Origin of the sequence: Pseudomarimonas arenosa (assembly GCF_014841215.1) — a bacterium.
Lineage (GTDB): Bacteria > Pseudomonadota > Gammaproteobacteria > Xanthomonadales > Xanthomonadaceae > Pseudomarimonas > Pseudomarimonas arenosa.
In genome coordinates, this window is the sequence record NZ_JACYTR010000001.1 from 114023 (window position 1) to 171693 (window position 57671).

General features: G+C 63.6%; 45 protein-coding genes, 2 tRNA genes and 1 pseudogene (2 of these 48 running past the window's edge). 25 read left to right on the forward strand and 23 right to left on the reverse strand.

Features of this window, described 5'->3' with window-relative positions:
• Together cysI and IFO71_RS00530 are read right to left on the reverse strand one after the other, a co-directional pair.
• Nucleotides 1-1288, reverse strand: the 5' portion of a protein-coding gene (gene cysI, locus IFO71_RS00525) for an assimilatory sulfite reductase (NADPH) hemoprotein subunit (protein WP_192027561.1). It extends 395 nt beyond the left edge of the window; 1288 of the gene's 1683 nt are visible here — the first part of the coding sequence; the start codon lies at nt 1286-1288; its stop codon lies off the left edge, out of view.
• On the reverse strand, nt 1288-3126 hold the full coding sequence (locus tag IFO71_RS00530; protein WP_192027562.1) for an assimilatory sulfite reductase (NADPH) flavoprotein subunit: 1839 nt from the start codon (nt 3124-3126) through the stop codon (nt 1288-1290). The genes cysI and IFO71_RS00530 overlap by 1 nt, the downstream gene beginning before the upstream one ends.
• A gap of 143 nt (nt 3127-3269) precedes the next feature.
• On the opposite strand from IFO71_RS00530, the gene metF reads away from it, so the two are divergent.
• The 3 genes from metF (at nt 3270) to IFO71_RS00545 (ending at nt 5845) form a co-directional block, all read left to right on the forward strand.
• Nucleotides 3270-4097 (forward strand): methylenetetrahydrofolate reductase [NAD(P)H], encoded by an 828-nt coding sequence (gene metF, locus IFO71_RS00535; RefSeq protein ID WP_192027563.1) that lies wholly within the window; start codon nt 3270-3272, stop codon nt 4095-4097.
• 55 nt (nt 4098-4152) lie between these two features.
• The gene (locus IFO71_RS00540) at nt 4153-4773 is read left to right on the forward strand and encodes a hypothetical protein (RefSeq protein WP_192027564.1); all 621 of its coding nucleotides are present in this window, start codon (nt 4153-4155) and stop codon (nt 4771-4773) included.
• Between the two features lie 154 nt (nt 4774-4927).
• Entirely contained in the window at nt 4928-5845 is a 918-nt protein-coding gene (locus IFO71_RS00545; RefSeq protein WP_192027565.1) for a branched-chain amino acid transaminase, read from the forward strand.
• Nucleotides 5846-5910: 65 nt separating this feature from the next.
• Here IFO71_RS00545 and IFO71_RS00550 read toward each other — a convergent pair whose 3' ends face one another.
• The 8 genes from IFO71_RS00550 to IFO71_RS00585 form a co-directional block, all read right to left on the reverse strand.
• A complete protein-coding gene (locus IFO71_RS00550; RefSeq protein ID WP_192027566.1) occupies nt 5911-7212 on the reverse strand; it encodes a sensor histidine kinase in 1302 nt (433 codons plus the stop codon).
• A gap of 6 nt (nt 7213-7218) precedes the next feature.
• Nucleotides 7219-7899, reverse strand: a complete 681-nt coding sequence (locus tag IFO71_RS00555; protein ID WP_192027567.1) for a response regulator transcription factor — start codon at nt 7897-7899, stop codon at nt 7219-7221.
• A gap of 282 nt (nt 7900-8181) precedes the next feature.
• Entirely contained in the window at nt 8182-9804 is a 1623-nt protein-coding gene (locus tag IFO71_RS00560) for a M56 family metallopeptidase (protein WP_192027568.1), read from the reverse strand.
• Nucleotides 9797-10192 (reverse strand): BlaI/MecI/CopY family transcriptional regulator, encoded by a 396-nt coding sequence (locus IFO71_RS00565; protein ID WP_192027569.1) that lies wholly within the window; start codon nt 10190-10192, stop codon nt 9797-9799. The genes IFO71_RS00560 and IFO71_RS00565 overlap by 8 nt, the downstream gene beginning before the upstream one ends.
• Before the next feature lie 91 nt (nt 10193-10283).
• Complete coding sequence (locus IFO71_RS00570; protein WP_192027570.1) at nt 10284-10757, reverse strand: hypothetical protein; 474 nt, start codon at nt 10755-10757, stop codon at nt 10284-10286.
• A gap of 332 nt (nt 10758-11089) precedes the next feature.
• Nucleotides 11090-11998 carry a 30S ribosomal protein S6--L-glutamate ligase gene (gene rimK, locus IFO71_RS00575; RefSeq protein ID WP_192027571.1) on the reverse strand — a complete coding sequence of 303 codons (909 nt, stop codon included), beginning with the start codon at nt 11996-11998 and terminating at the stop codon, nt 11090-11092.
• A 120-nt stretch (nt 11999-12118) separates the two neighbouring features.
• Nucleotides 12119-12559, reverse strand: a complete 441-nt coding sequence (locus IFO71_RS00580) for an ATP-dependent zinc protease family protein (protein ID WP_192027572.1) — start codon at nt 12557-12559, stop codon at nt 12119-12121.
• A gap of 62 nt (nt 12560-12621) precedes the next feature.
• A tRNA-Gly gene (locus IFO71_RS00585) sits at nt 12622-12695 on the reverse strand.
• A 104-nt stretch (nt 12696-12799) separates the two neighbouring features.
• Between IFO71_RS00585 and thiS the strand changes: the two genes are divergently transcribed.
• Nucleotides 12800-13015 carry a sulfur carrier protein ThiS gene (gene thiS, locus IFO71_RS00590; protein ID WP_192027573.1) on the forward strand — a complete coding sequence of 72 codons (216 nt, stop codon included), beginning with the start codon at nt 12800-12802 and terminating at the stop codon, nt 13013-13015.
• 45 nt (nt 13016-13060) lie between these two features.
• Here thiS and IFO71_RS22415 read toward each other — a convergent pair whose 3' ends face one another.
• Complete coding sequence (locus IFO71_RS22415) at nt 13061-15064, reverse strand: diguanylate cyclase (RefSeq protein WP_192027574.1); 2004 nt, start codon at nt 15062-15064, stop codon at nt 13061-13063.
• A gap of 93 nt (nt 15065-15157) precedes the next feature.
• Between IFO71_RS22415 and IFO71_RS00600 the strand changes: the two genes are divergently transcribed.
• From IFO71_RS00600 to IFO71_RS00610, 3 genes are read left to right on the forward strand one after another with little or no spacing between them, the layout of a single operon-like run.
• Nucleotides 15158-15961: a thiazole synthase gene (locus tag IFO71_RS00600; RefSeq protein ID WP_192027575.1), complete on the forward strand. Its 804-nt coding sequence runs from the start codon at nt 15158-15160 to the stop codon at nt 15959-15961.
• The gene (trmB, locus tag IFO71_RS00605; RefSeq protein ID WP_192027576.1) at nt 15958-16722 is read left to right on the forward strand and encodes a tRNA (guanosine(46)-N7)-methyltransferase TrmB; all 765 of its coding nucleotides are present in this window, start codon (nt 15958-15960) and stop codon (nt 16720-16722) included. Before IFO71_RS00600 ends, trmB begins: the two co-directional genes overlap by 4 nt.
• Nucleotides 16722-18554 carry an SLC13 family permease gene (locus IFO71_RS00610; RefSeq protein ID WP_192027671.1) on the forward strand — a complete coding sequence of 611 codons (1833 nt, stop codon included), beginning with the start codon at nt 16722-16724 and terminating at the stop codon, nt 18552-18554. The genes trmB and IFO71_RS00610 overlap by 1 nt, the downstream gene beginning before the upstream one ends.
• A 65-nt stretch (nt 18555-18619) precedes the next feature.
• On the opposite strand, the gene IFO71_RS21625 is transcribed toward IFO71_RS00610, so the two are convergent.
• Nucleotides 18620-18973: a Rieske (2Fe-2S) protein gene (locus tag IFO71_RS21625; protein WP_332309279.1), complete on the reverse strand. Its 354-nt coding sequence runs from the start codon at nt 18971-18973 to the stop codon at nt 18620-18622.
• A gap of 76 nt (nt 18974-19049) precedes the next feature.
• On the opposite strand from IFO71_RS21625, the gene IFO71_RS21630 reads away from it, so the two are divergent.
• From IFO71_RS21630 to mscL, 3 genes are all read left to right on the forward strand, one after another.
• A complete protein-coding gene (locus IFO71_RS21630; RefSeq protein WP_225444261.1) occupies nt 19050-19334 on the forward strand; it encodes a hypothetical protein in 285 nt (94 codons plus the stop codon).
• Nucleotides 19335-19350: 16 nt separating this feature from the next.
• On the forward strand, nt 19351-20049 hold the full coding sequence (locus tag IFO71_RS00625) for a fumarylacetoacetate hydrolase family protein (RefSeq protein WP_192027579.1): 699 nt from the start codon (nt 19351-19353) through the stop codon (nt 20047-20049).
• An 88-nt stretch (nt 20050-20137) separates the two neighbouring features.
• Nucleotides 20138-20557, forward strand: a complete 420-nt coding sequence (gene mscL, locus IFO71_RS00630; RefSeq protein ID WP_192027580.1) for a large-conductance mechanosensitive channel protein MscL — start codon at nt 20138-20140, stop codon at nt 20555-20557.
• 314 nt (nt 20558-20871) lie between these two features.
• Here mscL and gap read toward each other — a convergent pair whose 3' ends face one another.
• On the reverse strand, nt 20872-21885 hold the full coding sequence (gene gap / locus IFO71_RS00635) for a type I glyceraldehyde-3-phosphate dehydrogenase (RefSeq protein WP_192027581.1): 1014 nt from the start codon (nt 21883-21885) through the stop codon (nt 20872-20874).
• 164 nt (nt 21886-22049) lie between these two features.
• Between gap and IFO71_RS00640 the strand changes: the two genes are divergently transcribed.
• The gene (locus IFO71_RS00640; RefSeq protein ID WP_192027582.1) at nt 22050-23021 is read left to right on the forward strand and encodes an L-threonylcarbamoyladenylate synthase; all 972 of its coding nucleotides are present in this window, start codon (nt 22050-22052) and stop codon (nt 23019-23021) included.
• Nucleotides 23022-23103: 82 nt separating this feature from the next.
• On the opposite strand, the gene IFO71_RS00645 is transcribed toward IFO71_RS00640, so the two are convergent.
• The gene (locus tag IFO71_RS00645) at nt 23104-24168 is read right to left on the reverse strand and encodes a GGDEF domain-containing protein (RefSeq protein WP_192027583.1); all 1065 of its coding nucleotides are present in this window, start codon (nt 24166-24168) and stop codon (nt 23104-23106) included.
• A gap of 224 nt (nt 24169-24392) precedes the next feature.
• Between IFO71_RS00645 and IFO71_RS00650 the strand changes: the two genes are divergently transcribed.
• Entirely contained in the window at nt 24393-25811 is a 1419-nt protein-coding gene (locus tag IFO71_RS00650) for a M20/M25/M40 family metallo-hydrolase (protein WP_425502854.1), read from the forward strand.
• Between the two features lie 174 nt (nt 25812-25985).
• A complete protein-coding gene (locus IFO71_RS00655) occupies nt 25986-29018 on the forward strand; it encodes an HzsA-related protein (RefSeq protein WP_192027585.1) in 3033 nt (1010 codons plus the stop codon).
• A gap of 168 nt (nt 29019-29186) precedes the next feature.
• Here the strand turns inward: IFO71_RS00655 and IFO71_RS00660 are convergent, their stop codons facing one another.
• A complete protein-coding gene (locus tag IFO71_RS00660; RefSeq protein WP_192027586.1) occupies nt 29187-30422 on the reverse strand; it encodes a M61 metallopeptidase family protein in 1236 nt (411 codons plus the stop codon).
• A 115-nt stretch (nt 30423-30537) separates the two neighbouring features.
• Between IFO71_RS00660 and rsmA the strand changes: the two genes are divergently transcribed.
• From rsmA to IFO71_RS00675, 3 genes and pseudogenes are all read left to right on the forward strand, one after another.
• A complete protein-coding gene (gene rsmA, locus IFO71_RS00665; RefSeq protein ID WP_192027672.1) occupies nt 30538-31332 on the forward strand; it encodes a 16S rRNA (adenine(1518)-N(6)/adenine(1519)-N(6))-dimethyltransferase RsmA in 795 nt (264 codons plus the stop codon).
• Between the two features lie 23 nt (nt 31333-31355).
• A complete protein-coding gene (apaG, locus tag IFO71_RS00670; protein ID WP_192027587.1) occupies nt 31356-31736 on the forward strand; it encodes a Co2+/Mg2+ efflux protein ApaG in 381 nt (126 codons plus the stop codon).
• A gap of 1 nt (nt 31737) precedes the next feature.
• A pseudogene (locus tag IFO71_RS00675) lies at nt 31738-32568 on the forward strand (symmetrical bis(5'-nucleosyl)-tetraphosphatase); the annotation flags it as partial.
• Between the two features lie 222 nt (nt 32569-32790).
• Here IFO71_RS00675 and IFO71_RS00680 read toward each other — a convergent pair.
• From IFO71_RS00680 to IFO71_RS00695, 4 genes are all read right to left on the reverse strand, one after another.
• Complete coding sequence (locus IFO71_RS00680) at nt 32791-33297, reverse strand: dihydrofolate reductase (protein ID WP_332309280.1); 507 nt, start codon at nt 33295-33297, stop codon at nt 32791-32793.
• Entirely contained in the window at nt 33294-34088 is a 795-nt protein-coding gene (locus IFO71_RS00685) for a thymidylate synthase (protein WP_192027589.1), read from the reverse strand. The genes IFO71_RS00680 and IFO71_RS00685 overlap by 4 nt, the downstream gene beginning before the upstream one ends.
• Nucleotides 34085-34963: a prolipoprotein diacylglyceryl transferase gene (lgt, locus tag IFO71_RS00690; RefSeq protein ID WP_192027590.1), complete on the reverse strand. Its 879-nt coding sequence runs from the start codon at nt 34961-34963 to the stop codon at nt 34085-34087. The genes IFO71_RS00685 and lgt overlap by 4 nt, the downstream gene beginning before the upstream one ends.
• A gap of 168 nt (nt 34964-35131) precedes the next feature.
• Complete coding sequence (locus IFO71_RS00695; protein ID WP_192027591.1) at nt 35132-36565, reverse strand: hypothetical protein; 1434 nt, start codon at nt 36563-36565, stop codon at nt 35132-35134.
• A gap of 108 nt (nt 36566-36673) precedes the next feature.
• Here IFO71_RS00695 and IFO71_RS00700 point away from each other — a divergent pair, with 108 nt between their 5' ends.
• The gene (locus IFO71_RS00700; protein WP_192027592.1) at nt 36674-37939 is read left to right on the forward strand and encodes a cyclic di-GMP phosphodiesterase; all 1266 of its coding nucleotides are present in this window, start codon (nt 36674-36676) and stop codon (nt 37937-37939) included.
• Between the two features lie 116 nt (nt 37940-38055).
• Entirely contained in the window at nt 38056-38883 is an 828-nt protein-coding gene (locus IFO71_RS00705; protein ID WP_192027593.1) for a hypothetical protein, read from the forward strand.
• Nucleotides 38884-38894: 11 nt separating this feature from the next.
• Here the strand turns inward: IFO71_RS00705 and IFO71_RS00710 are convergent, their stop codons facing one another.
• Nucleotides 38895-39980, reverse strand: a complete 1086-nt coding sequence (locus tag IFO71_RS00710; RefSeq protein WP_192027594.1) for an aromatic ring-hydroxylating oxygenase subunit alpha — start codon at nt 39978-39980, stop codon at nt 38895-38897.
• A 493-nt stretch (nt 39981-40473) separates the two neighbouring features.
• Between IFO71_RS00710 and IFO71_RS00715 the strand changes: the two genes are divergently transcribed.
• Complete coding sequence (locus IFO71_RS00715; protein WP_192027595.1) at nt 40474-41613, forward strand: hypothetical protein; 1140 nt, start codon at nt 40474-40476, stop codon at nt 41611-41613.
• A gap of 109 nt (nt 41614-41722) precedes the next feature.
• Here the strand turns inward: IFO71_RS00715 and IFO71_RS00720 are convergent.
• A tRNA-Arg gene (locus IFO71_RS00720) sits at nt 41723-41799 on the reverse strand.
• Nucleotides 41800-41936: 137 nt separating this feature from the next.
• Between IFO71_RS00720 and IFO71_RS00725 the strand changes: the two genes are divergently transcribed.
• Complete coding sequence (locus IFO71_RS00725) at nt 41937-42707, forward strand: hypothetical protein (RefSeq protein ID WP_192027596.1); 771 nt, start codon at nt 41937-41939, stop codon at nt 42705-42707.
• A gap of 280 nt (nt 42708-42987) precedes the next feature.
• Here IFO71_RS00725 and IFO71_RS00730 read toward each other — a convergent pair whose 3' ends face one another.
• The gene (locus tag IFO71_RS00730; RefSeq protein WP_192027597.1) at nt 42988-45420 is read right to left on the reverse strand and encodes a thrombospondin type 3 repeat-containing protein; all 2433 of its coding nucleotides are present in this window, start codon (nt 45418-45420) and stop codon (nt 42988-42990) included.
• Between the two features lie 540 nt (nt 45421-45960).
• Between IFO71_RS00730 and IFO71_RS00735 the strand changes: the two genes are divergently transcribed.
• A complete protein-coding gene (locus IFO71_RS00735) occupies nt 45961-46398 on the forward strand; it encodes a group I truncated hemoglobin (protein WP_192027598.1) in 438 nt (145 codons plus the stop codon).
• Between the two features lie 223 nt (nt 46399-46621).
• On the opposite strand, the gene IFO71_RS00740 is transcribed toward IFO71_RS00735, so the two are convergent.
• Entirely contained in the window at nt 46622-49138 is a 2517-nt protein-coding gene (locus tag IFO71_RS00740) for a S8 family serine peptidase (RefSeq protein ID WP_192027599.1), read from the reverse strand.
• Between the two features lie 392 nt (nt 49139-49530).
• Between IFO71_RS00740 and IFO71_RS00745 the strand changes: the two genes are divergently transcribed.
• The 4 genes from IFO71_RS00745 to recD form a co-directional block, all read left to right on the forward strand.
• Nucleotides 49531-49836, forward strand: a complete 306-nt coding sequence (locus IFO71_RS00745; RefSeq protein WP_192027600.1) for an Mpo1-like protein — start codon at nt 49531-49533, stop codon at nt 49834-49836.
• A 65-nt stretch (nt 49837-49901) separates the two neighbouring features.
• Entirely contained in the window at nt 49902-53294 is a 3393-nt protein-coding gene (recC, locus tag IFO71_RS00750; protein WP_192027601.1) for an exodeoxyribonuclease V subunit gamma, read from the forward strand.
• Nucleotides 53291-56809, forward strand: coding sequence for a UvrD-helicase domain-containing protein (locus IFO71_RS00755; protein ID WP_192027602.1), 3519 nt, complete (start codon nt 53291-53293; stop codon nt 56807-56809). The genes recC and IFO71_RS00755 overlap by 4 nt, the downstream gene beginning before the upstream one ends.
• Nucleotides 56806-57671: the 5' portion of an exodeoxyribonuclease V subunit alpha gene (gene recD / locus IFO71_RS00760; RefSeq protein ID WP_192027603.1), read on the forward strand. The gene runs 859 nt beyond the window's last position; the window shows 866 of its 1725 coding nt (coding positions 1-866); its start codon is at nt 56806-56808; its stop codon lies beyond the right edge, outside the window. The genes IFO71_RS00755 and recD overlap by 4 nt, the downstream gene beginning before the upstream one ends.

The window sequence follows — 57671 nt, forward strand, 5'->3', positions numbered from 1 at the left end:
GACCGCAGGTCGGCAGCGCTACGCAGGCGATTGCCTTGCGCGCCAGCTGACTCTGTCGACGATCGCCGTCGAGACCATGCTTCTTCACCAGCAGTTCAATCCGCGCCTTCTGCCTCGGCGAAATGTCCGCCACAACAACGTTCTGATTCGGTGTGAGGCGAAAATGGCCTCGATGCACACGGGCAATCTCGCGCAGGCCCAACAGGCGGCTGGCCTCCGCCGTATCGGCCACGCGCCCGGCCGGTATGCGTAGGGTCAAGTGCCAGTGACCGTTGTCACCCTCGACCCAACCGAAGCGATCGCCGTTGTGCTCAAACTTGAACGGGCGCGCCGCGGCCAGGGCGAAGCCTGCGCGCTTCTCCACGTCCGCCCGGAACGCCGCCAGCCCTACCGTTTCGATGGTGTACTTGAGCCGCGCCCGCTTGCGTACGGCACGATTGCCCAGATCGCGTTGCGCGGTGACTACCGCCTCCGCCACCGCCTTGACCTGATCACGACTGACAAAGCCAAGCACCTGAGCCAGCAGCGGATAGGTCTCGGGGTCACCATGGGTACTACCCATGCCGCCACCCACGGTGAGGTTGTAACCGGCGACTTCACCGCCCTCTTCGATCGCAATGAAGCCGAGATCGTGGGCCAGCACATCGACATCGTTCAGCGGCGGGATGGCGAACGCTGTCTTGAACTTGCGCGGCAGATAGCTCTGGCCGTAGATCGGTTCGTCCTCGCTGCCGGCGACCTGCTCTTCGTCGAGCCAGATCTCGTAGTAGGCGCGCGTGTTCGGCAGCAGATGTTCACTGACCGCGGCCGCATCTTCATTCACCGCAGCATGCAGCCGACTCAACTCGGGGTTGGCGCCGACCATGACATTGCGATTGACGTCGCCGCAGGCAGCCAGGGTATCGATCAAGGCCTGGTTGATGGCCTGCATGGTCGGCTTCAGCGCGCGCTTGATCACACCATGAAACTGAAACGCCTGTCGGGTGGTCACTCGCAGTGTGCCGTTGGCGAAACGGGTGGCGATGGCATCGAGTTTGAGCCACTGCTCAGGGCTGACCACTCCGCCCGGGGTGCGGGTGCGAATCATGAAGCTGTATGCCGGCTCAAGCTTCTGTTTGCGGCGCTCTTCACGCAGATCGCGATCGTCCTGCTGGTAACTGCCATGAAACTTGATCAGCACCTGATCGGATTCGGCAATGGCGCCGGTCACCGGGTCATTCAGGCTCTCGACCAGGGTGCCGCGCAGCGCCCGGCTGCCGCGTTTGATGTCTTCGACATTACCGGCCATCAGTACACATCCTTGTGATAACGCCCTGCCTGCTGCAGCTGGCGCAGATAATCGTCGGCCGCGTCAGGGCTGCGGCCGCCGTGGTCGATCAGCACATCACGCAGCGCCTGATGCACGTCCTTGCCCATGGCGATCGCGCCACAGATGTACAGATGTGCGCCCGATTCCAGCCAGGCGTACAGCTCGCGGCCTTGTTCGCGCAGGCGGCGCTGCACATAGATTCGCTCGGCCTGGTCTCGCGAGAAGGCCAGATCGATCTTCTGCAGGTGACCGCGCTGACGTGCCTGCAGCCACTCGGCCTGATAGAGGAAATCGCTGGCAAAACGCTGCGCGCCGAACACCAGCCAGTGGCGACCTGAGCCGCCATCAGCCACCCGCTGCTGCAGAAAGCCGCGATACGGAGCGATACCGGTGCCGGCACCGATCATGATCAGATCACGTTGTCCATCGGCCGGCAGACGAAAGCGCTCATTGGCTTCGATGAAGACTTTCAGCTTCTGGCCTTCTTCGCTGCGCGCCAGATGGCTGGACGCCGCGCCAAGGTGAATCCGGTCGCCCAGGGCATAGCGCAGCACATCGACGGTCAAATGCGCTTCTTCGCCGACCTCAGCACGACTGGACGCGATCGAATAGAGGCGCGGCGTCATCGGCCGCAGGCTCTGAACCAGTGATTCCGCCGTCCACTCAGCCGGCCAACGGTGCAGAGCATCGATCAATGGTGTCTGTGCCACCAATTGGGCGGCCTTGTCGTTGTCGGCCAGCAGGGCGCGCAAGTGGTGATCATCGCGACGCTCGGCCAAGGCGCTGAACACGCTACGGGCGCCGCGGGTGATCTCGCGTTGCTGACTCAACCACTCGCTCAACAAGCGTTTCTTGCCGCCCACCTCAACCTCGGTGGCGCCATCCAACGCAGTAGCTTCAAGCACGGCAGCGACCAAGGAGGGCGGATTGTCTGCCCACACACCCAACGCGTCGCCCGGTTCATAGCTCAGGCCACTGCCAGCCAGATCCAGCTCGATGTGCCGCACATCCTTTTCACTGTCGCGTCCGCTGATGCGTTGCTGCGCCAGCAGTTCAGCAGCGAAGGGATTGTCGCGACCATAGGCGCTGCTCGCCACCGCACGACGCAGCGGCGTCACCGTGGCCTTGGTCGGCGCGCTGCTCTGCGTGCTGTTCAGCTCGCGCAACTTCTGCAGCAGACCGGCGCGCCAAGGCGCGGCCACGGTCTCGATGTCGATATCGGCGTCGGCCCGGTCATTCAATCGCTTGGCGCCAAGGGCCAGCAGTCGAGCGTCAATCTGCTTGCCGATCTCGCAGAACTTGGCGTAGCTGGAGTCGCCGAGACCGAGCACGCTGAACTGCAGCTGCTTCAGCTCGGGGGCGCGACGTCCAAGCAGGAATTCGACAAAACCCTGGGCGTCATCGGGTGGGTCGCCTTCGCCCTGGGTACTGATCACCACGCTGAGCAGGCGCTCATCCTTCAGCTCGCGCAGCGGATAGGCATCGGCGCGCAGCAGTCGCACACTGAGCCCGGCTGCTTCGGCATCGGCGGCCAGGGCCTCTGCCGCACGCTTGGCATTGCCGGTCTGACTGCCGTAGATCACGGTCAGCCGTTGGCTGGGCACCGCCTCGCTGACGGCCGACGGCTCGGCAACCGCTGCCGGCAACGGCAGGCCGGCAGCCGCGGTTCCACGTGCATGGGCCAAGCCGGCAGCATAGCCCGACAGCCACCACAGAGCGGTCGGTTCTAGACCAGCCACGGCACGCGACAGGGCTTCAGCGTTCTCGGCCGGCAACAGTTCGGGCAATCGAGGCAGGGCAGACATGGCGCGTCCCATGATCGGAATGCAGCGATCTTCCGCCCGTACTGCCCCTTAACGGAAAGAACCAGCCGTTATCGAGTCATGCGGCGCGGACACCTTCTATCGCTTTATCCGCACAAAGAGATATGCTGAACCCTCGCCCGAGACCATCTCCTGTCATGACTCCGATCAGCTTTGAGTTCTTTCCGCCGAAAACCGATGAGCAACGCGCCCAGTTGGATGTGACGGTCGCCGCCCTGAAGGGTCGCAGGCCCGAGTACGTGTCGGTTACCTTCGGCGCCGGCGGCTCAACCCTGAGTTACACCCCGGATACCATTCGCCGCCTGGGCGAGTACCACGGCCTCGACGCCGTGCCCCATCTCAGCTGCATGGGCGGCACCCGTCGCGAGATCCGCGAGTTGCTCGACCACTACAAGGATCTCGGCTGTCGACGCGTGGTGGCCCTGCGCGGTGACCTGCCCTCCGGCATGGCCACCTATGGCGATTTCCGCTACGCCTCCGATCTGGTGACCTTTATCCGGGAGGAAACCGGCGATCATTTCCACATCGAGGTGGCCGGCTACCCGGAGGTGCATCCCCAGGCCGAGAGCGCCGAGTCCGACCTGCGCCACCTGGCGACCAAGGTGAAGGCCGGCGCCAACGGCATCATTACCCAGTACTTCTTCAACCCTGACGCCTATTTCCGCTTTCTCGACGATACTCGACGGCAGGGCATCGACTGCCCGATCGTGCCGGGCATCATGCCAATCAGCAATTACTCGCAGCTCAAGCGCTTCTCTGACATGTGCGGCGCCGAGATTCCGCGCTGGATCAGCAAGCGGCTTCAGGGCATGGCCGACGACGTCGCCTCGATTCGCGAGTTCGGTGCCGATGTAGTGGCAGCGATGTGCAAACGACTGATCGCCGGCGGCGCCACCGCCTTGCATATTTACACCCTGAACCGGGCCCGGCCGACGGTCGCCCTGCTGGAGCGACTGGATCACTGAGCGTTGGATCAGATGTGGCAGACTGCGCCTTGCCTCAGCAACCTCGGCTTCGGCCATGCAGAAAGTCGCAACGATCAGTTTGGTGGTGAGCGTAGTTCTGCTCGCAGCACTGGGGGGCGATACTGCCTTGGCCCAGGACGCCATCGACGAATTGGTCTATCGCTGCGAGGATGCACAGGGCCATCGCATCTATAGTGATATGCCCTGCCATCAGCTCGGCGCAATGGCCCTGCCCTCGGTGCTGCAACCGCAATCGCCCGAGCCTTCCGAACCAGGCTCGGACGCACAACCGCCGTCGGCCAACGAGCCGCTGCCAACGCCACGTGAGGCCGAGGGCTGTCCCGGCAGACAGCCGGAAATGCTGGTGGCCAACCTTATCGAGGCCGCCGATGCCAAGGAGCTGAATCGTCTTGCTGCTCTGTTTCATTGGCCAGCTGCTGGTCGCGGAACGGTGAAGCGGGTGTTCTCGATCGCCGAACGACTGGCCGCAGCGGCGCCTTTGCTTGGCAATCTGAAACGGCGTGAGGACGAAGATGCCTGGTTGTGGGCTGGCCTGCCGCCACCTGACAAACCGCCGCTGCCCATCGTGTCCGTTCGCTCGATCGCCCAACCCTCAGTGCAGCAGCAATTCGAATTGATCGAGAATGCCGGCTGTTTCTGGCTACTGCCGCCCTGACAGGCTGCTGAAACGAGCACTTCAGCAGCCTGACAATACGCGGAGCGAACACGAGCATCGCTGACTCTTGCCGGAACTCCGTCCGCCACCGATCATGGATACCTGAGCCAGCGGCACCCCGCAGCCGCTTTCCCATCACCGCTGAGGACTCCTCATGGCGCAGAAATACCCGGAACACATCTGGCACAACGGCGAGTTCAAGCGTTGGCAGGACGCCACGGTACACGTGATGGCGCATGCGCTGCACTACGGCTCCTCGGTGTTCGAAGGCATTCGCTGCTATGAAACACCCAATGGCCCGATGATCTTCCGCCTTGGCGATCACCTGAGGCGACTGTTCCTGTCGGCGAAGGTGTACGACATTGCGATGCCCCACGACGAGGCCACACTGGCCGAGGCCTGCCGCGAAGTCGTCAAGCGCAATGGCCTGAAATCGGCTTATCTGCGACCGGTGGCGTTCCGTGGTCTGGGCGGCTTTGGGCTATCGGCCGATACTCCCACCGATGTCGCGGTTGCGGCCTGGGAGTGGGGCCCGTATCTCGGCGCCGGGGTGCTGGAATCCGGCATCGACGCCATGGTGTCGAGCTGGCAGCGAATGGCGCCGAATACCATTCCCAGCGGCGCCAAGGCCGGCGGCAACTATCTGTCGGGCCAATTGATCGCTCGCGAAGCAAGACGGCTGGGCTTTGGCGAGGGCATTGCCATGAGCAATACCGGCCTGATCAGCGAAGGCGCGGGCGAAAACCTGTTCCTGGTCATCAATGGCAAGCTCAATACGCCACCGGTATCGGCCGGCATTCTTAGCGGTATCACCCGCCACACCGTGATCACCCTGGCCAAGGAGGCCGGAATCGAAGTGATCGAACGCGACCTGCCGCGCGAAACCCTGTACTTCGCCGACGAGGTGTTCATGTGCGGAACCGCCGCTGAAATCACTCCGCTGCGCTCGGTCGATGCCAAGCAGGTCGGTGCAGGCAAGCCGGGACCGATGACCCGCACCATTCAGAGCGCCTTCTTCGGCCTGTTCAACGGCAAGACCGAAGATCGCTGGGGCTGGCTGGACAAGGTGTAGCCAGCCGGCTGACGCAACCAGAGCGGCCTGCATGAGCACGGCAGGCCGCCGCTTTCTGCCAGCTATCAGCGCAGCAAACGCAAGGTCGCGATCGCACCGCCCTCGGGGTTCGGCGCCAGGCTCACTTCCCAGCCGTACAGATCGCAGAGCCGGGTGACAATCGCCAGACCAATGCCGGCGCCCTTGCTGCCCAGGCTGGACTTACCACGGAAGCCACGCTCGAAGAGCTGACGCGCGTCCTCTGGATCGATGCCCGGCCCGTTGTCGATGATCTCCACCCGATCTCGCAGCACCCGCACCCGAACCGCCCCCTCACTGGTGTACTTGACCGCATTGCCCACCAGGTTGTTAAGGGCCACCGACACCACCGACTCCGGCGCATCGATCACTACATGCGGTCCGTCTTCCAGCTGCAGCGTCACCGGCTTGTTGCGCAGGGCCAGTCGATGGGTATCAATCAATTGCTCGACGATCTTGCGCAGATCCGCTGCCCCGTGACCACGCTCGCTGCGCGACAGGGTAAGCAGGGCGTCGATCAGATCGCTGCATTGCGCGACGGCGCGTTCGATCCGGGCCAGTCGCAGGGCGGACTTGTCATTGAGATCCGGCTGCGCCTGCATCAGCTCGGTGGCGCCGCGAATCACTGCCAGCGGCGTGCGCAGCTCGTGGCTGACGTCGGCGTTGAACTCGCGATCGCGCTTGACCAGTTCGGTGAGTTTGGCCGAATAGTCGTCAAACGCTGCGGCCAGCTGACCGACCTCGTCGTCGGCGAAATAAGGCGCCAAAGCTTCGGGCTGACCGCCGCCGGCAAAACTCTTCAAGCGCGTTACCAAGTCGGCCACCGGCTGCATGACACGACTCGACGACCAGATACCCAGCAGCACCGCCAATACCGAAAACACCAGAATGGCGCCCAGCAGTGAAAGCAGAAGGTTTCGCTCTGACAGCGTCTCCTGGGTGTAGTCATAGCGCAGAAAGCTGATGATATCGTTAGCACGATGCACAGCAAGCTTATAGTTAAGGCGTTCGCCTTCGTTCTCTTCGCTGAAATCGTAGACTCCGGTCTCCAGCTTCTGCCACTCATAGGGCATGTTGGCAATCGTGCGCGGGGAGCGCACCCAGATCAGAATCTGCCGTGAGAACTGATACTGCGCCTCGGGAGAGGGGTTTTCGCGCTTGAATTCGACGAAGTTGGCCGCTTCATTGGCCAGCCAGGAATCCACCAGCTGGTTTTCGATGTTACCGCGCAGAAAGAAGGTCGCGATCGCAAACAGCGAGGTAAGCCCAACGCCAAACGCTGCCAGCGAGGCGATGATACGGCTACGCAGCCGACGGCGAAAAAGCCGAGTCTTAGCCTCCGCAGCCAAGCCGGTTTAACCTGCTGTTTCGGGGGCAATGCGGTAACCGATGCCGTGCCGAGTGTGGATCAAGGGCCGGCCAAACGGCTTGTCAATCGCAGCTCGCAATCCGTGAATATGTACGCGCAAGCTGTCCGAATCGGGCAGTTCCTCACCCCAGACGCGGGTTTCCAGGTCCTGTCGCGTCACCACGGAGGGCGAGGCTTCCATCAACGCCTGCAGGATCTTCAGCGCGGTCGGATTGAGCGTGATCGACTTGCCCTCGCGCACCACCTCGAGGGTGTCGAGGTTGAACTCCAGATCATCGACCTGCAGCACTCGGGGGCCAACACCCTTTCCTCGTCGCGCAATTACCTGCAGCCTGGCCTTCACCTCCTGCAAGGCAAACGGCTTGACCAGATAGTCATCGGCGCCTGACTCGAAGCCGGCCAGCTTCTGTTCCAGCGCATCGCGCGCGGTGAGCATCAGGATCGGTGTGTTCTTGCGCGCCTCCTGACGCAGCTTGCGACACACTTCGAGCCCGTCCATGCCGGGCAAGTTAAGGTCGAGCACAATGGCATCGAACTCGTTCACCACCGCAAGGTGCAGACCTGTCACGCCATCGGCGGCGAAGTCGACGGTGTAGCCACAGTCTTCGAGAAAGTCGCCGAGGTTGGCGGCGATGTCCTGGTTATCTTCGATCACTAGAATTCGCATCGGCCAAGCCTACCCTGCGCCGCGCAAGCGCGCCATCTCCGCGTGTGGGTCTGGCGCCCCAAGGAAGGTCTGAACAAGTCCATCCTGGAGTCTTCAGCCGCGCCGAGTTCGGCTCAGGTCCGAACTCGTCTTACGCTGATCAACAACTTACGTTGTTGATTGCGGCGGTGCATGCGTGCACCGCGGGAATTGCTGAACGTATTCCGAGATTCCCTGGCTGCGGCTGCCATTCGGCTGAGTCATTGATCCGGCGAGTCAAACACTACCTCGCCGGAGCAATGGTCATCGACGGCACAACCGCGTGCCGGTGGAAATGTCGCACTGTCGGTGGCTGTCGGCAACCGAGTTACCGGCCGTCAAGGTGAAGTCAAACCGCTGAACGCGTCGTTCCGATGAAGGGTTGCCGGGCTGGAAGCGCCATTGCGTGAGTGCCCGTTCAGCTGCGCGCACGAAACTGTCGTTCGGAGAGCTCGATTCAACCCGTATGTCCTGCACGCGGCCGGCCGAATCCACGCTGAAGCTCAACTCGGCAAAGCCTTCGGTTCCGCTGCGTCGCGCAGCGATCGGATAGGTCGGCGGCGGTGCGTTCAGCGGCCTCAGCCAATCCACCGGCGACTCGGGCAACGCCGCTATCACCTTGCTGCGCATCAGCGGCCGCAATTCCAGCGCTTCAATGGGCTCGGCCACCGCAGTGCTTTCACTCGCGGGCGCCACTTCGATGGGCGCTGACGTCAAGGGGAGGTTTGCAATCGGCATTTGGGCGGGCAACACCGGCGCACTTACCGGGTTTGCGATCATCGCCAGGCCTGGCGCCTCGACCCCGGCCAGATCGCGGACCGACAGATCGATGGGCGCCACTTCCGCCGGTCGAAACGCCTCGACAACCAGATCGGCAACCGGCAATTTCTCCCACAGCGGGGCGATCGGGGCCATACGCAGGGCCGCCAGCACCGCGAGCAGGGCCAGGGTCATTGGCAATGCGCGCAGCAGGCTATCTCGCGGGTCCTGTATACCCGGTTCACCCACCAGGCGGCGGATTCGATCGAGCAAATGCCCGCCCGATGCGGCCAAGCCCAGACTGTGCTCTCGGTGCAACTCGGCGGCGGACAGCAAGGCCCGCGCGTAAGTCAGTCGATCGGTATGACGGCAAGCAACGCGCTCATCGCAGGCCAATTCACGGTCATGGCGGATCGAACGCGCCATCCAGTGCACCACCGGGTGAAAGAACAGCAAGGTCTCCACCACCAGTTGCAGCGCATTGAAGAGGAAATCGGCACGCCGGATATGGGCGAGTTCGTGCTCCAACAGAAGCTCAACCTGGGCGGCCGGCAATCGTGCGGCCATGCCAACCGGGAACAGAATGACCGGCTTCAACCAACCGATCAGCAACGGACCTGCTACTTCGGCGGATTCCAGCCAACGCACCGGCCGACCGATACCGGCCTGTTCAAGAATATCGGCCCAGCGCCGCTGCCAGGCCGACGGAACGGCGCCCGCCCGTGAAACCACCTGTTGCAGATAGCGCCACTTCCAAGCCGCCCGCGCTCCGAGCACGACGACTGCAATCATCCATACCAGGGCGATCGCAGCCAGCCCTTGGGTCAGCCAATCCAGCTCAGCACTGACCTGGAAAACGCGCATGACCTGCTGGGTCCCCTCGCCGGCCAACCCGACCACCGCCTGAGCCGGAGATTCACTGGCCAAGACGGTTAGGATGGGCAACAGCAAGCAGGCGAGCAGGGCGCTTTCTCCAAGCCAGATGCGGAACACCGGCTTGGCCCGGCTCAGTGCCCAATGTCCCACGGCATACAGCAACCCGATCAGACAAATCTGCCACACCGAGTGCAGCAGGGCCCAGCCAACGTGTTCCACCCAGGGCCAACGTTCGAGAGCGAGTTCAAGCATGATCAGAACCCTCCAGTCGATCCAGCAACTGGCGAATCTGCGCTAGCTCCTCACTGGAGGGCGGCTGTTCGCCGCCCAATGCACGCATCACCAATTGCGCGTTGCTGCCGTCGAACAGGCGCTGCACCAGATCGGTCATCACCCGCTTCTGGGTCGCCGACTTGCTGACCGACGCGCTATACACATGGGCACGCTGGTTCTCATCGCGCCGAACCAGGCCCTTGCCGTGCATGACCTGCAGCATCTTCAGTGCGGTGGTGTATCCGGAGTCGTCACCGTACAGGGCCTGGTGCACTTCTCGTACCGTCGCCTCACCGAGTTCCCAGAGGACCTTCAGAATTGCCAACTCGGCTTCGGTGGGTTTGGCGCTGGGCGGACGCGGACTCATGGGACGACCTCGAATCAGTCAGTAAACACAGCGCCAGCCCGGTGGGGCTGGCGTGCCGCGAGCGTAGCATTACCAGCCCCGCTTGGAAGCCTCAGTCAAGCGGCGCTTTTACGTCATTGCCCTGATTCTGGATCATGATCTGCCGGGCGGCATCCTGCTCGCGGCGCCGCTGGCCGACGGTCTTGCAGACATTGGTCGGAATGCGGCTGCCGGTCTGGGTTTCGCGCCGACACACCATCCGACTGTCGGCAGCTGCCCGGCTGAGAATCGAGTTGACCAGCTCTTGATCGTTGAACACGGCCACCTTGTCGCTCTCGTGCAATTCAGTCACGGCGCTGACCTTGGACAGCTGTTCGCCGAGGCGCTCAAGGGCCGATAGCACCGCCTTACGCTCCTCGCCATCGATTTCGCGGTAACGGGTGCCGTTGGCGATTTCGGCCTCGATCGACTGCCGCTGTTTGGCAAACTTGGCCGGCTCCACCACCACCGCCTGCTCCTTCGCGGCGAACGCTGAGAGAGAAAGGGCCATCAGGGAAGCAGAGAGCAAAACGCGCACGACAGTCATGTTCGGGGCCTCAGAGTAGGGGCCTCGATACTACGACAAAGTTCGTACGAAAACACCCCCTAGCAAGCTGCTGAGGCTCACGGGCAATAAAAAGGCCCGCGAGGGCAAGGGGGAACGCGCCTCTCGCGGGCCTAAAGCTACTGCCCCGATTACCGTAATCTGCAAGTCACGACCGACTTTGGAGTGTCGAGCAATGGATTGCGGTAAGGGCCAATGTACTTGGAACCTGATTAAAGTCCCGTTAAACGCGCGCCGCCAGTGTGTTAAGCAGAAGTGAACCCGAACCGGTGTTCAGAGCACGGCAGGCAAAGGGCCATATGTACTTGTTTTTGTTACTTTCCCTTCGCCCCAGGACGACGACGACGGCGCTTTACGGAGTGGTCAACGTAGTCGATGATCGACCCGGCCACGTCCTCACCCGTAGCCCCCTCGATACCTTCCAGTCCGGGCGATGAGTTGACCTCCAGCACCAGTGGACCGCGGCGCGAGCGCAACAGATCAACGCCCGCCACATTCAACCCGAGCACACGTGCGGCGCGCACGGCAGTATCGATCTCCTGCTCGCTGAGCGGCACTTTCTTGGCACTGCCGCCACGGTGCAGGTTGGAGCGAAACTCGCCCTTCTTGGCCTGGCGCCGCATCCCTGCCACCACCTTGCCACCGACCACAAAGCAGCGCACATCAGCACCGTTGGCCTCGGCGATGAACTCTTGCACCAGAAAGTTGGCGTACAGGCCACGAAACGCCTCAATCACACTGCGCGAAGAACTGGCGCGCTCGGCCAAGATCACGCCCGTTCCCTGGGTTCCCTCATTGAGCTTGATCACGTGCGGCGGCTCACCGAGCATCTGCAACAAGTCGTTGGTGTCGTCCGGATTGTCTCCAAACACGGTGCGCGGCAGACCGATCCCCTCGCGAGCCAGGATCTGATGACAACGCAGCTTGTCGCGAGCGCGCAGCACGGCATCGGAAGGGTTGGGCGTGTACAGGCCCATCATCTCCAACTGCCGCAGGACAGCGGTTCCATAGAACGTCACCGACGCACCTATCCGCGGAATCACCGCATCGTAGTCGGCCAGGGCCTTGCCCTTGTAATGCATCTCGAACTGCCCGGGCTCGATCCGCATGTAACAGCGCAACGGGTCGAGTACGCGCACGGTGTGCCCGCGCAATCGCGCCGCTTCAACCAATCGTTGTGTTGAGTAGAGCTGGGCGTTGCGCGAAAGAATCGCCAACTTCATGGATCGGCACTCGAGTCAAGGGAGGGGGGGGATCGGTGCCGCTCCGTCTGCCACAGACGGTCGCTGGAACCCAAGGAAATTCTAAGGACTCGGAGCCCAACTCAGCAATCGCGACAAACCCTACCGGCGATGCTTTTTCACCTGCAGGACGAAGGAGCGAGACGGGTCGACCTGCCATCGACCGGCCAGGGCGGTGCGGCCGAGCAGCATCGGGAAAAGCATGCGCTGCCGACTGGCGAGATTGACCTCGATCGGGTATCGCTCGCCACCGATCTGAAGCTCGGTGCGCACGAAGATCCGCACCGTAGTGTGACCGCCCGAGTCGGTCACTTCACGGCGGTCAAGCACCTCGGCGTCGGCCGCCACCGACTCGCCGTCCTCAGCCAGTCTGACCACGAAACGCACACGTTCGATGCCGTCCTGATGATAGGTCTCCATGCTGTCGACATGCAGCGAGGAACTGCGCGCACCGGTATCGACCTTGACCCGAATTCCCGTGATGCCCAGGTCGGGCAGGTCGACAAGCTCTCGCCAGCCCAGCCGGCGAAGCTTACGTTTCATGACGGGCGCACCGGCGCCGGAACTGGGGTCATTCGTGGGCGCAGCCGTGGGCGGAGAGACGATGGAGCGGGTGATGGGAATCGAACCCACGTCGGAGGCTTGGGAAGCCACTGCTCTACCATTGAGCTACACCCGCACGTTGGCCGCGATCATAGCGACAGGCCTGCAAGCTCGCAATCGGCCGCCGGCAAGCTACACTGTGGGTTCGACCAACCTGTCACGCTCTGAGCTGCCCCGCGTATGAACCAAGCGCTACTCACCATCCTTGTCAATGGTCAGCCGCACCGCTTGCCGACCCCGATCAGCGTGGCGGAGCTACTGGTTCAGCTCGGACATGAGCAAAAGCGGGTGGCGGTCGAACTTAACCGAGAGATTGTCCCCAAGAGTCGGCATGCAGAACAGCAACTGGCTGATGGCGACCAGTTGGAACTGGTCCACGCGATGGGCGGCGGCTGAGATCAGCCGAGCAAGGCAAGCGGGAAAGTCGAAGCGCAGCCGCAGTCAGCGAGGCGTTGCCTGCCCAGCCAGCACCACACGGTTGCGGCCCAAGGTCTTGGCCTGATAAAGCGCCGCATCGGCTTCATCCAGCAATTGCTCCGGCCGGTTCAGGCGACGCCCCTCCAGGCTGGCGACTCCGGCACTGATGGTGATCGAGGGCAGCTCGCGTACCGGCATACTGGCCACCGCCTGACGAAGCCGGTCAGCCAGCGCCGCCGCCTGATCGCGGTCGACGTTTGGCAACAGCACAGCAAACTCCTCGCCGCCCCATCGGGCCAGCGCTGTGCCGCCGCGCAGCGCATTGCGCAGCACCTCAGCCACCTCGGTCAACACCGAATCACCGGCCGCATGACCAAACTTGTCATTCACCTGCTTGAAATGATCGACATCGAGCAACACCAGGGACAGATCCCGCCCCTGCTCGCTGGCTTGACGCCAGTGCTCGCCGAATCGGCGACTGAACTCACGCCGATTGGAAATTCCGGTGAGCGGATCGGTACTGGCAGCCATAGCCAGGAGTTCCGCCTTCTGCTCAAGTTGGTGGTGGGCGGCTTGCAAGGCGGCCTGACTTTGCTGCAGGGCGGCATTCGAAGCCCCCAGGGCCAGGGCTGAACGACGGCTCTCACGGTAGCGCAGGGCCAGCATCGCCAGCACCGCCAACAGACTGAGACTGATCGCCCATCCGGTCCAGCGCTGATTGCGCTCTTCGCGCAGGCGCATGCTGCTGATTTCGTTGTCGCGCTTGAGGATCTCGATCTCACGCTGCGCTTCACGCGCCCGATTCTCCGACTCCAGCACGGCCAGCCGCCGATTCATGTCGAGCCCGCTGATTTCCTCCTGCAGTCGCAGGCCCTCCTGCGCCAGCGCCAGCGCGCGCGCACTTTCGCCGGCCTGCACAAGCAGCGGCAGCAGCTCGCGATAGCTGGTGTAAAGCTGTGGTCGATCGTCGCCGCTTTGAAAGTAACCAAGCGCGGTGTCCCATAGCGCTATGGCATCGTCGATTCGTCCTTCCAGGGCAGCAATGCGCGCTAGTTCGGCGCGGAAATCAGCCAGGGTGCCGGATTGCGAAATTCGCTCGGCGATGGCTGCGCCCTTCTCCAGCACGTCGCGCGCTTCCTGCACCTGCCCCATGCCGAGCAAGGCCCGGCCGCGCTCCAGCGCGGCGTAGGCGCGACCAGGCGGGCTGTCCATGCGCTCGGCCAAACGTTCGGCGTCGAGCGCCCAGGACAGTGCCCGCGAGTAGTCACGACTGAGATTGGCAACCCGAGCGATGCTACCCAGTAGCGGCGCTTCGCGGTTCGGGTCGCCCAGCCGTCGCGCTTCAGACAGACCGCGATCGAGATGGGTACGCGCCGTTTCATATTCGCGCAGACCGGCATAGAGCAGGCCCAGATAGTGGTAGGTACGCTCAAGCTCCGCCTTGGCACCCTCGGACTGCAAGCGCAGACTCTCATTCAGGGCCTCCAGGGCAGCCGAGTAGTCTCCCTTGTTCAAGCGAATCAGGGCCAAGTGGGTGAGCATCGAGGCCATACCATCGCGATCACCGAGCTGGCGGAACAGGCCCAATGCCCGCTCCAGACCGGCCATGGCAGCGCCGAGGTCACCGGTACGCCGATCAAGCAGGGCGATATCGGCCTCAGCCCGGGCCAGCGCCGCACTGTCACGCCGCTTCGCGGCGCGTTCCAGCACCTGGGCATAGCGTTGCCGTGCCTCCGCATAGTCGCCGCTGCGGAAGGCGATCTGTGCTCGCCGCCGGTCGATCAGATCGAGGCTGAGTGGATCGCTGAAGTCGATGGCGGCCTGCTGCAGTACCGCCACCGCGCCCTCGGCGTCGCCGCGTTCGGCGCGTCGACTTGCATCCAGCAGCCGTGCCGACACCCCGGTCGCGCCCTCGACCTCCTGTTCAATCTCGGGTTGTGTTTGCGCATCAGGGTCAAGTCGCGCGTGGGCGGACCCCAGGGTCAAGGCAAGCACGAGGCCCGGCAATAGCAAGCGGAGATAGGACACGAATCGATCATCAGTGGCGCAAGTGCATCAGCTTACTCGCAACGGCAATCCTGGCGGGTGCCCAGAGTGCGCCGCTCAGGCGATAATCGGCCCATGACTAGCCAACACGACGCCCCGAACCGCGACCCGCTGATCATCGCGGGCAAGTCCTATCACTCCCGCCTGCTGACCGGCACCGGCAAATTCAAAGACTTCGAACAGACCCGGCTGGCCACCGAGGCGGCGGCGGCTGAAATCGTCACCGTCGCCATTCGTCGCAGCAATATCGGCCAGGACCCCGACCAGCCCAATCTGCTCGACGTGCTGCCGCCGGAGCGCTACACCCTGCTGCCGAATACTGCCGGCTGCTACAACGCCGACGACGCCGTACGCACCTGCCGCCTGGCACGCGAACTGCTCGACGGCCATGCCTTGGTGAAACTCGAGGTTCTGGGCGACCAAAAGACTCTGTTCCCAGACGTGGTGCAAACCCTGCGCGCGGCCGAAACTCTAGTGGCCGATGGCTTTCAGGTGATGGTCTACACCTCGGATGATCCGATCATCGCCAAGCAGCTGGAACAGATCGGCTGCGTGGCGGTGATGCCGCTGGCGGCGCCGATCGGCTCGGGCCTGGGCATCCAGAACCGCTACAACCTGCTGGAAATCATCGACAACGCACAGGTGCCGATCATCGTCGACGCTGGCGTGGGCACGGCCTCGGACGCCTCGATTGCGATGGAGCTGGGCTGCGATGGCGTGTTGATGAATACCGCCATCGCCGGCGCGCGCGATCCGGTATTGATGGCCAGCGCCATGCGCAAGGCCGTGGAGGCCGGGCGCGAGGCTTTCTTGGCCGGGCGCATTCCGCGCAAGCGTTATGCCAGCGCCTCATCGCCGATCGAGGGAGTGATCGGGTGAAAGCCGACGACCCGAACCCGGGCAGCCCGCCGGACGATGCCGCCCGGCACCGACCGATCCGAAGCTTCGTCCTGCGCCAGGGTCGATTGACCCCGGCGCAGGCGCGGGCCATGGAAGAACTTTGGCCGCGCTTCGGATTGCAGCCGCAAGGCAAACCCATCGACTGGACCGAAGTGTTCGGCCGCGACGCAGCGCGCGTGCTGGAGATCGGCTTTGGCAATGGCGAAGCCCTGGCCTGGGCGGCCGCGCGCGAACCGCAACGCGATTTCATCGGTATCGAAGTGCATACGCCGGGCGTTGGCCGACTGCTCAACGCGCTGGATAGCGCGGGTGTCAGCAATGTCCGACTGTTCAACCACGATGCCGTCGAGGTCCTGCAACAGGATGTTCCAGCGGCATCGCTGGACGAGATCCGCATCTGGTTTCCCGACCCCTGGCACAAGAAGCGCCATCACAAACGGCGTCTGATTCAGCCGGCTTTTGTCGCTCTGCTGGCCAGCCGACTGAAACCAGGTGGACTGCTGCATCTGGCCACCGACTGGCAAGGCTATGCCGAGCACATGTGGGATGTGATGGACGCCAGCGCCGAATTCTCCAATCTGGCCGGGCCGCGCGCTGCACTGCCGCGACCCGATAGTCGACCGCAGACGCATTTCGAAACGCGCGGCCAGCGACTCGGTCATGGCGTGTGGGACATCGTGTACAGGCGATTGGAGACACCGGCCGCAGCTCTGCCAGCCAGTCAGCCGAAGCCGCCCTGATGTCGGGCAGCGCGCTCACCACCGACATGATCATGGTGCTCTGCCTGGTCGGCTTCACCATGCTGATGTTCACTTGGGAGCGCTTGCGTCCCGATGTCACCGCCCTGCTGGTTCTGGTTGCCCTGGGCCTGTCCGGCCTGGTGCCGGGCGACCAATTGTTTGACGGTTTCGCCGGCAACGCCGTCATCAGCGTGCTGGCCACCATGGTGCTGGGCGCCGGCCTGGACCGCGCTGGCGCCCTGCACCGCCTGTCCGGATTCCTGCTTCGCGTCTCCAATGGCGTTGAGCGTCGGCTGATTCTGACCACCTCGGCGGTGGCCGGCGCCTTCAGCGCTTTCATGCAGAATCCGGCGGTGACCGCCCTGTTCCTGCCGGTCGCCTCGCGGCTGTCCTCGCGTACCGGTGTACCGGTGGCGCGCATGCTGTTTCCGATCGCCGCCTGCGTGATGATGGGCGGCGGCCTCAGCATGGTCGGCAACTCTCCGCTGATTCTGCTCAACGATCTGTTGGTGGCCGCCAATCGCAATCTGCCTTCCGGCGTCGCCACCCTGGACTCGCTGTCGATGTTTGCCCCCCTGCCGGTCGGCATTGCCCTGCTGGCCTTGGGCCTGATTTACTTCGGCCTGCTCGGCCGGCGCTTCTTTGGCCGCGCCGAAGACAAGTCGGTGGCTCCGGGCCGTACCGAGAGCTACTTCGCCCGCACCTATGGCATCGAAGGTGATGTATTTGAACTCACCGTCACGTCGGAAAGCCCGCTGGTCGGCATGTCCGTGGCCGAGGCTGAGGCGCAGGCGTCCGCGCCCTTGTTGCTGGCACTGAAAACCGGCAACGAATCGCGCCTGGCGCCGCCCGGCGACAGCATGATCTGGGTCGGCAGCGTGCTCGGTGTGATGGGTCGCCGCGAGCAGGTCACTGACTTTTCTCAGAACAATCTGCTGCGCATGAGCTCGCGGCTGCGCAACTTCGGCGACCTGTTCAATCCCAGCCGAGCCGGCATTTCCGAGGCCGTGGTGCCGCCGAACTCCACACTCATCGGCAAGACCTCCACCGAGCTGCAGCTGCGTAAACGCTTTGGCATCAGCCTGCTGGCGATCAATCGCGGCGAAGAGGTGTTTCGCGATGAAGTGCGCAGCGCTGCCATCAAGCCGGGCGATCTGCTGGTGTTCCACAGCATCTGGCGCGATCTCACCCTGGCCTCGGAGCGACGCGACTTCGTTGTTGTCACCGACTACCCCAAGGAAGAGCAGCGGCCGCACAAGTTGGCGCATGCCCTGCTGATCTTCGCCGGCGCCATTCTGCTGTCATTGAGCGGCCATATCCCGGTGCCGGTGGCCCTGATGACCGGCGTGGTCGCCATGCTGATCGCCGGGGTGATCAATATGGACGAGGCCTATGCCTCGATCCAGTGGAAGACCATCTTTGTCATGGCCTGTCTGATTCCGCTTGGCTGGGCGATGGAATCATCTGGCGCCGCCGCCTTTATCGCCGCCGAGATCTTCGATCGCTTCGGCCAGCTGCCACATTGGCTGCTGCAGTTGATCATCGGAATACTGACCACCCTGTTCGGCTTGGTGGTGAGCAATGTCGGCGCCACCGTGATCATGGTGCCGATGGCTATCAACCTCGCCATCTCGCATGGTGATGCGCCGATTCCCTACGCCCTGATCGTCGCGCTGTGCGCCTCCAACAATCTGATCTCGGTGTCCAATCCCGTGTTGGCCATGGTCAGCGGGCCGGGCAATTATCGCGGCCGTGACCTGTTCAGGGTCGGCGCCCCGCTAAGCCTGCTGTATATCCTGGTGGTTATCGGCGTGGTCAACCTGATGTACTGAACAGCAGCCTTATGGGGTGTGCCCTAGGCGCAATGAGGCAGGCCGATAGCAAGCCATACATTGCGTCATGCGATGCCCTGAGCGGCTACCCTGACCTCACCCCCGTGCACCTCAATGGCCACCTCGCTCAGGCTTTGCCCGCGACAGGGACCGAGCACGCAGCGGCCTTCCGGAATACTGAAACTGGCGCCATGGGCAGCACAGATCAACAAACCTGACTCGATCAGGAACTTGCCCGGCGCCCAATTCAACGAGCGGCCGGCATGCGGACAGACATTGTGGAAACAACGCACCATCTCACCAGCCCGCAGCAACAGTAGCTCTGCCGGCCCCGAGGCCAACACGGCCTGACACTCCAGCACGCCACCGTCCGGAATCTCCTGAACCTTGGCCAACGCTGCGCCTTCGACTTCAGTCACTTGTTCTTCACTCCCTTCGTCGTGATACTGCACGCCCTGCCTGTGGGCGGGCACAGTTTGCCATGAGGATTCGCCCTTGATTCGAATGACCGCTTTCCGTTGCCTGATGCGTCGCCACCCGCTGGCACGTGTCGCCCTCGCCGTATTTGGCCTGGTTTTGATCGGCTTGTTCTCGGTGCTGGCCCTGGCAATTGGTGCGGTGGTGTTTGCCGTCATTCTGATCAAGCGCGCGCTGGGCGGCGCCCACGGTGCGGTGCGGCCGATCCGTCAAACTCCGCGCGGCGCGGCCAGCACTGAGGTGCTTGAAGGCGAGTACCGCGTCATTCAGCACCGCAACTCGCAGTGGACCTCGCCGACCTGAGGCCAGTGGCGCCGCCTTGAACACCTTGTTCCCCCCAGCGCCTGCGGTACTGGTGCCGATCGCGGGCAGCGAGCAGTCGTTTCCGGTGCGCCGGGTTTTTTGTGTCGGACGCAACTATGCCGAACACGCCCGCGAGATGGGCATGCCGGTGGAGCGCAACAGTCCGATCTTCTTCTGCAAGCCGGCCGACGCCCTGGTGCTGCCCGGCCATGATCCGCACTACCCCAGCGCCACCCAAGACGTGCACCATGAAGTGGAATGGGTGCTGGCCATCGGTGCTTCCGTGCCACTGGATTCAAGCCCGAAAGAGGCGATCAGCGCCGTGATCGGCCATGCCATTGGCCTCGATCTGACCCGCCGCGATCTGCAGGCCGGGGCGAAGCAGAAGGGGCAGCCCTGGGATACCGCCAAGGCCTTCGATGAATCGGCACCGATCAGCGCGCTGACGCTCTGCCCCGGCGACGCCCTGCCGACCAGCGGAGCCCTTTGGCTGGAGGTGAACGGCGACCTGCGCCAACAAGGCGACCTCAGCGACATGCTGATGACGCCGGCCGAAATCGTGGCCGAACTGAGCAGGCTGTTTGCACTGAAGCCTGGCGATCTGATCTTCACCGGCACACCGGCCGGCGTCTCGGCGCTGCAGCCCGGCGATCACTGGCGAGCGGGCCTAGGCGATCAGTGCCTGATGCAAGGTCAGATGCTGCCAAGACGCTGAGCTCAGCCTCGCGGATTTGCTCGCTCTGCCCTATTCTGCCTCGGCGCCCGCAGGCCCGCGGCGCTACTTCACAGGCAGGAGACCCTTGATGAGTTTCATCTCCGAATTCAAATCCTTCGCCATGCGTGGCAACGTGGTGGATCTGGCGGTTGGCGTGGTGATTGGCGCCGCCTTCGGCAAGATCGTGTCCTCCCTGGTCAGTGGCATCGTCATGCCCCTGGTCGGACTGATGATCGGCGGCGTCAACTTCAGCCACCTGGCAATCACCCTGAAAGAGGCGGTGACCGGTACCGACGGTGCGGTGGTCACGCCCGCGGTCACCCTCGACTATGGCGCCTTCATCCAGACCATCGTCGACTTCGGCATCATCGCCCTGGCCATCTTCGTCGTCATCAAGCTAATGAACTCGATGCAAAGGAAGGAAGAACAGGCACCGAAAGCGCCGCCCGAACCCAGCGCCGAGGAAAAACTGCTGGCCGAGATCCGCGATCTGCTGAAAGCCCAATAGGCGTTGAACGGCGGCGGGCGGATGGACCATCCTTAACATCGCGTACGGTGCGGCTGGCCGCACCGGCGCCGAACGATCATTGTCCGAACGGTGCGCCAAGGCGCACCCTATGACAGCACCTGCACCGACATCGGGGCAACCCGACTCTTAACATATCGCATGGTGCGCAACATAGCGCACCCATGGCCGAACATCAGGCCCGTCGCGTTATGGGGTGCGGCTTGCCGCACCGGCGCCGAACCATCATTGCCCGCATAGTGCACCAAGGCGCACCCAATGCCATCGCTGCGCCTAGGCGCAACGCCGTGCCAGACTTACTTGGCCGCCATCAAGGCCGCGGTCATGTCCAGCATGCGGTTGGAGAAGCCCCACTCGTTGTCGTACCAGGCCAGCACCTTGACGAAGGTACCGCCGGTGACCTTGGTCAGGGTGGCGTCGTAGACCGAGCTGCGCGCGTCGTGGTTGAAGTCGCAGGACACCAGCGGCTTCGTGTTGATGCCGAGAATGCCCTTCAGCGCGCCATTGGCCGCTTCCGCCACCGCGGCATCGATCTCGTCCTTGCTGGTCGCACGGGCGGCCTGAAAGCACAGGTCGACCACCGACACATTGATGGTCGGCACGCGCATGGCGAAGCCGTCAAGCTTGCCGTTAAGTTCCGGCAGCACCAGACCCACCGCAGCGGCGGCGCCGGTCTTGGTCGGAATCTGACTCATGGTGGCCGAGCGGGCGCGCCGCAGATCGCTGTGATAAACGTCGGTCAGCACCTGATCATTGGTGTAGGCGTGGATGGTGGTCATCAGGCCATGCACGATGCCGATCTTTTCGTGCAACACCTTGGCCAGCGGGGCCAGACAGTTGGTGGTGCAGGAAGCGTTGGAAATCACTGCATGCTCAGCGGTCAGCTGATCATGATTCACGCCGTACACAAAGGTGCCATCGACATCGCTGCCGCCCGGCGCCGAGATGATCACCTTCTTCGCGCCGCCGGCGATGTGGGCGCCGGCCTTGGCCTTGGAGGTGAACAGGCCGGTGCATTCCAGCACCACGTCGACACCGTTGTCGCCCCAGGGCAGCTTGGCCGGATCGCGCTCGGCAAACACCTTGATGCGATCGCCCTTGACCACCAGATCGCCGCCGTCCACTGACACGTCGTGCGGGAAACGACCGTGTGCAGTGTCGTACTGGGTAAGGTGGGCATTGGTTTCGGCATCGCCCAGATCGTTGACCGCGACGATCTGAATTTCATTGTTGCGACCCGATTCGTACAACGCGCGCAGCACGTTGCGACCGATGCGACCGTAACCATTGATGGCGACCTTGATGGCCATGCGAGATGCTCCTGACTTGAGGGAAAGACGCGCGTAGGGCTGGCCGACGCGAAGCGCGGCATTATAGCAATAGCCTCGCCCGCACCGGCCCGCACTGACAGCCGCCTACGCACGATTCGACCTGGGCAGTGCATCCGCCCCCGGCAAGCCGCTACCATTTGCAGATGGATGACCCCGCACTCACGGCCGCGGAATCGGCCCAGCTGGACGCCGCCGTGGCCGCCTTGCAGCGCGGCGAATGTATCGGCCTACCTACCGAAACCGTGTATGGCCTTGCCGCCGACGCGCTGAATCGCGATGCCGTGCGGCGAATTTTTGCTCTCAAGGGCCGGCCCGCCGACCACCCGGTCATCGTCCATCTGCCCGATGCCGGCTCGCTCACTCGCTATGCCCGCGAAGTGCCGCCTGCGGCCCTGGTGCTGGCTGGCAAGTTCTGGCCTGGACCACTGACGCTGATCCTGAAGCGTCATCCCAAGGTGCCCGATGAAATCACCGGCGGCCAGGACACCGTCGGCATTCGAGTGCCGGCCCATCGCTTGGCACGCGCTCTGCTGCAGCGCTTTGGTCGCGGACTGGCGGCGCCCTCGGCCAATCGCTTCGGCCGCATCAGCCCAACCACTGCCGCCCATGTGCGCAGCGAGTTTGGCGATCAGGTACCCCTGGTGCTGGACGGCGGCGCCTGCCAGGTCGGCATCGAAAGCACCATTGTCGATCTCAGCGGCGGCACACCGCGCGTGCTGCGCCCCGGCATGATCAGCTCGGCACAGATCGAGGCGGCCCTGGCCGACCTGGGCACACCGGTAATCGGTTCGGCCAATGCGCAGATCCGCGCGCCCGGGCTGCTGGAAAAGCACTATGCACCGCGCACCGCCATGCGTCTGAGTAGCCGAGCAGCCTTGGCAGCTCCGTCGGCTCATCGCTGCGTGCTGGCCCTCGGCACCTTGCCCGAGGGGCATATCGGCCTGGCCCTGCCCAATGAACCGGTTGGCTATGCCAAGGGCCTGTACGCCGCGCTGCGCACGCTGGACGAAAGCGGCGCCAGCCTGATCGAGGTTGAATCACCGCCGGATGAAGACGCCTGGCGCGCGATTCACGACCGATTGAAACGCGCCGCCGCCGGTTCAAGCCAACACTAACAGGCTGCTGAAGTGAGTCTCAACAGCCTGCTAGCCCAGACCAGGCCTCACGCCACCCAGCGTTAACCAGTGGTTTCACCAATCAGCCGGATTCGCAGCGATTTCGACCGCCCTGCTTGGCACGATACAGGGCCTGATCGGCCCGCTGCAGCGCCGACTGCAGGTCGTCGTCGCTACGCACCCGGGTTACACCGAATGAGGCAGTCACGATACCGACGTCACCGATCGGCGTCGCCTCCAACCGCCCGCGCATGGCCTCGGCCAGAGCCAATGGTTCGTGTTCCGGCTCGCGACAAAGCGCAGCAAACTCCTCCCCACCCCAACGAGCCAACAGCTCGCCGCGCTGCAGAAGACTGGCGCATCGTCGTGCCACCTCCACCAGCACTTGATCGCCGGCTGGATGACCAAACCGGTCATTGATCGATTTGAAGTGATCGACGTCCAACAGGATCAACTGCTGTGGGCCTGCTCGTTGCGCGATCACATTGGCCAGCTGCATCTCGAACGCTCGTCGGTTCGAAAGATCGGTCAGCGGGTCACGCGAGGCCAGCACCCTGGAGCGCAGCTCGCTACGCTGAAGTTGGACCAGCCGGCGCTCCGTGGCAGCGCGAAACGGCACCAGTACAAACGCCATCAGGCTGGCGGGCCCAAGCAGAACCATCAGCTCCTGCCCACGCCGCGTCGTCAATTCATCGCTGTGCAATAGCAGGTAGCCCATGACTGGCAAGGCCACCGGCGCCCAGGTGAGCAGACCAAGCCAGATCACAGTGCGTGGCGGCAGGAACACCAGTTGCATGATCAGCAGACAGAGCATCGCCACGGCAGACGCCGGCAGAGTTTCGACCAGTCGAATGCCGGTGTTCCAGGCGTCGACCACGAACACCAGGGTCGATCCTGCCAGCACGCAGGCCAAGGCCAGACTCAGCCACATCATCAACCAGCGCGCCCGCCTGGGCAGCCAATGCAAGTAAATCAGACCGAACAACGAAATCAGCGCCAGGCTGAGCGGAACGACGTGATCAAGCGGATGCGGGGCAGCTGTGCGGGCATGCCAACCGGCCACGGCAAAACCGGTGATAGCTCCCACTGCCAATACCAGACGCGCCAGTCGGGCGTAGAACGCCTGCCGCGGGTTCAAGAGCGTCATAGGCGCGCCTGCCGCGCGACGGCTGCCGGCAATCGATGCATTCGCCCGACCACACGATCATTCATCGCTGCCTGCTCGCTGCCATGCTCCCATCGGCGCAGTGTAAGGCGAAACCGCGGGCGGGCATCAGCACCGACTGGGCAGGAGTGGGTCGAGCCATCACTTGGCCTTGAGGGGCTATACAGGCACACTCCCCGGTCGACTTTTCCATTCACGACCGACGCATGCCCGCATTCGATTCCGTTTCATCGTGTCGCCGCGCACCCTTGGGCGGCGCTCTTCTAGGCTTGGTCTTGGCCATCGGCGCAAACAGCGCCGTGGCCGGCCCCGACGCTGACACCCTGGCGCAGATTCGCGAACACGCGTTGAGCGGCAACCTGGCCTTTGAGCTGGTGGAGTCGCTGACCACCGAAGTCGGCCCCAGATTGGCCGGCAGCGAGGGCGACGCCCGCGCTCAGGATTGGGCCGAAGCACGTATGAAATCGCTGGGTTTCGACAAGGTCTGGCGCGAACCGGTGGAGATTCCGCACTGGAAGCGCCGCCATGAGCGCGCCACAGTACTGGGCGAGTATGCCCAGTCGCTGCATATCTCGGCCCTGGGTCACAGCATCGGCACCGGCGGCCCAATCGCCGCCGAAGTCGTGGAACTGGCGGATCTGGCTGCACTGAAGGCGATTGAGGACGACCGACTTAACGGCAAGATTGTCTTCGTCAATCACCGCATGACTCGCGCCATCAATGGTGCCGGCTACTCAATTGCCGGCGATATTCGCTCACAAGGCCCGAGCGAGGCAGCCAAGCGCGGTGCGATTGCCTTTGTCATGCGCTCGGCCGGCACCGACAGTCATCGCTTTCCGCACACTGGCAATACCAAGCGGCTGGAAGGCGTGCACGTCATCCCATCGGCGGCCCTGTCCAATCCCGATGCCGAACAGCTGCATCGCTTGCTCAAACGAAAGCCAGACCTGCAATTGCAACTGGACATCGACGTCGGCTTCGACGGCACCACCACCACCCACAACGTGATCGGCGAAATCAGCGGCCGCGTGCCGGGCAGCGGCATCGTCGTGCTCGGCGCACATCTTGATTCCTGGGACAACGGCACCGGCGCCGTCGATGATGGCGCCGGCATCGCCATCACCATGGCCGCCGCGGCCAAGCTGATCGAGCGCGGGCAGCGCCCGCGACGCAGCATTCGCATGATCGCTTTCGCCGCCGAAGAAGTCGGCTTGCTCGGCGCCAAGGCCTATGCCAAGGACAATGCACAGCTGATGGAACGGCATGTAGTGGGCATGGAAAGCGATTTTGGCGCCGGCTCGATCTACGCCATCCAGACCAGCGCTCGCGGCACGGCGCTGGATGCGCTACAGCCTCTGTTCGACGCGCTGGCACCGCTCGATATCGCGTTCGCCGAAGGTGGTTACGGCCCAGGCCCAGACATTCTGCCGATGCGCGACGACGGCGTGCCCTGGTTCGCCCTGAAGCAGAACGGCATCGACTATTTCGACGTGCACCATACCGCCGACGACACCCTGGACAAGATCGTGCCGCAAGCCCTGCCGCAGCAGGTCGCTGCCTATGCCCTGGCGACCTGGTTCATGGCCGACAGCCAAATCGAACTACGCGCGCCGGCTGACCTCTAAGGAAGGCCTGAACGCCTCGCGTCTGCCCCCGGAAGACAACCGCTCGGCGGAACACTGCCCTGCGGATACCGCGTTCGCTGGCCGACGCAGGTAAGCTGCGGCCGCCTGTCATCAGGCGCGCCGATCAACACAACAAGCCGATCCGGCGCGAGTTTCATTGCCCGAGGAGGCAGCATGCGCTCGATCCTACTGCTGTCGTTGCTGCTCTGCTGCAGCGTCGCCGCTGCCCTGGAACTGCCGATCGTCTACAGCCGCTGCCCGCGCACCACGGCCAGCGCCACGGTGACAGCCGAGCTGACCATCGCTGGCGCGCCGCAGCAAGTCAGCCGCAGCCTGACCGGTCTCGACGTCTACGACGTGCTGCCCGATGTCAGCAACTTTCTCAGCGGGTTCAATGCCCCCTGCGACCTGATCTATCGGGCCGCCAATGGCACCGAGCGCGTGCTGTATGACTGCTCGTCCACATCGAGCGCGGAAAACGCCTGCGCCGCACTCGACCCCAGCGTGTCGTTCGATGGTCAACGGGTCGCCTTTGCCGTGTTTCGCGGTGCCCTGGTCGGGCGCAATGAAAACATTCATCCGCGGGTGATTCATCCCGACGCCGAAAACAGCAACTACACCGCCCTGCCGCTGCCCAATCGCTTTCTCAATGCCAGCGAAGCGCAACTACATGTGGTGAACATCAGTAACGGAGAGGTCACTGCCCTGCCCTACGTCAGTGGCGAGTTCGATAGCGGCCCGGCCTTTCTGCCCAATGGTCGCCTGTTGTTTACCTCAACCCGCGATGGCAACCGCAGCACCATCGTGTTTCGCACCGGCACCAATGGTCAGCGCGGGGTTCGGCTGTGGTCGATGGATGATGATGGCCGGAATGTCGACCTGGTCAGCCATCACAGCCTGGGCCAGGAACAGCATCCCTTTGTGCTTCGCGACGGCCGAGTGGTGTATTCGAGCTGGCAGGTCGGCATGGCGCAACCGTTTCGGCATACCAATGGCAGCATCGGCGGCTTCACCACCCTCGGCAACCTGTTCCACCTCTACACACAGAACCCCGATGGCGCCGAGCCGTTCGCCTTCTATGGCCAGCATAGCGGCGACCATGCCACCACCACCGCGCTGGGTCATGACCACAAGGCCGCTCACTTCATCACCCAGGATGGCAACGGCCGAGTCTGGTTCGCTGATTACTACCGCGGCAACAACAACGGCCTTGGACATATCGTTGGGGTGATGCCCGAGCCTGAGGGCCAGGAAGGCATTGGCCCGGACGAACACCCGCTGCGCGGCGATCTCTATGCACCACGTGACGCCATCAGCCTGGCCGCCTGGAGCAGCAGCACCGACTCGATGGCCCAGCCGATGCCCGCACCCGCGGTCAATGTACCCAGCTACGCCGATCCGCTGCCGTACGCCGGCAAGCTTGGCCACCCCGCGGCACTGCCGCAGGATCGCCTGCTGCTGTCCTGGGGCAAGGGCGCCTGCAGTACGGTATCGAGCTCGCAGATCTTCTCGGCCCTGGGCCGTCCGGTGCCCCCGCTGACCTCCGGCAGCGGCGGCGGCACCGCCGCCAATGTCATCACCTCACTCAATATGGACACACCAGGCTGCGACCTGGGCATCTATGTCGCTGACAGCATTCCCTCCCTGCACCCCGGCGACCTGAGCCTGGTGGTCGACCGCCGCGAGTGGCACGAGTTGATGGCGAAACCTGTCGTTCAGTATCGCGACATCCATGGCATCAACGCACCCCTGCTGCGCCCTGACGCCCATGCCGTCAGCGCCCACGACGCATTACCGAAAGGCACGCCATTTGGCCTGCTCGGTGCTGCTTCAATCATCGATCGCGAAACCCACCCGCTCGACGGTATCCATTTTGCCGGCGAGCACCAATTCAACGCGCAGGGCACCGATACCATTCGCTACACCGACGACGCTCTGTGCGGCGTGCGCATCCTCGCCGCGGCGCCCAACCGAGGCAATCAGGCCTACACCGAAATCGCCAATCTGGCCGGCGAGCGCCTGAGCATCCTGGGCGAGTTTCCAGTGCGCAAACGCGATGTTCAGGGCAACCTGCTGCTCGACCCCTCGGGCGACCCCGACACCAGTTTTCTGGTGCGCTTTCCCGCCAACACCGCCTACTTCATGCAGGCCATCGACTGCCACGGCCGCACCTTGAATACCGATCAGACCTGGCAACAGCTGCGCCCCGGCGAAAGCAAGACCTGCGGTGGCTGCCATGTGCATTCGAAGGCACCGCGCAATCACTTTGCGGCCACCGCCGCAGCCGCCGCCGGCTTTCAGCCCTGGCGGCTTGGCGAAGGTCAGGTGCCCCTGCTGGTCGGAGAATCGGCGCAGCAGGCCCAGATCCGCCAAGTCGCTGGCTACGGTCTGCAGATCGACCTGCAGCGCGACATCATGCCGATCTTCCAGTCGCGCTGCGTGTCCTGCCATGGCGGCGCCAACCCGCAGGCCGGGCTGGCGTTGGATCGTCCGGGCACCCAGGGGCCTGGCAGCCAACCGGCCTCGACCTGGTGGTGTCTGGTCCGTGACTACACCCAGCAGTGCGTACCCGAATCACTGCGGCACACTACCAGCAGCGGCAGCACCGCCCTGCGCCGTCCGCAGGTGTCGCGCCACGTGCGAGCCTTCAATGCCCTCGGCAGCTTGCTCTACTGGAAGGCCGCCAATCAGCGCACCGACAATGTGCTGGATAGCGACTTCAGCGCCGCCGACGGCAATGCCGACCACGACATCGACTTCGGCCTCGATCACCCGACCACCATCACCGAGGAAGAACTGGGCCTGCTGTCGCGCTGGATCGATCTCGGTGCGCCGGGCGGCAACGCGGAACTACGCGACACCACCCGCCCGACCCTGACCGTGTTCGCTGACCGGCAAGCCGGCCAACTCGAACGGCTCAGAATCGGTTCGGTCGATGTCGGTACTGGCATCGATCCAGCCTCCCTGGTGGTCTGCTTGCTCGACAACAGCGGGAACTGCCAGCAGAGCTGGCCGGCCCTGGCCTTGCCCCATGGCGTGCGTGCGATCGATCTTTCGCCGCCCCTGAGCGACCCCAATCGCGAGATCGAAGTCTCGGTCGGCGATCTTGCCGGCAACACCACCCGCGTACGACGCTCAGTCGGCTTCCTGCTCGAACAGACCAATCCGACAGGAGGAAACGATGTGTTCGAGGATGGCTTCGAGTAAGCATCGCCGGCTGGCAGCACGGAACTCGCCGCGCTCAGCGCTCGCTGAGCCGGTCGAAGCGAGCCTCGACAGCGCGTGGCGCAAGCCGGCGGCGCGGCGCTTGACCCAGGCCGGTGGCAGGGCGTTCGGGCAACGCTACGCTCATCGAAGCAAAGCTACACCATCAGCTCAGGGGTCCAGCACCGAGCTGCGTAGAACCTTCGATGGCTTGCCGATCACCTGGTCAGCGGCATCGCGCAATTGCGGCAGGGTGATTCGGCCCTTGCCGACCAGTTGCTGGGTGACCGCATCGATATTTTGCTCACCGCCGGTCGCCTGCTCGATTTCCTTGTTAAGGTCGGCCAGCAAGGTGACGCCGCGCGCGGTGCGCGGGCCGGAGGATGACTTGGCACTGAGGGATTTGACCTTACGCCCATGATTTTTCATCCAGGCGTATGCCTTGTCAGCGCGCGAGTCGGAGATCAGGCCGCTGCGGGCCAGCATCTGAATCGAATAGAACTCGGCAAACGCCTCGGCGATCCAGTCCTGTCCCTTGGCGCCGCGAATGCGGGTGATCACATGCACCAGTTCGTGCAGCAGCGAGGACGTGCCGTTCTCGCTGATCATCGGACGATCAGCATGCAGGTACAGCGAGTTCGGTGACGACAGGCCGCCGCGCCACATCGGGTCGCCGGCACCGGCAATCAGCACCTTGGGCGGCAGTCGACCAAAGGCATGCCGCATCTCTTCTGCGCTGCTGATCACGAACGCTAACACATCGTTTCGCCGCAGCGTGTCGCCCTTGGGCGCCGCCACCACCACTTCAAACTCGGGCAGGTACTCGCGTCGTGTCCCCACTTCACCGGCAATCACCCAGCCCAGGGGCTGCTGGAAGCGGCGTCCAGGGTTGTTGATCTGGAATACGTCGTCCTTGGCCTGATCCCGCTGATAGCCGAGTTCGGCATTGGTCCAGCCCTGCGGCAAATCAAAGCGCAGGAAGGCCTTCGCCTCGGCGCCGTCGGGTGCAATGGTGGCGGCCGGCGGAAACAGCCGATCAGCGCGAAATAGCGCCCATTCGGGCGTGATACGGGCATCGTATTCGTGCTTGCCGCGCCGCCGATCGACCTGATACGTGAAGCGCAGCGTCGCCTTGCTGTCCTCCGGCGGGCGCCAGGTCAGAGTCGTCTTGTCGACGTTGATCTGACCGTCACCGGCGAACCCTGCATGCCGCTCCGGATCGAGCTTGAAGCGCAGCCGCTTCAGATGCCCGCTGCCCGGGGTCACGGTGATGGCCAGACTGGCCAGCCCTTCATCGGGCTGAAAACCCAGCCGATAGTCGACCCGATAGCCAGGCGGTGCGTCGGCGTCGGCCCGGAAAGAACCGAGCAGCAGCACCCAAACGCACAATCCGCGAATCAACCGCATGCATCTCTCCCAATCCTGAGACAACAGTGTACCGGCATGGCCCAGCCAGCCGATCTGGCTTCGACAAGCGCGGCCTGAGCCGTTACGCTTGCCGCCCGCCCTAGCCGCGCCCGCCATCGTGAGCCTCGATCAGCACCGCCACAAGAAAGCCTTGGGCCAGCACTTCCTGCACGAGCGCGGCGTGGTGGATCGCATTATCCGGTCGCTGGCACTACGCCCAGGTGAACGGGTGGTTGAGATCGGCCCCGGCGCCGGGGCACTGACCTTTCCCTTGCTCGAAGCGCATGGCGACCTCAGCGTGATTGAGTTCGATCGTGATCTGATCGAACCGCTACGAGCGGCGGGTGCGACGCGAGGCAAGCTGCACATCGTGCATGCCGATGTTCTAACCGTCGATCTGACCGCATTGGCCGCAGGTACACCGTTTCGTCTGGTCGGCAACCTTCCCTACAACATCTCCTCGCCCATCCTGTTTCATGTACTGGATCACGCAACAGCCGTGATCGACATGCACTTCATGCTGCAAAAGGAAGTGGTCGATCGCATGGCCGCCGCACCGGGTGGCAAGGATTACGGCCGACTCAGCGTGATGCTGCAGGCCTACTGCGAGGTCATTCCCTTGTTCGTCGTGCCACCCGGCGCCTTCCGGCCGCCACCGAAAGTCGACTCGGCCGTGGTGCGAATGAAGCCGCTGCCGGCAGATTCCATTGCCATCGCCGATCGCGCCGGGTTTGCTGCCCTGGTCAAGCAGGCCTTTGCGCAACGGCGCAAGACCTTGCGCAATACCCTCAGCGGCCGGGCCAGCCCGGCGCAGATGGAGGCGGTGGGCATCGATCCCGGCGCTCGCGCCGAAACACTGTCGGTCGAGCAATTCATCGCTCTCGCCAATCACCTGCACAGCACGCCGTGAACAGCCCTCGTACAATGCCGGCCATGAACGATCACGACCCCTCCATCGATATTCAGGCGGTATCGCGCTACCTGGCTGATCAGTCCGATCCTGACGACCACCGCTACGTATTTGCCTACACCGTGCGGCTGCAGAATCGCGGCAGCCAGGCGGCCCAGTTGATCAGTCGACACTGGGTGATCACCGACGGCAATGGCAAGGTGGAGGAAGTGCGCGGCGATGGCGTGGTCGGCAAGCAGCCCGTGCTCGAACCCGGTGAGAGTTTCGAATACAGCTCAGGCGCCGTATTGGAAACCGCGGTCGGCAGTATGCACGGCAGCTACCACATGCAGGCCGAGGACGGCACCGCGTTCGACGCCGCCATCCCGACCTTTACCCTGTCTGTGCCACGGATGTTGAATTGACGTGACCACTTGGGCAATAGGCGATCTGCAAGGCTGTTACGACCCGCTGCAGCGATTGCTGGAAAAAATCAATTTCGACCCGGCGCATGATCGGCTGTGGTTCTGTGGCGACCTGGTCAACCGCGGCGGCCAGTCGCTGGAAACCCTGCGCCTGGTGCAGAGCCTGGATATTCACAGCGAAGTGGTGCTGGGCAACCATGATCTGTCCTTGCTCTCGATTGCCGAGCGCCGAGAGGACGAACAGCGCCGGGTCAATCCTGATCTGCAGCGCGTGCTATTTGCCGAAGATCGCGACAAGCTGCTCGGCTGGCTGCGCCAGCGCAAGCTCTATCACCAGGACATGGTGCTCGGTTGGGCCATGGCGCACGCCGGCGTGCACCCGAAGTGGAACCTGAAGGTCGCTGCCAAACGTGCACAGGAAGTCGAACGCATCCTGCATGGCAAGAACTGCGGCAAGCTGCTCAAGGTGATGTACGGCGACCGCCCGCAGTGGTCGCCCAAGCTGACCGGCCTTGAACGCCAGCGCGCCATCATCAATGTATTCACCCGCATGCGCTACACCACGCCGCAGGGGCGCATCGCCTTCGAACAGAAAGGTCGACCCGGCAGCCAGCAATCCGGCCTCTACCCTTGGTTCGAGGCCCCGGAACGCAAGCCGATGGATCTACGCGTGGTGTTCGGCCACTGGTCGACGCTGGGCCTGTTCATGGGCTACGGCATTCACGCCATCGACACCGGCTGCGTCTGGGGCGGCAAGCTCACTGCGCTGGAGCTGAGTCCCGCCGGCGAACTGCCGCGCATCGTACAAGTACCGGGGCGAGCAGTGCCGGCTGGCGAAGCCGCCAAGGATGATTGAGTGTTGAGAGCCGGGATCCGGGATCCGGGATTCGGGATTCGGGATTCGACAAAGCTTGGAGCCCCTCCCTGGCGGGGGAGGGGTTGGGGAGAGATCGATGCGCACTGATTTTCGCGCGCCGGCTGGTGCCCCGGAACTCCCTCCCCGATGTTCGGGGAGGGCCGGGCCAGGTTCGAAGCGCAGCGCTGATTCGACCAATCACCAATCACGGTTCTTCGCGTAATCCACAAACTCAAACGCGTGCGCGTGCCGTTGGTCGGCGGCGTGGGCTTCTCGTTTCACCACACTCCAGGCCGCATCATCGAATTCCGGAAACCAGGCATCGGCCTGTTCGACTTCGATATCGACATGGGTGAGGTACATCCGTGTCGCCAGCGGCAGACACAGGGCATAGATCTCGCCGCCACCGATGACGCAGATCTGCTCAACCTCGCCGGCACTGCGCACGGCTTGCGCGAGGCTACGCACTATCTGCATGCCTTCATATGGCGCCTGCCCTTGCCGACTCAACACCAGATTCAATCGCCCAGGCAGGGCGCGACCGAGTGATTCGGCGGTCTTGCGGCCCATCAGGATCGGCCTGCCCAGGGTCAATGCCTTGAAGCGCTGCAAGTCATCCGGCAGACGCCAGGGCAGCTGGTTGCCACGCCCGATCGCGCGCCTGCGATCGAGTGCCGCCAGGATGACCAGCTTGGGCTGACTCACACCGCCACCGGCGCCTTGATGGCAGGGTGCGGCTCGTAGCCTTCGATGGCGATGTCTTCGAAGCGAAAGGCGAACAGATCGCGTACCTCGGGGTTCAAGCGCAGTCGGGGCAACGGCCGCGGCTCGCGCGCCAGCTGGGTGCGCGCCTGCTCGAAGTGGTTGCTGTAGACGTGGGCATCGCCGAAGGTGTGAACGAAGTCGCCCGGCTGCAGGTCGCAGACCTGGGCAATCATCTCTGTCAGCAGGGCATAGCTGGCGATATTGAACGGCACGCCGAGAAAGATATCGGCCGAGCGCTGATATAGCTGACAGCTTAACCTGCCGTTTGCCACATAGAATTGAAACAGGGTGTGGCAGGGCATCAGAGCCATCTGCTCGAGCTCGCCGACGTTCCAGGCCGAAACGATCAGCCGGCGCGAATCCGGGTTGCGCCGAATCTCGTCCAGCAGCCAGCGAATCTGATCGTGGACGCGGCCGTCGGGGCCTTGCCAGCTGCGCCACTGCTTGCCGTACACCGGCCCCAGTTCGCCGTCGGCATCGGCCCACTCATCCCAGATGCTGACGCCGTTCTCCTTCAGGTAGGCGATATTGGTCTCGCCGCGCAGGAACCACAGCAGCTCATGGATGATCGAGCGCAGATGCAGCTTCTTGGTGGTTACCAGAGGGAAGCCCGCGGACAGATCGAAGCGCATCTGCCAGCCGAACACCGAGCGCGTACCGGTGCCGGTGCGATCGCCCTTTTCAACACCGTGTTCCATCACATGACGCAGAAGGTCGAGATAGGCTTTCATGCACTCGCCTCCGTCAGCACCGGAGTTCGCCGGCTATGCCAGATCCAGGCCAGACCGAGCAGCACCAGAGGCAGCGACAGCAGCTGGCCCATGGTCAGCCAGTCGAACGCAATGAAGCCGAGATGAGCATCGGGCTCGCGAACGAATTCGATCAGGAAGCGGAACAGGCCGTAGCACAGTGCGAACATGCCGGCCACGGCGTAACGACCACGCGGACGCGACGAGAACCACCAGAGGATGGCAAACATCAGCACGCCTTCGAGCAAGGCCTGATAAAGCTGCGAGGGATGACGCGCATAGGCATCGAGCGCACCGCTCTGGGCCAGCTGGCGCAGCTTGTCAGCCCCCATAGCCTGCAGGTGCGCCGGCAAGGCATGCGGAAACACCACCGCCCAGGATACATCGCTGACCCGCCCCCACAGCTCGCCGCCGATGAAATTGCCGATTCGCCCTAGGCCAAGGCCGATCGGCACCAGCGGCGCAACAAAGTCCAGGGTGTCGATCAGATGCAGCCGGTGACTGCGCGACCACCACCACAGCGCAGCGATCACGCCCAGCAGGCCGCCATGAAAGCTCATGCCGCCTTCCTTGATTCGAAACAGCAGCAAGGGATCGTTGAGCAAGTCGGCAAAACCGTAGAACAGCACATAACCCAGGCGTCCACCGAGCACCACGCCGAGCATGCCGTAGAACATCAGATCGCCGTAAGCCTGCGCCGTCACCCCCGGCAGGCGGCCCTGAGCGACCCGTCGATGGCCGAGCCAATAGGCCACACCGAACGCCGCCAGATACATCAGGCCGTACCAGTGAATGCCGTGCGGCCAGAATGGCAGCGGAATCGCGATCGGATCGATATCGTGTACGTAAGGGTGCATGCGAACTCAGACGGAATGGGCAGACGCGGACGCGCAGGCGGCCAGCGGCGGATTCTACCGGGTCGAGCGCCTCAGCTGGCCGCCGCCACCGGAATCCTTCAGCTAAGTAATTGATAACAGGTGATAATCAAGGCCCGCCCTCGGCGTTCGGCGTTCGAATTGCGCGGGTCAACACTCATCCTTTGCTCCTGGTGCTGATGGCGGCGCCAGCGGACGCGCTTCGGTGCCCATACACAGCGCGTGCTCAGCCGGCCTGAGAATGGCGACCACCGCAGGCGGCGGACCATCGTCGGGTGCTTGCCGCAACAGTTCAGGCAGGGCGGGAAAGTCGGTGCGCGCCTGATAGGCAGAGAATCGCGTCTGCAGAGCATCGCGCTCAGCCTCCGACACGTGTTCGCCCAAGGCGCGGACAAAGGCCTCAGGTCGCCACAGCCGCGTCGAAGGCAGATGGCGCTCGGCAAATCCGGCCAGCGCCTGATCCAGGGAGTAGCCCGCTGAGCGCAGGGCCAGATCGGTCTGCAGCCAGAACGCCGCACCGCTCCAGTACACCCGCATGGTGGAACCACGTGTTCTGCGGCGCGACACCTCGTTCAGTGTCGGCGCCCCCGCAGGCGTGGCCGCCTGACCACGCTCAAAGCCGGCGCGCAGGCGACTCCAGGCCTCGACCTCACTTAGCTCGCCGCTTCGACTACGCGCCACGTTCTGGTAATAGCTGGCCAATCCCTCCGCAAGCCAGCGACCACGATCGCCCATGAATGGGTGCAGCAAATGGGCCATTTCGTGGGTGGCAGTCCAGTCCGACGCGCGCGCAGTCGGTTCCACCGCAGCACCAAGAAACAGGTGCACCGCTGATCCCCCGCCCCGGGTCACCTGCCCCCAAGGCACCGGCGAGCGCACGCCGGGCAAAGGCAGCAATACGACCTGGGTCGATCCGCTGGGCCAACGCGGCGCACTGGTCAGCAAATTATCTGCTGTGCGCTGCATCCACTCACGGAGGCCTGGCGGTGGCGTATCGACACTGGGCAGCACGGACACTCGCAGCTCGCCACCGGGCACCATCACTCGCTGCTCCTGACCGACAAACCAGGCCACCGTGCCCGGCCAATCCTGCGGAGTGGCACCCAGCACCCGCCAGCCATCGTTGGCGGCCGGCCAGGGCGCACTGATCGCCCAGCCATCCGCTGCCGCGAAACGCAATCGGTCGCGGTCACTGAACTCACTGGGTCGCCACAGCCAGGCGGCAATCGGCGCCCGATAATAGCGATCGGATCGATAGCCCAGGCCCCAACGATCACGTTCGGCGATGGCCTGCAGATCGATCAGCCAGTGCAGACATTCGCCTGCCTGCACCTCGAGGGTCTGCACGCGTTCCCCGCGCCACACCAATGCTGCGCCGGAGGAACGGCGCAGCGCCACTATGTCCGCCATCTGGCCTGCAGGTGCCTGCCAGTCGATTCGCTCTGCGGCCGCGGTAGCACAGGCATCAAGCGCGAGTCGCGCCTCGCCCTGGACAAAGCGCAGCTGCACCTCGTACTCGATGGGCGGCGCCGCCTGCACAGTCAGGCCGCAGCACTGCAAGATGAGAATGCCGATCCAACGCATGGGTCTGAGCATGCCAGGGCCCGCGCTGCGCCTGCGTGAATCCACTCAGCACGCAGAAGCGCAGTCACTGCACTATCATGACCGCAGGTCCGGTGGTGACCCCCGCTGATGCGCGTCGATCAGGTCTACATCAAGCCCGAGCAGCTTTGTATCGGGCTTTATATTCATCTCGATCTGGGCTGGATGGATCATCCGTTCACCTTCAGCAGTTTCAAGATCAAGTCTGAAGAGCAGATCGCCACCATTCGCCAGCTTGGCCTGAGCAAGATCCGCTATGAGCCAGGCAAGAGCGATGGCCCACCATCCGCCGAGCAGCCAAAACCATCAGTTCAGTCGGCACCGGCGCCGCCGGCCATTGACGAAGCGGTGCTGGCGGAAAAGCGCGCCCGGGTCGAGCAACTCAATGCAATCAAGGCCGAGATCGAAGCCGTCGAAAAGAAGTTCCGCAAGGCCGCCGATACGCTGAAGAACATCTCGCGCAACCTGCACTCACGTCCACAGGAGACCATGCAGGAAGCCAATGAGCTGGTCAGCAGCATGGTCGAGAGCATGCTGGCGATCGGCGATGTAAAGATCCACGCGATGAGCCAGAAGCTGGGCGAGGACGTGTATTTCCACGCACTCAACGTAGCCGTTCTGTCGATGGTGCTGGCCAAGGCGGTGGACGCCGATGCTGACACCCTGCAGCAGATTGGCCTCGGCGCTCTGTTCCATGACGTGGGCAAGAGCGAGCTGCCGACCACGGTGACGATGAAGACTCAGGCCTTGAATCGCGCCGAGCAATCGCTGCTGGAAACGCATTGCAAGCTGGGCGGAAAACTCGGCCTCAAGCTCGGCCTGCCGGAATCCGCCCTGCGCATCGTTCTGCTGCATCACGAATGCTGCGATGGCAGTGGCTACCCCACCCAGGCCAAGGGCGAGCAGCTACCGCAGGCGGTCAAGATCGTCGCCCTGGTGAATGCCTACGACAATCTCTGCAACCCGACCAACCCGGCCAATGCCCTGACGCCGGCCGAAGCGCTGTCGCAGATGTTCGCCGTGCAGCGCGCCAAGTTCGACCAAGGTCTGCTGAAGGCCTTCATCAAGTGCATGGGTGTCTATCCGCCAGGCTCACTGGTGCAGCTCAGCAATGACATGATCGGCCTGGTGCTGTCGGTCAATGCCAATCACTCGCTGAAACCGAATGTGTTGGTGCACGATCCAGATATCCCCAAGGATCAGGCTGTGGTGATCAATCTGCAGGACAGCGATGACCTGAAAATCATCAAGAGCCTGCGCCCCAATGCCGTACCCGGCGAGACCCGCGACTACCTCAATCCGCGCAAGCGGGTGACCTACTATTTTGACCCGCAGACGGCCAAGCCGGGTGGATAGGGTCACACCTTGTCGTTTGACACATATCACGGCCGAATCTCAACACATTGTTGCAACTTCAGTGAAGCGACAACTAGACTGCGCCCCCTGCATTGCCTTCGCCCGAGGATTTCGTCTTGTCGCCCAGCTCAATATGTCTTGCCGCTACTCTGCTTGCCTTTTCGTCGCCGCTGCTGGCCGGTTTTCAGCGCTGCGATGGCTGTGCGGCAGGCGCCATGGAGCAGGTCGCGCTGCGGGCTGGCGTGGGACGACACATCGTGGCTGACCTGTATCACGGTCAAGCAGCTGCTTTCGATGTCAGCTATGAAAGGGAGATCGCGTCATGGATAGCCATGCCGGTACCGCTTTCAGCCCAGACAAACCAGGCGGTCGCGGCATTGACGGCATTCCATCGGGAGACCGGCGGCGCGATGGGCAAGACGATTGAACTGCATGCGCACGAATTAGGTTTGAACGGGCTGGGAGGCGCGGGCGCCTATGATGTGCTGGGCGATCGAAACCTTCGTGTGCGGATTGAAGACCGCCTGGGTAGCGGCATTCCGTTGCGGAACGTCCCCGGAGCTGTCGGCGCCCTATTCGAGACTGCCACCTTGACCTTCATGGCCTCGCAAGGCATTGCCAGCGGACCGTTTGTTGAGGTTGTTGTGACGTTCCAAAATGGAACACGGATGACATTTCGGGTGACCGTGGGGGAGGCAAGCGCAGACTATCTGGAGGGCAGCGCACGCAATGCCAATGGTGAGGGACTGCTGGAAGAGGCCAGCCCTGAGTACGCCGGCACCTACCATTTTCCCGCAGGCAACTCGCTGGATGACTTCATGCGGAGGGCCGCACAGTTCGGCATACCGGTCGTCGACGGCGGTACCACCGGAGGTGTGCCCATGGTCACCTGCTCCTTCAATGGCGCTCAGCTACATTGCACCATTCGGCGTAACACCACCTGAGCGCTCGGAACTCACTGAGCCAACGCCTTATCGGTAGCCCCATCGAATGCCTGCCGCAACAACTGGTGGAAGTGCCATACGCCGCCCTCACGCCTGGGGCAGAGCCGGCCCGCTTGATACACACCGGAGGACAAACCCTTCTGCACCGCCTCGCAGATGCGGATATCCTCCTGCTGGATCAGATCGCTGAATTCCAGATCCTTGTCGGCGCGCGCCAAAGCCGCCGGGTCATCGGCATAGAAGAAGTCAAACTCAACCCGGCAGCGCTCGTTACCGAGCGGCAGCACGCGGTTGGTCTGCAGCCGTCCCGGCATGATGTTCAACATCACGTTCGGATAGACGAAGTAATACCAGGCATCGCCATCGCCATAGATACCGTCGTTGTTGCGCAACGGCGAATGCTGTAGCGAGTACCAGGGGAACAGCTCGGTGTCGTAGGCGCGGTAATCCAGCACCTTGCTCAGGCCGGGATGCACGTGCGGCAGGTGATAGCCCTCCAGAAAATTGTCGACATAGACCTTCCAGTGGCAATCGATGTCGTAGCTGACCCGTCGCTGGAACACGTAGTTAGAGAGATCAAGCGGCGCGATGCGCTCGATGATGCCGCCATACACCTCGCCAAGCGGCGGCACCTCGGCGTCCAGGGCGACCAACACCAGACCCTGCCACACATCGACGCGGATCGAATCGAGCCTGATTCCTGAGCGCTCAAAGTCCTCGGCCCCCTCCATCTCCGGCGCGCTGCGCAGATCGCCGTCCAGGGTGTAGGTCCAGCCGTGGTACTTGCAATGCAGCGCCTTGGCGCCCTTGCCGTGACACCAGGCCAGGGGCCCGGCGCGATGCTTGCACACGTTGTAGAAGGCGCGCAGACCACCGTCAGGATGACGCAGCACCAGGATCGGGCGTCCCGCCACGTCGTCGACCAGATGATCACCGGCCTGCTGCAGTTGGCTGACATGTCCGACCAGCTGCCAGCTGCGGGCGAACACCCGCTCGGCGTCGAGACGGCGGATATCGCGCCCCTGGTAGTACTGGACATCCAGCGCCGAGGCCCGGCTCAAGCCCGGCTGTGCGGAAAATCCTGGCTGTGCCGCCATCCCCTGCCCCTTGGTGAACGCTGAACCAATGCGCAGAGTAGAGCCTGCGCGGCCTGTAGCTCAACAGTCAGCCGACCCGTGAAGCCACATCGGGCGCCGAGGAAGGATACCCGCAACGCCGACCCGCGTATCACCCAGCGATGCGCCTATCTGTGCTAGTTGCCACAGCGCAGCAATCAGCTAAGTCCGATTCTGATACCTTTGCCCAGGCGGCCCGCCCGCAGCCATGGGCAACCCCATCCTGCTGCAACTCGTCGGGACGAGCTCAAGTCGCCCTGAATGGACCGTGGCCTGACTCAACCGGGCCAATTTGAACCGCATATTTCTGCGCAAGGCCGCAGGACGCTTTGCAGCGAAAGCGCAATGTGCGCGACCTCGCCCACTTCGCGGCGTTGCCTTGTGCAGCGCTCATGGCCTGCCGAGCTATCAACCCGGCGGGCCAGCCCGGCTTCCTGCACGACATTATCCATCCGACACACGGACATCAGACAGCATGAACATGCGCATCTCACTGCTTTGCATCGCGTTAGGCTTGACCGGCCACTCCGGACTAGCCCAGGCGGAAACGGTCGAACTGTATCGTCACCTGGTCTTTCGCGAGTCGCCGTATGCGCCGATTCGGGGCATACATCCGCTCACCAAACATGCCGCCCAGCAAGCCGCGCACTATCGCTTCGTCTACGACGACCAGGGCCGACTGACCGAAGTCTCCCATCGCCTCGGTGATCGAATCATCGGCCATAACGGCAACTGGGACAATTTCATCTGGTTCGCGCCCAAGGTACGCATCGAGTACAGCGCTAACCAGGAAATCCATCACTACTACAGTATCGACGACACCCCGGCAGCGGCCCACGGCAAGGTGCTGAAAGCGGCGTATCAGCTGGGGGCCGGCGGCCAACGCACTGCCCTGCAATTCTTCGATGCCGAAGGCCAACCAGTAGAAAGCGAGTGGGGTATCCAACGGTATCAGTGGCAATCCGACTCCCAGGGCCGAATCATCGAACAGCGATTCAACCTCGCCAATGAGCAGGTACGCATTCGCCCGGAGTTCGAGTTTTTCGAAGTTCGCCTGACCTACGACCGCGACGGCTTGCTGAGCTTCATGCACCACTATGGCAAGGACGGCCAGCCGACCAACAACAGCAGCGGCGCCGGCATCGATCGCATCGTCTACGACCTCAACGGCAACTTTGTGCGCTGGCAGGTGTACGACAAGGACGGCAACGCCGTGGAAGGCAATGAGCCGATGGTGCATCAGGGCGAAGACCTGTATGACGGACTGGGCAACAAGATCGGCCTGCGTGGATTCGATCGCCATGGCAAACGCATCGCGTTTTCCGATGGCAGCTACGAGATCCGCACAGTCTATGACCGCTTCGGCAATCAATCGGAGTTCAGGATTCTGGCGGAGGATGGCAGTCTGGCCGGGCATCTGCGCCACGAGTACAGCGCCGACGGCCTGCAGCGCCAGTGGATCAAGTCGTTTGACCAGGAAGGCAGGCTCAGCCCCAGCCCGGCTCTGGGTGGCGCCGCCGCGCTGCAGTTCGTCTACGAGTCGGGCGCCCGCACTCCAAGCGGACGCAGGCTGCTGAACGCCGAACTCGGCCCGTTCAACTCCGGCGAGGGCTAGCCTGCAACTGAGGCTCAGCTGGCAGCGCGCGCCTTGGTGCCTCCGGCCAGATTGCATCACGGCGCCTGCCCGGCCCGGGGCCACGGGGACAATTTCACCGTGATGAATTTGGCGCGCCGGGAGGGACTCGAACCCCCGACCACCAGGTTCGAAGCCTGGTGCTCTATCCAACTGAGCTACCGGCGCGGTGCTCGGCGGCGATTGTAGCCGGCCGCGGGGGATTCGTCAGCGTGAGCGTTGGCCGCCGCCCAGTATCGACCGCCATTGCGGACCACATCCGGCCGCTCGACGGCTGCACGAGAAGTAAAAAAGGTCACATCACGGTGACGGCGGTCAATGACGCCCCCAGCGCCGGCTATGCACCGAATGAAGTCTGGCCCGCGGGCGAGGCGGGAGCCAAGACTTCGGCCGGGTTTGTGATCTCCAGCTCAGCCGGCCCCGGCAACGAGAACGCGCAAACGGTGAGCATTGATCTCACCGTGGACAGTGATCCGAGTGGCCTGTTAAGCGGCGTGTCGATCGATGCCGGCGGCTTGCTGAGTTACACCCTGAGTGGCAACAGCGGCGCCGCCCGCCTGAGGCTACAGGCCACCGATGACGGCGGCACAGCCAACGGCGGCATCGACCGCGGAGAGGTGGTTACTCGCCGCATCATCGTCGGCGACGGCGTGGACATCAGCTTGTCGATCCGCCGCGGTCAGCCGGCGGGCAGGCTGGGCGAGGCTCTGACCCAGGGCAGCACCCTGGCCGACTACACCATCGAGGCGCGCAACAACAGCGCCCAGGACGCCAACGGCCTGCGCCTGGTGGTGGCGCCGATCATCGGGCTCACCAATGTGTTGTGGACTTGCACCATCACCGCCTGCACCCCGCCCAATGGCAGTGGCAGCATCGACACCACCGCCGACCTGCAGACCGGCGGCGTGCTGCTGATCGGCCTCAGCGGCACGGTCGACAGCAATCAGCCGTTTGTCGAGATCACCGCGCAGGCAACCCTGCCCCAGGGCACGACCGTGCTGCTCACCGATGATGATCGTCGCGTGCTGATCGAGTCGACTGGGTGGAACGGGGTGTTCAAAAACGGACTGGAGTGATCAGGGCTATCTGCGGTGTGCGATGCGCCGCGGCTTGGCGACAAAGCCAACGCTGAGGCTCTGCTCCTGGCGGGCTCAACACGCAACGCGGAAGTTGCCGTCGCTCCGCCACCCCGGAACCGATGCCGTAACCCATCGATTCGCCGACGCCGCCTTGCTCCCCTTTCCCGCCAGGGGAGAGGGGGCATTGAATCGCTTCGGTTCAAGATCTCTGCGGCTTCGCGGAGCGAGACTCGCTGCTACCCAGACCTCGCTTGGCGAGGCGCCTGGCCAGACGGTCTCAGCGCCCGCAGTTTGACCGTGCCGCGGCGGAGACGATGTCGCCCTTGAGGCTTTCACTGATCAAGCCTGCCTGCACGAACTGGCGTGCCTCTTGCGCAACGCAGGATTGATAGCGCCCATGATTGCGCCATGCCTCAGTTGTGCCTCGCGGCCCAGCACACGGGCAAAGCTCAGCAATCGAGCATCCATCGGCATTGGCGATAACGTTGGGTTCAGTTGTTGGACAGCCATCAACCACATTGCCTATGCCGTCGCCATCCAGATCCGGGTCGCAAGCATCGCCGATGCCGTCGTGATCGAAGTCGAGCTGGCTTGGATTGGCGATCGATGGGCAGTTGTCGACTACGCTGTCGACGCCATCGCCATCGCTGTCCAGATCGCAGGCATCGCCCAAGCCATCGCCGTCGATATCGGTCTGCGCGGGATTGTGGACCAGGGGGCAGTTGTCGACGGCGTCGGCGATACCGTCAGCGTCATCATCCTCGTCGCAAAGGTCGCCGAGGCCGTCGAGGTCGGCGTCATCCTGCGCGGCATTAGGCTGCAGTGGACAGTTGTCGACCACGTCATCCACGCCATCGCCGTCGCGGTCGGCGTCACAGGCATCGCCAATGCCGTCGCCATCGACATCGCTTTGGTCGGGATTCGCCGTGGCCGGGCAATTGTCGGCCGGATCATCCAGGCCATCGCCGTCAGCATCGATCACTCGCGGCCGCAACACCACTGCACGTATGCCGAGGTTGGTGATACCCGCCTCGCCCACGAACAGGCCCTGATCATTCAGATCGAAGATGCGCAATTGCGTCATCAGCGGCAGCAGCGGATCGCTGGGCTCGATCAGCTCTCGAATGATCCTAGCGCCGCGGGTTGGCGTCCACAGGTTGTCGACTGACCGGGTCTGCCCGTTGCTGTTTTGCCACTGGGCGATCAGCACACGCATGCCATCGGTGATACGGAAGGCGCCGGCGCCGGGCGTATTCGGCATCACAGGCAGTTGCATCAGCTGCCCGTCGCGCCACAGCACCGGTTGAAAGCCTTGCGCATCGTAGCCGCGCCCTGCTACCCAACCGCTGAGGTTGATGCTCGATCCTTCGCTGTAGTCGAGCCCACCGGGCAAGTCACCGATCGACTGGATGCCCGCTGGCGCCGACCAGACAAAGCCATGAAGACGACCGGCGACCGGTTCGTAGCGCGCGGAACCGGTGACCACTGCTGCATTGTTGATCGCGTTGGGGCGAACATAGGGGTGTTGAGGGAACGGCTCGATAAGTTGAACGACGCCGTCACTGCGGCGGAGGAAGCCGCGCGCGTCCCAATCCGTGCCGGAATACCCAACAATGTCGCCATTGTCGTTGATGGCAGTCAGCACGGTCGGCTGCAGTCCGGCGATGCCGTCCACCATGGCAATCGGTGCCGGCGGCGCCCACAGAAAGGGCAGATTGGAACCATCCAGCATTCGACAGCTACCAATAACTGCGCGCTGCAGATTGATCGCCCTGCCTTCGCAGGCTGCCGCGCCCGGCAGCAGCGGAATATCGCTGCGCACGCCATCGTGGTGCAGCACCCAGCCCTGACGCCCGCTGCTCGACACCGAGACGCCGAGTACATCGCCTGCGGCGTTCAGCCTCAGTGCGGCGTGACTGTGACTAGGAGCCGGTGCGCCACCCAGGTCGACAATTTCGTAGAGCGGCTGCGTGCTTTCGCCGAGGTAGTAGGCTTCGACCTGTTCAGAGGACAGGCCGCAGTCCAGCAATTCGACCTCATCCAGGACGCCACGCATCGAGTTGCCTAACCACAGATCCGCATCGGGAGTGATCCCAGCCAGCGTCACCAGACTGGGCCAAGCGTCCGGATTGTCTGGCTGACCATCGACATAGGCTCGTAGCCGCTCAGCTTCTCGATCCACCACCAGAATGATCTGATGCCAATGCCCGTCACCGAGGTCGTGCTGGCCTCGCAGGGCAACGCTGCCACCCTGCCCATCCTGGACTACATAGAAGCCAGAAGGACTATCGGCATTGCCATCGCTGGGCGTAGGATCCTGGGCCGAGATGCTCCAGCGTTTGCGCAAGGCTGGGTCGGCATGGAATTGATGGCGGATGATGAAGTTCTGAATGCTGGGGCTGGTATCGACAATGCGCGCCCACAGCACGACGCTGAATGAGCCCGCCTCGGGGTTCAACGCCGCACTGCTCGGCACCACCACCTGGCTGCTACCGTCGAACTTGAAGCCCAGTCCGGCGATGCCAGCTTCAAACTGAGTGTTTCCCAACAGGCCGTGGTGAACGCCAAGCGCATCACTGGCATCGCCATCGGCGCTCCAGCGGCTTAACAAGGCGTCTTCTGGGGAGGCCGGACACGGCTGACCAAGCGCCGGCAGTGACAGCATCGACGCCAGCATGCCGGCCAAGAATACGGGGGTTCGATTGATCATTCGCATCTGGCGCCAGCAAGTAGCGCCACTCGCGCCGCTCCCGGGCGGCGCACATGCAGACATCGCCGGATCGTAGTCAGCAGATTGGCCCCAAACCGAAAGATCTTTTGCTGCTGACTCGAATGTGTCAGCTTGGTGAGGGTTGGCGCAAGGTGAATAGTTCACTCTTGGTCGAATGGCCATCATTGAACCGGCCAATTGATGTTTCAGTCGGCTGGTTCAAGCAAGCAATCCATGGATGAACTGCTCGCGCCCAGCGACGCGTCGCGACGAAGCGCCCGCGCATACGAGCATGCCTGCCGTGAGCCGGTCAAACGGTACCGGACGCGCGGGACTTTATCTTGAACGGGATGTTCAAACTTCAAGTTGCCGCAGCAATAGCAGGCTGCTGAGACTGGGGCCGGTGCGGCCTTGACCATGGTCCACGCAGTTGGTGATGCCAGCCGCGCGGCTCAGTCAGCTACAGGTTCGGCATTGGGCAGTGCAACTCTTCGATCTCGGCGCGCGTATGCTCCGTGTGTCCTGACGATGGAGTGTTCTATGCCCTATGCGATCCCCCGCTCGCTTTCCGTTGCTTGTCTGGTACTGGCGCTCGCTGCCTGCCAGCATTCGGTCCGTTCTGAGCGTCCCCTTTACGATCAGGTGGGCGGCGAAGCAGGCGTCGCCGCGGTGGTCGATGGCCTGCTGCATCGCGTGCATGGCGACAGTCGGCTGAACGGTCTGTTCGAGACTACCGATCTCGAGGATCTGCGCCGTCTGGTCAACGAACAGCTATGCGAAGCCTTGGGTGGGCCCTGCGTGTATAGCGGCCGCAGCATGGAAGACGCACACAGCGGATTGGCCATCACCGATCAGGAGTTTGACTGGTTTGTGGAACACCTGGTTGCCGCGATGAATCATGCCGGTGTGCAGTCTAAGCACCAGAGCGCCATTCTTGCTGTGCTGGGACCGATGCGACCGCAGGTGGTGGGGCAGTAGGTTTGCTTGCTGTTTTGCTGTTGTTGCTGAGTGGAAGAACACACCACCCAATCTCCCCCTCCGGCGCTTTGCGCGCAAGGGGAGGAGCAGGAGCAGGAACAAGTCCTGCTCAATGCGAACACCCAGCTCCGAATCCCGAATCCCGAATCCCGAATTACTCATCAGATAAAAAAAGACCCCGGCCGAAGCCGGGGTCGTAAGCCCTACCTTGGGAATCGTAGGTTTAGAACTGCATGCTCCAGCTGTCGATGTAGCCGGTGTCGCGACGTGCGCGGTCACGCACACGCAGACGCCAGGTACCGTTGGCCGCTTCGCTGGAAGCATTGACCGTATAGGTCTGCTGGATGTTGTCAGCGCCGGCGCCGGTGCGGTTATGCAGGTTGTAGACGCTGCCGTCCGGAGCGACCAGGTCGACGATCAGGTCACCGATGTAGGTGTGTTTGATGTCCACGGCCACCTGCAGGTTGGACGGAGCATTGCCGCTGCGGCCACTGACGGCGATGTTGCTGTAAACGCCGGTGGAGTTATTGTCAGGAATCGCCGCATCGGTGGTGTTCTCGAAGAAGCTCGGACCGGTACCGCCACTGGGCGGAGTGAAGCTGCCGGTCAGGCTGGCACCCGAGAAGGTCGAGTAGGCATTCACCATCACGTAGTAGGTACCCGCCTGCGGCGAGGCAAAGGTGCAGGATTCGGTGTTGCCCGATGCCCAGCTGCGACAGTCATAGCTGCTGGTGGTCGGTGCAGAACCAAACCTGACGTACAAGTCAGCATCGCCCGAGCCGCCCGACAGGTTGAAGCTCAGGTTGCTGGCGCCGGCCGGTACCACCATGGTGTAGGCCAGCTGAGTTCCAGTCGAGCCCGACAGGCCGGTCACCGGCACGCCATTGGCCAGCACGGTGCCGCCAGTCGGCGGTGCGCTGTCGGTAGTGGCCTGACCGATACCGCTGTAGTTGCCGTTGTTACCAGCACCGTCATAGGCGCGTACGCGGTAACGATAGGTGGTGGCAGCCGTCAAGCCGCTGTCCGCGTAGCTGGTCGAGGCGGTGGTGGCGATCTGGGTGAAGCTGGAGCAGCTCGCACCGGCGCAACGCTCAACCTTGTAGCCAGCCAGACCCGAACCACCGGTGTCGGTCGCTGCCGACCAGGACAGGTTGACCGCGCTGGTGCCAGACGCGCTGGCCGACAGGCTGCTCACCGTGCTCGGCGGCGTGGTGTCGGGGGTCGGGCCACCCAGGGCAGCAATGGCCTGCGGGATGCGAATCATGCCGTAGCCAAAGTTATTGTCGCGACCGCTGGTGCCGAGATCTTCCGCGGTCGAGGTGATGGCGTTACGCACGTCGACATTGCTGGCCGACAGGTTCGAGCTCCAGATCACCGCGGCGGCACCGGCCGCATGCGGAGAGGCCATGGAGGTGCCGTCCAACGATGCATAGGCACTGGCATTGTTATTGGCGATGGTATTGACGTTGGTGCTCTGATTCAGCCGGCTGGCAATGATCTCTTGACCATCTTCCTGCGACATCGATACCGACGGAATGGTGGTGCCGGTCGGGGTCGACAGCGTGCCGCCGAACGAACCGGGGGCGTTGTTGTAGACAATCGCCGCTACACCGCCGCCGCTCTGGGCGTTCAGAACCTTCTGCTCAAACGAGATGTTGCCGCGCTGACACAGCACCACCTTGCCCGACCACGAGCCCACGCTTTCGCAGGTGCCACCGTTGACGATGGCACCGGTGCGCGACAGCTGCGGGCTGTTGGTCATCGCGGCGACGATGTAGCCGGCACCGCCGACCGTGGTGGTGGCGCTGGCAATCGGGTAGGTGCTGAGCACAGCCACGCCCGGCGCCGAGATCTCAACCTGGCTGTTGTACTGCGAGAAGTCAGCCTTGGCCTTGGCACTGTCAATGGCCGCTACCGACATCACACTGTTGTACGAGGCCGGATAGCTCATCGTGCTGTTGCCGTCGTTACCAGCAGCCGCGATGCTCAGCACGCCTTGGTTGTACAGGTTCTGGAAGCCATTGCTCTCGGCGGTATTCGAGCTGCCGCCGCCGAGCGACATATTGATCACCAGCTTCTTGCCAGCGGCGTCAGCTGCGGTCTTGCAGCGGTTGGCTGCGTCGATCAGGTCAGAGGCATACGACCAGCCGCAGCTGGCGCCACTGAACACCTGCACGAAGTACATCGACAGCGAACCGGTGGCAACGCCAACTACGCCGGTGCTGTTGTCCTGGGCGGCGATGGTGCCGGCGACATGGGTGCCGTGGCCGCAGCTATCGCTGTTCCAGCCGGACGGATAGCCGCCACGGATATCGAGGCCGGCAAAGTCTTCGTGGTCAGCCTTGATACCGGAGTCGATCACGCAAACCATCACGCCAGCGCCGTTGTGGCCTGCAGCCCAGGCGGTCGGCGCGCCGATCTGGCCGATGCCGTAGGGCTGGGTTTGCGCCATCGGATAGCGCGGCGGATCCACCTCAACCGACTTGACGCGCGGGTCACTTTGCAGCGCGCGCAACTGATCTTTGGTCATGGTCGCGGCAAACGCGCCCAGCTCTTCGAAGTTGTGATGCACGCGGCCAGCGGCCTTCTGCTGCATCAGGCTGCGCGTCATCTGCTGCGGCGATACGCCGTCGTGCAGATTGACGATATAGCGCTCCGGCGCATCGCCGGCGGAGGCGGCACCAGCGAACGCCAGCGTGACGCTGACGGCTAGTGCATTGAAGCGATTCTGCTTACTCACTGGTGACTCCCCTCATCTGACGTAAAAGTGACCCGGCGCGGCACTTACACCGCGCTGCAGGTCGGTCTCGTGGAACGCGGTCGACACTAGCAGCGTTTTGCTCCGGTTCATACTTGCGTCAGGATTCGTACAGAAAAGCCGAGGACTGCACGTTTCCCGCCCGACTCAGTGACTTAAGTCACAGAATGAGTCGGCAGGCATGGAGTGATTCACGACCAACGGCATTAAACCGCCGACTATCGGTGATCACCAGCCATATTTCTGTCGTTTTCGAGGCCTGCAAGGGCCCCAAACCAGGGCATTGCTGAACCAAGACGGGGCCGGCTTGCTGCCGCCGCCCGAGTGCAGGACCATTGCCGGGCCGCTTCCACCCGTCGGAAAACGTCCCCGCGATGGCCCAGTACCAGAATTTCGAAGAGTTCTATCCGTTCTATCTGTCCGAACACAGCAACCGCACTTGCCGGCGGCTGCATTTTGTCGGCAGCGCCTTGGTGCTGGGGGTACTGCTAGCGGTGCTGATCGGCTCCCTGTCGCTGGTCTGGCTGTTGGCCGTGCCCGTGGTGGGCTACGGCTTTGCCTGGGTCGGACATTTCTTTTTTGAACACAATCGTCCGGCCACATTTAGCCATCCGCTGTACAGCCTGATCGGTGACTGGGTGATGTTCCGCGACATGTTGATCGGCAAGATCCCCTTTTGATGGCGCAGCCCTTCGCCCAGCCGGTCGCCAGTCCGATCGTCCGCCTGCCTGTCGAATAAGCGCCCATGTCTCAGGAATCGGCCGCTGAGCTGCCGCTGCGCGGGTTGTTGGTATATCGAGCAAGTCGCCTTGAAGCTCTGCTTGAGCCTTTGGCCGCCTTGCTGCGGGCCTGCCCGCCGACAGCATTGCTGGCGCCGGCCGAGCTGATCTGCGCTCATCCAGGCATGCGCCGCTGGTTGCTCAACCAGTTGGCCCAGCAGGACGGGCCGCGCGGCATCGCCGCCAATTTGCGTATCGATCTGCCCGGCCAATGGGTCGAGCGGATGGCACGCCAGCACGGTCGCGGCCTCGATCTTCCCGCCCCAGCCGGCCCCTTGCTGCGCTGGCGGGTGTTCGATCTGCTTGGAGAAGGCGCGGCGTTGACAGGCAGCCCAAGCTTCGCCCGTTATCTGCTCGACGACCCGGCCGGACGACGCCGATGGCAGCTGTCACAAGCCCTGGCCGATATCTTCGGACGTTTGCTGGTCTATCGCCCGGACTGGCTGCGCAGCTGGCAGCGTGGCCAGAGCGCCGTCGATCGCGATGCCGATCTCGCCGCGCTATGGCGCCAGCTGCGGCAGCGCTGGCCAGAGCCATTGCGCATCGATCAGCAGGAACAGATTCGACAAGGCCTGTTTAACACGGCGATCGAACCGACCCCGCTGCACGTATTCGGCCTTGCCCATTTGCCGCCCAGCACGCTGGATCTGCTGCGCGCGGCGGCGCAACAGCGACCGGTGGTGCTGTATTTCCCCGACCCCTGCCGCGAGCACTGGGTGGGCCTGCGCGATGATCGTCAGCGTCTGCGCCAACTGATCTCCTCCGGGGTCAATGCGCAGACCGAATTGCTGTATCTCGGCACCGAGCACCCCTTGCTGGCCAGCCTGGGGCGGCTTGGACAGCATTTCTCGGCACTGCTGGCAGGCGCCGATTCCGAGGTGTTGCTCGATGTGCGGCATTGGCAGGATGAACGGCCGGAACACGCCGCCGTCAGCCTGCTGCACCAGGTGCAGGCCAGCATACGCGAACTGGATGTCGCGCAGATCCAGCCTCCCCCTGGCGCCGGCGATGCGCTCCTGGCGCAAGATGCCTCATTGCGCATTCATCGTTGCCACAGTCGGCTGCGCGAACTGGAGGTGCTGCGCGATGCCTTGCTGCAGGCCCTGAACGACCTGCCCGATCTGCAGCCCAGCGACATCGCGGTACTTTCGCCCACCATGCAGGCCTACGCGCCCCTGCTGCCGGCGGTGTTTGGTGCCGCTGCCGATCCGACCAGCCGTTTGCCCTATCACGTAGCGGACTTGCCGCAATCAGCCGACCACCCGCTGTTCGCCACCTATCTCAGCCTTCTTGGCATGCCGTTGCGGCGGATGACCTGCGGCGAACTGCTGGCCCTGTTGGACCTGGACATGCTGCGCCGTGGACTTGGCATGGACGAAGTGGGTCGACAGCAGCTCGAGCACTGGTTGCGCAGTGCCAGCGTCGCCTGGGGCCTGGACAGCGAGTCGCGCCAACAGCACCAGTTGCCGGACGACCCTACCCATAGTTTCGCCTGGGGCATGGATCGCCTGCTCGGCGGCCATCTGCTGGGCGAAGATGCGGCCGAGGCCGGATTGATCGACGGCGTGCTGGCGGTCGATGCCCTGGCCCTGGGCGACAGCCCGGCCCTGGGCGGCCTGTATCGCCTGCTCGGCGAGCTGCATACCTTGCGCCGCTGGGCCGAAACCCTGCAGCCGGCAAGTCGCTGGTCGATCCACTTGGCGCATCTGGTCAACACCTTGTTCTCAGCGAAACTGGATGATGAGCGACAGGCGCTGACACAACTGCAAGCCTGCCTCGGACGATTGGAGCAACAGCGCGCCGCCAGCGGTCTCGATCCTGAGCTGAGTCACGCACAGGTGCTGTCCTGGGTCAGCGATGCACTGGCCGAAGTGCCAGAGAACACTCCCTTCCTGCATGGCGGCATCAGCTTCTGCGGCATGGTGCCGCAGCGCGCCTTGCCCTTTCAGGTCATCGCCGTGCTGGGATTGAATGAGGCGGACTACCCGCGACGCGAAGCGGCTGAACAACACGATCCGATGCGTCTTGCCCCACGCCCAGGTGATCGCAGCGTGCTGATCGATGATCGCTACCTGTTCCTCGAAACCCTGATGTCGGCGCGTTCACGGTTGCATCTCAGCTATGTCGGCGAGCAGCCAGCCAGCGGCAAGCCGGTGAATCCGTCGGCGCCGCTGTTCGAACTCGATCGGCTGCTGCAACAGCGATTGCCGATGCGCGCAGAGGGCGGCCAACTGCTGCGGCCCTGGTGGATCGATCATCCCCTGCAGCCCTTCGACCCGCGGTATTTCGTCGACTCGCCCCACCCTGGCCTGTTCACCTACCACGCCGGGTTCGCCGCCCGCCCGCTTGCCGCCAACGTCGACGGTAGGGTGGACGCTTGCACAACCGGCGATACCGACCGCCAGGCCAGCGTGTCGGTCAAACATCTGTTGCGTTGGCTGCGCGACCCGGCAGCCGAGCTGCTACGCGATCGTCACCAGGTCCGCCTCGACGGCGTCGATGTCGACCAGCTGCCCGAGCACGAGCCCTTGGATCGTGAATCGGCCAGAGGCCAGCCGCTGTGGCGCCATCTATTGGAGCAGGCGCTGCGAAATGCCTCGCCGCCGCCAGAACACCCCGATCCACTCTTGCTGGCCAGCGGCTGGCTGCCGGCGGCTGAGTTGGGGGCCAGCATCTACCGCGCCGAACAGCACAAGGCGCTGGACTTGTGGCAGCACACCGAACTTAACACGCCGCTGTGCCGAGCCAGCCAAGGCCAATGGCATGCGCTTGAGGTGCAGGACAAGGCGCATGGTCTTGAGGGCAGACTCGATCGAGTCTGGTTGGGGCCGGACTCGGCCTGGCTGATCGACTGGCAGCTGCAGCGCAAGAAGACCGATCGCTGGTCGGTGCGATTGCCCCTGCTGACCCGCTGGTTGCTGGTTTCACTACACCCTGACCTGCAATCACGCCGACTGCAATGCGCCTTGATCGACGAACGCGGGCTCTACCCCATGGCCATGCAGTTGAACGCGGTAGCCGCCCAAGCCGACTTTCAGTCCTGCGCCGCGCGTGAATGCCGAATGGCGGCGCTGCGCCAGCTGCTGGACCTGTACCGTCAGGCCGAACACCAGCCCCTGGCCTACTTCCCACGCCTGTCCGCGGCGGTGCAGCAAGGCAAGGGCGAAGAAGCGACCTGGCTGGGCAACAGCTTCCAGCCAGGCGAACGTGACCATGCGCCAGGCTATACGCGGCTGCTTAGCGGTGAGGCACAGCTCTGGTTGCGAGGGCATCCGGCCGCCGAGCAATTGCGCGCGGTCGCCGAACGATTGGCTGCCATGCTGGAGCTTTCATTCTTGCGCCCAGCGAGCCCCCGATGAGCGCCTGGCATACCATCGAGTTGCACGGGCGCAGCCTGATCGAGGCCAGTGCCGGCACTGGCAAGACCTGGACAATCAGCGCCCTTTATCTGCGCCTGCTGCTGCAAACCGACTATCGGCCGCAGCAGATTCTGGTCGCCACCTTTTCCGAAGCAGCGGCGGACGAACTGCGCGAACGCATTCGCTCGGTGATCGAAGACGCCGTCGAGCAGCTGAGGCCGGGGGGCAGGCCCTCACCCGGCTCGGCGCTGCTCACTCTACTGGGCGGCGACGAATCCGCCGCGGCTACGGAATACACCCGTCTGCGGCTGCAGCTGGCTGCGCAGGAACTGGACCTGGCGCCCATCGGCACCCTGCACAGCCTGTGCAAGCGCATCCTCAGCGAACACGCTCTGGACACCGGTAGCCCGATCAACTGGACCCAGCTGCTGGACGAACGCGCCTTGCATGAGGACGTCTGCCTCGACCTGTGGCGCGGCTTGATTCATGGACAGCTGTGCCAGCCGCTGCAACGTCGGCAGCTGATCGCCGACGGGCTGAGACGTCTGCAGCAGGCGCTGCGCCTGCTGACACAGCTTGACTCTGAACCCATGATTCCATCGGACGACAAGCTGGCTGAGTGCCAGATTCTGTCCGAGACCCGCTGGGCTCAACCCTTGCGCCAACTGGCCGACATCGATGGTGTGTTTGCGCGGCCCAACAGCGCCATCCGCGGCGAGCTGCGTGACCTGGCCGATCTGCTGCAATCCGACGACGGCCTGCCGAAGAACGCCGCCAGCGGCTTCCCCAACCTCAGCACCGGGCGGCTCGATGCCGAGCCACTGAGCAAGCAGCTTCGCGCCAATGCGCAGTCGCTGTTGCAGCGCGACCCCGCCTTTCAGTTCGCCCTGCGTGCGGTCGCTGTGCTGCAGCATGCGGCACTCAGCCTGCGCGGCAGCGCCCTGGCCACGTTGTTGCCGCATTATCGACAGCGTCGCGCGGCTGCGCTGCAGCGCAGCGAGGGTTTTACCTACCAGCTATTGATTGATCGGGTGCAACAGGCGCTTCGCCCATCGGCTGGTGAAGCTGGTCTGGCCGACACGCTGTATCAACGCTGGCCGGTTGCCATGGTCGATGAATTTCAAGACACCGATGCCAAGCAGTACGCCATTCTCGATCGCCTGTATCGCAACGAAACTGGTCAGAGCCGCGGCACCCTGATCATGATCGGCGACCCGAAGCAGGCCATCTACGGTTTCCGCGGTGGCGACCTGCTGACCTACTACGCTGCTGCCGACTCGGCCCAACAGCAGCTCAGCTTGACGGTGAACCATCGAGCATCGGCTGCTTACGTGACCGCGCTCAATTCTCTGTACCAGGCGGCGGGGGATGGCTTTGCCATGAGCGCACTGCGCTACCAACCAGTGAGCGCCAGCCCGCGCCGCGCTGATCGGCCCTATGAGCAGCATGGCAGCCCCCTGCTGAGCCCGCTGAAACTACATGTGTTGGACGCCGACAAGATGCCCAACACGCTGGCCGAGCGCAACGCCTGGGCTCTGGCCTCGGCGGCCGAGCAAATCGCCACCCTGCTCAACGATCCTGCGCAGACGGTGGCTGGCAAGCCCCTGCATGCCGGTCAGTTCGCCGTGCTGCTGCCGACCAATGAGCAGGTGGCGGCGATGCGCGAACACCTGCGTCGCCGCGGTGTACCCTGCGCTGGCGCCGGGCGCAGCGATGTGTTCGCCACTGCCTGGGCCGAGGCGATTCAGCTTCTGCTCTGGGCCTGGCTGCATCCGGGCGACGGCGGCGCCCTGCGCGCCAGTTTGATGAGCCCCCTGTTCGGGCTGCAGTTTGCCGACCTGCTGGCCCTGGAGCAGCAGCCCGACGCGCTGGCCCAGCACGCCGAACAGTTCGCCGCGCAGGCTCGCAGCTGGCAGCGCAACGGTGTGCTATCGGCCCTGATCCCGCTGATCGAACAACAGGCCGCACGGCTGCTCGACCAGCCCGAACGCGGTGAGCGCGCACTCACCGACCTGCGCCATTTGGGCGAACTACTGGCCGAGGCCGAGAGCGAGGGACGCCACGGGGAGGCGCTGTGGCGCTGGCTGTCCGACCAGCGCGATGCGCTGGATGAGGAGCCCGGCGAAGAGCGGCAACTGCGCGTCGAGTCTGATCGTCAGCGGGTCAAACTGATGACCCTGCATGCCAGCAAAGGCCTGGAGTTCGACTTTGTCATCCTGCCGCTGTTGTTCAGCCAGACCGGTCGTGCCGTCGATCTGCCACGGGTGTTCGATCAAGGCAGCGCTGAACTGCGCATCGATCTTGGCAGCGACCACTACACCCGCAGTTGCGCCGAGGCTGCAGCGGAAAACCAGCGTGAGCGACTGCGTGTGCTGTACGTGGCCCTGACCCGCGCCGTGTACCGCTGCGACCTGTGGCTGCTCGAACCCACCCAGGATCAGTCGAAGCGCAGCCCGGGCGACCCGCAGCGCGCCGCCGTCGACCGCCTGCTTGAGCCTTTACTGAGTCAGAAACCCTGGCCCACTCTCAGCGGCATCGAGTGGTGCCCGGCATCACCCACGCCCGGCATGACCGGTCTGCTCGATCGCTCTGAAGCAACACCGATCGAGGCGCGACCACGCGAGCCCTTGCCCACGCCACGCGCGCTGCGCCGGCAAGTCAGTTTTTCCAGCCTGGCCCACGCCGGCCCAGGCGAAACCCGGCGCGCCGAGGACGAGCCCGAACTCGATGATGCCGCGGCGGGCGAAGCCGAGCCGAATGCCACCCTGCTCAGCTGGGCCAGTCTGCGCGGCAGCCAGTTCGGCAATGCCCTGCATGGCATGCTGGAAAATCGCCGTCTGGATCAGGCCTTTTCTCAGCAAGCCGAATTGATCTGCGATCAGTTGCGCGCATTCGGACTTGCCCACGTGGCGCAGACGCCGCAATGGGTTGAGCGCATTGGCCAGCGGCTCGACCGAATTCTGAACACACCGATCCGCCCGGGATTGTGCTTGCTCGACCTTGACGCCGGCCAACAGCAGCCTGAGCTGGATTTTCGCCTGACCCTGAGCCGTCTGTCTCTAGGTCGACTGCGCGAGGTCTGCGAGCGCTACGGCGACACGCGCATGCTGCCGCTGCACTGGCGTGATGAACAACTGCGAGGGCTCCTGGTTGGCAAGATCGACCTGGTATTCCTGCACGAGGATGCGCTGCACGTGCTGGATTACAAAAGCAACTTCCTCGGTCTGTCCCTGCGCGACTATGCCGCACCGGCGCTGCAGCGGGCCATGGATCACAGCGCCTATCGCTTTCAGGCCCTGCTCTACAGCGTCGCTGTGCACCGTTATCTGCGCCAACGCCGCCCCGACTATGAACCTCAGCGTCACCTCGGCGAAGCCTGCTACCTGTTCCTGCGCGCCGTTGGGCTATCGCCGGCAGATCCCGAGCTTGGCCTGTGGCGGCATCGCTTCGATCAGCGCCTGATCGATGCCGTCGATGCAGTCCTGGCCGATCAGGACGAGGCCGACGCCGCATGAGCCGTTTCGACTTTGCCGCACTGAACCGCCTGCCGGCCGATCTCAGCGATCCTTTTGAACAGGCCGTTTGGCGCTGGACCCTGGCCCACGGCGGCGATGCTCTGCTGGCCGAGCGGGTCGCGCGCACCGCACGAGCAGAAGCAGCAGGCGACAGCTGTCTGGCTCTCACAGGCGCACAGGCCTCGCGTCATGGCGGGACCGCCCTGGATAGCCAACAGCTGCAGCAACTACGGCGCAGTTCGCTGATCAGCGATGGTGGCCACATCGCGCCACTGGTCATCGACGCCCGCCAGCGGCTGTATTTCTGGCGCAATTGGCGACATGAGCAGCGCATCAGCGAGCAGATCGTGCAGGCGCTGAGCACAGCCGCTGATCAAGCCGCTAGCGAGTCGCTGGAGGCAGCGCTGCAGCAGGCCTTTGCTGACAGCGACCCGGCGCTCGACTCGCTGCAGCGCAAGGCAGTGCGACAGGCATTGTCGCGTCGACTGCTGATCCTCACCGGCGGGCCCGGCACCGGCAAGACGCGCACGGTCGGCCGGCTGATCGAGGCCGCGCGGCGGCTGCACGGCGAGACACTGCAGATCCACGTCGCTGCCCCCACCGGCAAGGCCGCGCAGCGCTTGAACATGCTGTTCGATCGCGATGCCAACAACGTCACTGCGGCACAGACGGTACATCGTCTGCTCGGGTTTGATCCCGACACCCAGCGTTTTCGCCATGGCCGCGAGCTGCCGCTGAAGACCGATCTGCTGATCGTCGATGAAGTATCGATGCTGGACCTCGGCACCTTGCGAACCCTACTGGAAGCCGTGCCACCCAGCACCCACCTGGTATTGATGGGTGATGCTGAGCAGCTGCAGTC

Bases quoted from the DNA above. Each gene is read 5' to 3' on its own strand.
- IFO71_RS00530 (WP_192027562.1), bottom strand. From the start codon at position 3,126: ATGGGACGCGCCATGTCTGCCCTGCCTCGATTGCCCGAACTGTTGCCG.
- metF (WP_192027563.1), top strand. From the start codon at position 3,270: ATGACTCCGATCAGCTTTGAGTTCTTTCCGCCGAAAACCGATGAGCAA.
- IFO71_RS00540 (WP_192027564.1), top strand. From the start codon at position 4,153: ATGCAGAAAGTCGCAACGATCAGTTTGGTGGTGAGCGTAGTTCTGCTC.
- IFO71_RS00545 (WP_192027565.1), top strand. From the start codon at position 4,928: ATGGCGCAGAAATACCCGGAACACATCTGGCACAACGGCGAGTTCAAG.
- IFO71_RS00555 (WP_192027567.1), bottom strand. From the start codon at position 7,899: ATGCGAATTCTAGTGATCGAAGATAACCAGGACATCGCCGCCAACCTC.
- IFO71_RS00560 (WP_192027568.1), bottom strand. From the start codon at position 9,804: ATGCTTGAACTCGCTCTCGAACGTTGGCCCTGGGTGGAACACGTTGGC.
- IFO71_RS00565 (WP_192027569.1), bottom strand. From the start codon at position 10,192: ATGAGTCCGCGTCCGCCCAGCGCCAAACCCACCGAAGCCGAGTTGGCA.
- IFO71_RS00570 (WP_192027570.1), bottom strand. From the start codon at position 10,757: ATGACTGTCGTGCGCGTTTTGCTCTCTGCTTCCCTGATGGCCCTTTCT.
- rimK (WP_192027571.1), bottom strand. From the start codon at position 11,998: ATGAAGTTGGCGATTCTTTCGCGCAACGCCCAGCTCTACTCAACACAA.
- IFO71_RS00580 (WP_192027572.1), bottom strand. From the start codon at position 12,559: ATGAAACGTAAGCTTCGCCGGCTGGGCTGGCGAGAGCTTGTCGACCTG.
- thiS (WP_192027573.1), top strand. From the start codon at position 12,800: ATGAACCAAGCGCTACTCACCATCCTTGTCAATGGTCAGCCGCACCGC.
- IFO71_RS00600 (WP_192027575.1), top strand. From the start codon at position 15,158: ATGACTAGCCAACACGACGCCCCGAACCGCGACCCGCTGATCATCGCG.
- IFO71_RS00610 (WP_192027671.1), top strand. From the start codon at position 16,722: ATGTCGGGCAGCGCGCTCACCACCGACATGATCATGGTGCTCTGCCTG.
- mscL (WP_192027580.1), top strand. From the start codon at position 20,138: ATGAGTTTCATCTCCGAATTCAAATCCTTCGCCATGCGTGGCAACGTG.
- gap (WP_192027581.1), bottom strand. From the start codon at position 21,885: ATGGCCATCAAGGTCGCCATCAATGGTTACGGTCGCATCGGTCGCAAC.
- IFO71_RS00640 (WP_192027582.1), top strand. From the start codon at position 22,050: ATGGATGACCCCGCACTCACGGCCGCGGAATCGGCCCAGCTGGACGCC.
- IFO71_RS00645 (WP_192027583.1), bottom strand. From the start codon at position 24,168: ATGACGCTCTTGAACCCGCGGCAGGCGTTCTACGCCCGACTGGCGCGT.
- IFO71_RS00650 (WP_425502854.1), top strand. From the start codon at position 24,393: ATGCCCGCATTCGATTCCGTTTCATCGTGTCGCCGCGCACCCTTGGGC.
- IFO71_RS00655 (WP_192027585.1), top strand. From the start codon at position 25,986: ATGCGCTCGATCCTACTGCTGTCGTTGCTGCTCTGCTGCAGCGTCGCC.
- IFO71_RS00660 (WP_192027586.1), bottom strand. From the start codon at position 30,422: ATGCGGTTGATTCGCGGATTGTGCGTTTGGGTGCTGCTGCTCGGTTCT.
- apaG (WP_192027587.1), top strand. From the start codon at position 31,356: ATGAACGATCACGACCCCTCCATCGATATTCAGGCGGTATCGCGCTAC.
- IFO71_RS00685 (WP_192027589.1), bottom strand. From the start codon at position 34,088: ATGAAAGCCTATCTCGACCTTCTGCGTCATGTGATGGAACACGGTGTT.
- lgt (WP_192027590.1), bottom strand. From the start codon at position 34,963: ATGCACCCTTACGTACACGATATCGATCCGATCGCGATTCCGCTGCCA.
- IFO71_RS00695 (WP_192027591.1), bottom strand. From the start codon at position 36,565: ATGCGTTGGATCGGCATTCTCATCTTGCAGTGCTGCGGCCTGACTGTG.
- IFO71_RS00700 (WP_192027592.1), top strand. From the start codon at position 36,674: ATGCGCGTCGATCAGGTCTACATCAAGCCCGAGCAGCTTTGTATCGGG.
- IFO71_RS00710 (WP_192027594.1), bottom strand. From the start codon at position 39,980: ATGGCGGCACAGCCAGGATTTTCCGCACAGCCGGGCTTGAGCCGGGCC.
- IFO71_RS00715 (WP_192027595.1), top strand. From the start codon at position 40,474: ATGAACATGCGCATCTCACTGCTTTGCATCGCGTTAGGCTTGACCGGC.
- IFO71_RS00730 (WP_192027597.1), bottom strand. From the start codon at position 45,420: ATGATCAATCGAACCCCCGTATTCTTGGCCGGCATGCTGGCGTCGATG.
- IFO71_RS00735 (WP_192027598.1), top strand. From the start codon at position 45,961: ATGCCCTATGCGATCCCCCGCTCGCTTTCCGTTGCTTGTCTGGTACTG.
- IFO71_RS00745 (WP_192027600.1), top strand. From the start codon at position 49,531: ATGGCCCAGTACCAGAATTTCGAAGAGTTCTATCCGTTCTATCTGTCC.
- recC (WP_192027601.1), top strand. From the start codon at position 49,902: ATGTCTCAGGAATCGGCCGCTGAGCTGCCGCTGCGCGGGTTGTTGGTA.
- IFO71_RS00755 (WP_192027602.1), top strand. From the start codon at position 53,291: ATGAGCGCCTGGCATACCATCGAGTTGCACGGGCGCAGCCTGATCGAG.